The following is a 57671-nucleotide window of genomic DNA, read 5'->3' on the forward strand; positions in this document are numbered from 1 at the left end:
CCGAACCAGGAGGTCAAGATCGCGGGTGCGAGCTTCGTCATCCACCCGAGGACGAAGGGGCGGGCGTGGCTCAGGACGACGACCATCGGAGTGCCCGTGACCGCGATAGCCTCGACGAGCTCGCGCTGAACGCCGGGCAACTCGCACGTGGCGCTGTCGAGTCCCTCACCGACCGTGCCGCGGGCGTTGATCCCGGCCTGATCGCCGACGACCACGATCGCCACATCGGCATCGGCGGCCGCCTGCGCGGCGGCGGGGATCCCCGAACGGTCCTCGTTCTCGACTGGGCAACCGCGTTCATACACGACAGTGGTGTCCGCGCCCACCCGCGAACGGATGCCCTCGACGAACGTCACGACGGGAACGGAGTCCACCAGGAGTTCTGCGGCGTCCGCACCCGTCGCGCCGACAAGGGTTGGGTCGTCGGCCGCACGCGACTGAGGATCCGCCGCGTGCGCGAACATCTGCACGATGCTGTCAAGCACGTGATAGCTGTAGTGGCCGAGCTGCCCCATCAGCCGGTCTGCGTTGGGGCCGATGACAGCGATCCGCTTGGTGTCGGGCGACAGCGGAAGCAGCGGAGCGCCGCCCACCGGCTCGTTCTGCAGCAGCACGACGGATTCCTCGGCGAGGATGCCTGCGAGTTCGCGCCCCTCTTCGGAGTCGAGCGTGTCGGGTACACCGTCGAGGTCGACATACGGCCGCTCGAAGAGGCCCAACTGGAACTTCGCACGCAGCACACTCGCGACCGCACGATCGAGGTCCGCCTCGCGGAGGAGCCCCGACCGGACTGCTTCGACGATACGATCGGTCGACACTCGGTTGTCGAGGTCGAGGTCGACTCCGGCGCGGATCGCCTGTGCGTGCGCTTCGAGCAGATCCGGCGTCACGCGGTGCTTCGTGTGCAGCTGCGAGACCGCCGCGAGGTCCGACACGACAAGGCCGTGGAACCCGTACTCCTCACGCAGAAGCGTCGTGAGCAGCTCGTACGATCCCGTGACGGGGGTGCCGTCGATGTCGTTGTAAGAGGGCATGATGCCGCGGGCGTCGGCATCGCGGATCGCAACCTCGAACGGCTTGCCGTAGACCTCGCGGAGAGCCCGCTCGCCGATGTGAGCAGGCTCGGTGTTGCGTCCGCCGTTGCTGGCTCCGTACCCGACGAAGTGCTTCAGGGTCGCGATCACCGGCGCCTCCGGGACAGCGTCCTGGAGACCCCGCACGAAGGCTGACGCCATCTCGCCCACGAGGAGCGGCTCCTCGCCGTAGGTCTCCCCCACCCGGCCCCAGCGCGGGTCGCGTGCGACGTCCGCCAGGGGTGAGAGCGCCTGCCGGACGCCCAATGCAGCCATCTGCGCACCGATCAGCGCGGCCATACGCTCCACGAGCTCCGGGTTCCAGGTCGCCGCCTGTGCGATGGCATCCGGGAAGGTCGTGGCGCCTCGCACCTTGAGACCGAGCAGGGCCTCCTCGCCGAGGAGGATGGGGATCCCGAGCCGCGTGTCTTCGACGTGCTTGCGCTGCAGCTCGTTCGCCGCCGCAGCCATTTCGAGGGGCGTCCCGGCAATCGTCGAGAGAGCGGCGACGGCCGCGCCCCAACCAGTCTCGGGAGGGGTGTGCGTGTCGACGACAGTGCCGAACGGGCTTGCGGTCTGCGCCGCCTTCTCCTCGAGCGTCATCCGGGAGAGCAGGTCGAGCACGCGCTCTCCGACAGGCAGGGAGGAGTCGCGATAGGCGACGTACCCATCCGTCGGCCGTCCAGCGGCGGTGCCCTCAGGAGTCATGGTCTCGTTCCCTTCCTGTGCCGGCGACGCCGTCGGCGCCATAAATCGGCATCACGTAGCCTTGACACGTGTCAAGCCCCGACGGTACCACGAAGTCCGAGACGCTCGCCGCTGCCGTCGAAGCGTGGCTGACATGGGTCCTCAACAGCGGGCTGCTCTGGACCGGGCTGGTCGCGCTCGTCATCACCGTGACCGTCGTCGGCCTGGCCTTCGCCCCGAGGTCCCGCTCGCGTGACCATCGTGCCGATGGAGCCGATCCTCATCGGTGAAGAGAGTATCGCGAAAATAGAACGCCTGTTACATTTCTCGCGAACGAGCGTGACGACGTCGTAACGCTTGCTCAGATCCTCTCGACGACGAGCGGGAAAGGAACACATCGCCGAGATGATCACATCCGCAGCCAAGCCTGAGAACGCAGGCAGGCTCAGCGCGCGTCGCGCCGGTGGACGTCGGCGCGCGCGCTCAGACAGAGAGCAGGAACCGTATGAAAGCCATAAGTCCGCACATCGCCGTTTCCGCCGTCATCCTCGGGCTCACGCTCACCGGCGCGCCATCCGCGGCGGCTTCGCCCGATTCGGACCCCACGATCCGTCAGCTCGCCGAGAGGACCGGCATCTTCTTCGGATCCGGCTCGGTGAAGGCCTCGGAATCGACCGCCGACGGCCGTCCGGCCAACTACTTCTCCGACCCCCGGTACGGGCGAGTACTTTCCGAGCAGTTCAACAGCCTCTCCCCTGAGAACGAGTTCAAATGGAGTATGGTGCAGCCGCAGGAAGGCGTCTTCGACTTCGCAGGCCTGGATCGCCTGGTGACGTTCGCGCAAGAACACGACATGGAGGTCAAGGCGCACAGCGGGATCTCGCGCTCGTTCAATCCGGACTACCTGGTCGCAAAGACCGACCCGGCGGAGTTCCGGCAGGCCGTGGTCGATCACTTCACCACGATCATGCAGCGGTACACCGGAAAGATGGACCGCTGGGACGTCGCCACCGAGGTGTTCTCGACATTCGGAGGCACCGGGCTCGAACACAACCTGTTCTACGAGCGGATGGGCCCCGACTACGTTTCCGAGGTGTTCCGGATCGCGCACGCCGCCGATCCGACAGCGAAGCTGTTCATCAACGAGAACCTGGTCGAGTTCTACCCTGCCAAGCGCCAAGAGCTCTACGACCTCGTCTCGGGCATGGTCGCGGACGGCGTCCCCATCCACGGCGTTGCGCTGCAGATGCACGAGACTCTCGCCGGCCCGACGCCCGGCGTGCTCACGAGCATCGTCGATGAGTACACGGCACTCGGCCTGGAGGTCACCATCGCGGAACTCGACGTCCACACGTACGATCCGATGTCACAGGCCCAGATCTACGGCGATGTGGTCGCCGAGGCTCTGGCCGCGGGTATCACCGACATCAGCGTGTGGGGGTTCACGGACAAGCACCTCTACACCTGGCTGCCCGGAGCCAAGCCGACGATGTTCGACGAGGAGTTCAACCCCAAGCCGGCGTACTTCGCGGTGCGCGACGCGCTCCAGGCGTTCGTCGATGACGACTCCGCACCCGGTCGCGCGGTGTTGTCCCACACGAGCGGGTGGGCGAACGGTCTCCACGACGGCAACTACACCGTCAGGATGAATCTCTGGCACGGGACTCCAGGAAGCTACTACCGCCTCTACGAGAATGATGTCTTGGTCCACGCCGCGGCACTGGACACCGATGTCGACTCACAGTTCGTGGAGGCGCCGTTCAGCGAAAAACCAAACGGCACGTATGTCTACCGCGCGGAGCTCATCAACTCGAAGGGCGTGACGGCGACGACCACTGCCAGCGTCACGGTCACAGATGCGGCGCCGGGCAAGCCCGTCGTAAGCACCGACAGTTGGGACGGAGACGGGGACTTCACGGCGACCGCGAACCTGTGGTGGGGGACGAACGCGACCTCGTACGCGTTCTTCCTCGATGGGGTGAAAGTCGGCGACGGCTCACTCACGGCGGATACGCCGAACCCGCAGTCGGCGACCCTTACGCTGGCGGGCGTCTCACCGGGTACGCACACGCTCTCGGTCACCTTCGCAAACGAGTCCGGATCGAGCACGTCCGATCCGGTCACGGTGCAGGTCGACTGAGTGCAGGGGCGCCCGGTCGGCGGACCGGGCGTCCCGCCGTCACAGCGGCGGAGGCCGTTGGGAGCGGCGGCGCGCTCAGTAGGTAAAGACGTCAAGCCGCACGATTCCGCTGTCAGGAATTCGTGTGGGAATGACGCGGCCCGGCAGCAGCGCACCCCCCTCGAAGGGGAACGGGATCAGCGTGCCCGAGGCTGTCTCGTCACCGTTGAGCTGCTGCCTGACGACGAGCTCGCCTTCCTCGAAGTCATACATCGTCGCCGCCGAAAAGGATGCTTCGCGTCCTTCAGGCGCCCCGAGCGTGATCCAGAAGCCGCGCCCGATGACGAACATCCCGTGCTCGCCGTCCGGGATCGCAATCCCGTATGCCGGATACCGGGGCACGACATGGCCGTGATCGTCGGCGGTGCGGATGTCGAGGACGACGTCGCCGATGGGGATCCGATGGCGCGGATGCCGCGAATCGAGCACGAAGCCGGTCGTCCCGGCGTCCGGGTTGCGAGCAATGACCGCCGCAGCGGCGCGTAGCAAGCGAAACGCGTCCTGAAGCGCATCAGCCTCGCGGCCGCCAGCACGAAGCGCGTCGACGCCGAACGGCGAGACGCCGGTCGCGCGGTGGCGCCCCACCGCCAGGAACATCTGAGCGACGCCGGTCTCGTCAGCCCGCAGCTCCGGAACCAGAAGGCGTCCGCGACGGGCGGCGTAGCTCTCGAATACCGGCCCGGCATCGTCGATATATGCGTCGACCGCCAGCAGGTCGAGGGACGACGCCATCCGCTCCCAGATCGCGGCGACCGACATCACCGGGCCGCCGCTGGGATAATCGCCCGGGCGTTTCCCGCCGGCCACCGCGACAGGACCGTCCAGGACGCTGTCGGCGTCGAGCCACGCGTTGACGAAGAGCGGCACATCGTGAACGGCGCGTCCGGCGGCAGCGACGGCTTCTATGTAGGTCGCGAACGCAGTCGCCATGAACGCCTCATCGGTAGGGTCGCCGGCGGGGAACAGCGTCGCCCAATCCCCCGCGCCAATGCTGCCGTGTCTGACCCACTCGGCGTGCAACGGCATGGCGGGGTCTGATCGCACAGCGGCGAGCACGTCCTCCGGCACGTCGGACGCAAAGGCCTCCTCCGCGAGCGGACCGCGATCGCGTGAGTCCCCGAGCAGCCCCACTTCGTTCTCGACCTGTACCGCGATGACCGTTCCGTCGGTGTCCAGGTCGCGGATTCGCTGCATCAGGGCGGTGAAGGCACGTGCGTCGGCCGCACGCGCCGCACTCGAGAACGGTGTGATCTGGTTCGCGCGCCGTCCGTCGCGCAGGACGGATCGCGGAAATCGCTCGGAGTCGCGCTTGATCCAGCTCGGCACGTACGTCGAGGCGGCGTTTTTCCACGTGCCGAACCACAGCGGGATGAGGCGGAGACCCCGTCGGCGCGCCGCCTCGATCATGGCGTCGATCAGTCCCGGGTCGAAATGCCCTTCCTCAGGCTCGAAGAGATCCCAGGCGACCGGGGCGAGCACGGTGTTCGCGCCGAGCCGCCGCACAGCATCGAAAGACTCGGCGATCGCGCGATCGGAGCTCGAGCTGGAGTTGTGCACCTCCGCTCCGATCACGACGAACGGGCACCCGTCCACCACGAGGTACGGGCCCATCCAAGCGCTCGACAGTGAAGTCATTCTTCGTTCTCTCCGGGGGCGGACGAGGCGTTGGCGACCCGGAGACCGTATCCCAGCGGGTACAGCGGATCGTCGGTACCGGCGACGCTTTCATGCGCGGATCGGACGGCCTCCATCGAACCGGGCATCTCCACGGGAAGGGATCCCTCGGGAAGGATGCGCCCGGTCAGGGCGAGCATGAGGGCTTCGTCACTCACCCCGAAGCTGACCGTCAACCCGGCGACCTCGTCGGCGAACGGGGTGGCGATCGCGGGGCGATCCAGCGAGATGTCGACGAGGAGCCGGGTCTGCCGAGCGATCTGACGGAGGCGGTAGACCAGGCCCGGAGGGAACTCGAGAGTGCCCTGGTGGAAATAGCTCTCGAGGAAGAGGTCGTCTCTAGGCTCGTACGGCGCCGCGATGCGGATGATCGCGACATCCGCCTGAGACGGGTCCGTGACGATCGTCGCCCACTCGGCGACGCTGTCGGGCCGAACGCCTTCGAGGTAGACCCGCGGATTCCCCCGCAAGGGGAGCAGCCCCTCGCGGTTCTCGAGGACGGTCACCGATCGCGCCTGTGCTGCCACCCCGGCTCGGCGATGCTCCGACGAACCGGCTACCCCTTGTGCAAGGTCCACGTCGACATACGGGTTGTCGAAGAGACCTAGGCGGAACTTCACCAGCAGAACGCGTCGCGCAGACTGATCGACCCGGGACTCGTCCACAAGGCCCTTTCGTACGAGATCCCGGAGAAGGTCGGTGCATTCCTCGCCGCCGAACTGGTCCGCGCCGGCGTCGAGGATCTTCAGCATCCGTTCAGAAGGACTCAGGTCCTCCACACCCCACGCCCGCGCTGGGAGCACCTGATCGCCGACGACGTTGTCGTTGACCAGTTCCCAATCCGTGAGGATGACGCCATCGAAGCCCAGCTTCTCGCGAAGGAGCCCGGTGAGGATCTGGCGGTTGTAACCGAATCCGACTTCTTCGACCGGCTCCCCGTCGACCACCAGCCCCACCGGCATCCCGTAGTACGGCATGATGCCGGCCGTTCCCGACTCGATCGCGGCGAGGAACGGCTGCAGATGCCTGGCAAACGCGTCGCCCGAGTAGACCTGCTCCCGCCCGTAGGGGAAGTGAGCATCCTCGCCGTCCTTCTGCGGCCCACCCCCGGGGAAGTGCTTCGTGACGCACGCTACGCTGTTCGGTCCGAGAGCACTGCCTTGAAATCCCTCCAGGTACGCGCGGGTGTACCGCGCGACGCGTTCCGGATCGGCGCCGAAGGTCTGCAGTTGCCGAGCCCAGCGTGGTTCGGTGGCGAGGTCGACTTGCGGATGCAGAGCCGCGCGAATCCCCACCGCGCGATACTCTTCCGCCGCCCGTCGCGCGAAGTCACTGATGACCTCGGGGTCATCGATCGCGGCAAGGCCCAACGCGTCCGGCCATTGGGAGAACGGTCCCGCCGTGAAGGCGACTCCGCTGTTCTCGGTGAACGAGTGACGCGGGTCTGTGGCAATGGTCACCGGAATGCCGTGCGGCGTCTGCTCTGCGAGGGCTTGCAACGCGTTGTTCCAGGCAGCGGCGTCGTGAGCGCTTTCGAGATGGTGGACGTTGAAGTGGTTCATGTGCTTGTTCAGCACCACCGTGCTCGTCGGCGACTTGCTGATCCGCCCAGGCGTCTCGAGCAGAGTGCCTCCGGGTCCCGTTTCGATCACGGTCTGGAAGAGCAGTCCGACTTTCTCCTCGAGGGACATTCGCTGCAGGAGATCGTCGGTCCTCTCGATCGGGGTGAGCCTCGGGTCCTCGAAGGGATCCAGAACTCCATTTCGATTCAGGTCGCGGTAGTGGACGCCATCGGGGCTCAGCGTGCGGTGTGGTTGCATGTCAGTCCGTTCTGTCAGCGGCCGCTCCGACCACAGCGGCGTGAGACGCACCGGGCTCGTCAGGCCGGGCACGGAGATGCGGAATCGCTCTCGTCGAACAGAGCACGGCGAACCAGCGGGAGCTCAGCTTGGGAGTGCGTTGCAGCGTCTCATAGTCGACGTGGATGATGCCGAAGCGTGGCCCGTATCCCGCGGCCCACTCGAAGTTGTCCAGCAATGACCACACGAGGTAGCCGACGACGTTCGCTCCCCGCTCGAGGGCGCGGTGGGTCGCTTCGACATGTTGTTCGAGATACCGTGTGCGATCCAGGTCGAACACGGCGCGCGTGCCGTCGGTCCCGATCACCGTGTCGGCGAACGCTGCGCCGTTCTCCATCACCATGATGGGCAGCTCTGGGAACTCCTCGGAGAGGGCGACGAGGTGCTCCTCAAGCCCCGCGGGCTCGATCCCCCAGTCCATTCCCGTCCTCTCCAGCTCGGGTCGACGGACGAACTCGATGCGCTCAGATCCCGGGAACGCGGTTCCGCCCGGCTTCTCGGCACCCGGCGTGTACGTCGGATCCTCGCGGACGTGCATCACCTCGTAATAGTTCACGCCGAGCAGGTCCAGCGGCTGATGGCAGATCTCCAGGTCTCCCGGCAGCACGAAGCTCCAGTCGGTGAATGGTGTCATGTCGTCGATGAGGTCCGTGGAATACTCGCCTCGCAGCATCGGCCCGGTGAACACCCGGTTCGCGACGGCGTCGAAGCGCCGCGCCGCGTCGGCGTCTTCTGGAGTGTGAGCCTGAACCCTGAAGATGTTGAGGGCGACGGAGATCTGGGCGTCCGGTCTCGTGACTGTGCGACGGAGCGCTTTCGTGGCAAGCCCGTGTGACAGATTGAGGTGGTGGGCGGCTTTCAACGCGTCGGCGTGACTTGTGCCGCCTGGCGCGAATGCTCCGCTGCCGTAGCCCGAGAACGAGTTGTTCCACGGCTCATTGTGAGTCGACCAGATCGCCACGCGGTCTCCGAGGGCGGTACCGACAATCTCGGCATACTTCTCGAATGCGAACGCCGTCTGGCGGCCGCGCCATCCGCCGTACGCATCCTCGAGGGCCTGCGGGAGATCCCAGTGGTTGAGAGTGGCGATCGGCTGGATGCCTCGGCTGAGGAGGCCGTCGATGAGCCGGGAATAGAAGTCGAGCCCCTTCTGATTCACCGCTCCCTCCCCCTCGGGCATCACACGAGGCCACGAAATGGAGAATCGGTAGGCGTCGAGGTTGAGCGACGACATCAGGTCGAGATCGATCTCTGTCCGGTGGAAGTGGTCGGCGGCAACATCTCCGGTCGCGCCGTCCTGGGTCTTTCCCGGCGTGTGGCTGAACACATCCCAGATCGAAGGGCCCCGGCCACCCTCCTTTGCGCCGCCCTCGATCTGGTACGCCGCCGTGGCAGCTCCGAGGATGAACGTCCGCGGCACAGTGAGCGTTCCGGTCTCGATGAAGTCGTCATACATATGTGGGTCCTGTCGAGGTGGTCTGGTTGGTGGGCGCGGGGTACGACGGCCGAAAGAGCCTCTGGGCGCAGGGCACGCCGAGGCTGCGCCTGAGCGTTGCCCTTGTGGCAGGCGGAGCGTCAGCCCTTGATACCGCTGGAGACGGTGGATCGGACGAAGTAGCGCTGGGCGAAGAAGAAGATCAGCAGCACCGGGATGATGTACATGACGGCAGCCGCGGCCTGAACGGTCGGAATGGTGTTCCCGTTCGGATCTTGGTAGAACGCGGTGATCGCTACAGACAGCGTGGTGCGATCCAAGTCGAGCAGGAGAGCGGGAGCGATGTAGTCGCCCCAGGTCCAGGTGAACTGCAGGAGGAGGGAAGTGATGATGACGGGGCGAGACAGCGGCAGGAAGATCGTCGCGAAGATGCGGAACCATCCGGCGCCGTCAATGATCGCGGCCTCCTCCAGCTCCTTCGGGAGCGCCGAGAAGAACTGCCGGAACAAGAACACCATGTAGGGGGACGCCGCAAGTCCCCAAAGCACCCATGGCCAGTAGGTGTTGAGAAGTCCGATGCGCGAGAACATCACATAGGTAGGCAGCAGGGTAAGGATGTTGGGGATCATCATCGTCGCCAGCAGCACCAGGAAAAGGGCGTTCTTGCCTGGCGCCCGCAGTCGCGCGAACCCGAAGCCGACGGCCGCACTGGACAGGGTGATCAACACTGAGTAGGTCGTCGCGAGGAACAGCGAGTTTCCCGCATATCCGAGGAAGTCCACGTCGGTGAACGCGGTGACGAAGTTGTTCCACTGCGGCGTGGCCGGGAAGATCTGGATCGGTAGCGACGCCCATTCGGCCGGCGTCTTCAGCGCTGCGAGCACCAGCCACAGGAACGGGCCGATGAAGAACACCGCGAGCAGCAGGACGATGATGTACGTCCAAACGCCCGGCCGCTTCTTCGATCTGTTCGACCTCTTGAGCCGGCCCGTAGCGGGAGGAACTAGCTCGACGCGTTCCGGCGTCGGGGTTTCGGTGACGGTCATCGGGTTGCTCCTTCGCGTTCCGCTTCGGTGTCGACTTCGTAGTAGACCCATGACTTGCTCGAGCGCAGCAGGAGCAGGGTCAGGCCGAGAATGACGAGGAAGAAGACCCACAGCATGGCCGAGCCATATCCGAATCGGTTGCCGAGGAAGAACTCCTGGTAGACCTGCACCATGTACAAGGTCGTGCTCTCGGGCACGCCACCCACCGTGGAGATGCCCGCCGCGTTGGTGAGAAGCATCGGCTGGACGAACACCTGCAGCGCCGCTATCACACCGGTCACGAGCTGGAAGAACAGGATCGGTGAGATCATCGGGACCGTCACGTGCCGGAACACCGTCCACCGGTTGGCGCCGTCGATGCGGGCGGCCTCCTCCAGCTCGACGGGAACTCCCTGCAGTGCGGCGAGCATGATGATCATGCCGCCACCGAGCCCCCACAGCATCAGAATGATGAGGGAGTAGAACACAGTGGGGTCGACCAGCCACCCGATCGGCTCGATTCCGACCACGCCGAGGATGGCGTTGAGGATGCCGGCGTCCTTGTTGAAGACCAGCTTCCACATGATCGCCATCGCGACCACCGGGACGACTGAGGGCAGGAAGAACACGGTGCGCCACACCCCTACCGCCCGCAGCCGCCGGTTGATGATGGTTGCCAGTCCCAGCGAACCGGCGACCGTGAGCGGCACGACGATGGCAGTGAATGCCAGCGTCCTCACCAGTGCCGCCCACATGTCGCCGTCGCCGAACAGTTCGATGTAGTTGCGCAGCCCTACCCACTTGTAGCGGGGGGAGCTTCCATCGAAGTTCGTCAGGCTCACAACGAAGCCGTACACCATGGGCGCTGCGGTGAGCAGCACGAACCCCACGACCCATGGTGCGACGAACGCGTAAAACGTTCGCTTCGGGTATCTGCTCCACTTGCGAGCCATCTGTTGTACTTCCTCAGCCGACCTGGTCGACGCCCTGAGCGAGCGCCTCGTTCAACTCGTCCGTCAGCGCCTGAGCGGCCTCCTCGACCGTGAGCTCGCCCTTGATCGCCTGCTGCAGGTACTTGTCGATCGTGTCCTGGAGCAGAAGTGCCGAGATGTAGGGAGAGTCGGGAAGGGGCTGCGTATACTTCAGCTGGTCCTGAACGACCGCGTATGCCTGCTGCTGGTACGGCTGCTCCTGCGGGAGCTTGTCGGCGAGGGACTTCAACGATGGCAGTCCCCAGCCGCTGGCTGCGCGCTCCTCGGCCGGCGGACCCGCCATGAAGTACTCCATGAACTTCCAGGCGGCGTCCTTGGCATCGGACTGCTCCGGAATCCACAGCCCGGCGCCGCCGAAACTCATCGGCACCGGCTCGTCACCCATCGTCGGTGCGGGCGCGAATCGAATGGTCTTCATAGCGTCGTCGCCGGCGAAGTTCCCACCGAACCAGTACCCGTCCTGCGTGATCGCCATCCGCCCGGCGGCGAACGTGGAGTAGTCCGAACCGTCCGGCAGCGGGTTCAGGGAGGTGGGCCCGACGCCAGACTGGCCGTAGTCGACGAACCACTGCAGCGCACGAACCGCTTCCGGCGTGGTGAAGTCCACCTCACTGAGGTCGTCGTTGTACAGGCTGCCGCCTTGTTGAGCGACCATGGCTGCGATCGGCCCATAGAGCGTCCATTGCCACTCCATGCCCAGGCCGTACACCTCGGTGGTGCCGCCGTTGATGACGGCGACCTTCTTGGAGATCTCCAGCAGCTCGTCGTAGCTGATCGGCTCGGTGTCGCTGAGGTACGGCACGCCAGCCGCGTCGAACAGAGCCGTGTTGTACCAGAGCGTGTTGTCCTGGCTCCAGTCCTTCACGATGCCGTAGAGCGGCCCTTCCCCACTCTTGGTTCCATCCCACCGGAACGCGTCGTTCACCGGCTGCAGGTCGTCCTCCTTCAGCACATCGCTTTCCTCCAAGTACGGAGTCAGGTCGGTGGCAAGCCCCCGCGCGTTGAAGTTGGCGCTGCCGACGGCGTTGCCGAACGCGAGGTCCGGAGGGTTGCTCGATGCGAGCATGGTGTTCAGACGCGCCTGGTCGTACACGATGTGGTTGACCTTGATGCCGGGATTGTCTGCCTCGAAGTCGGCGATCATCTCCTCGGTCAGATCCTGAGCACCGATCATGACGTCGACCGTGGTGTCACCCGAACCGCTGGCGCCGCCTCCGGTGCATCCCGCCAGTAGCGCCGACGCGCTGACGAACGTCCCCAGTACGACCGCGGTTCTGCGGGCCCGGGATGCGTGTGTGGTCATGTCTACCTCCTTGTGAACATGGCGAGGCCTCTGCTGCGGCCACCCTTGGTGTCGAAACAATACATCGAAACTGGAACAAGTGCTACATTTTCATGACGGCGCCTTCGAAACCGCGCTTCCGCGCGAACGCGGGCCGGAGATGGGTAGTGTCGCGATCATGACTGGACCGAGAAGCACAGGAGCTAGAGGGCCATACGCGAAGTCCGCGCAGCGCTCGAGCGACATCCTCGATGCGGCAGCGCGCGTGTTCGCGACACACGGCTACCACGGTGGATCGCTTCGCGACATCGCCCGGCAGCTTGACGTGAGCTTGACGAGCATCGTGCATCACTTCGGCAGCAAGTACGAGCTCCTCGAGGCAGTCCTCGAGCGATCCGACCGGACGACGTCCGGCGATGAAGCTTTCGATTTCGACGCGGCGTGCACTGCCCGAGGCGTGGTGTCGGCGACGCTGGAGCGGGTCCGTTCCAGCGTCGACCGTCCCGAGCTGCTCCGACTGTTCGCCATCCTCGCCGCGGAGTCGTCCGCTCCTACCCATCCGGCACACGAGTGGTTCGTCGCGCGGTATCGGCGGAAGGCGGGCGAACTGGCCACGGCCTTCGCATACGACCAGACGGTCGGCCGAATCCGTCCCGAACGCGATCCCGAAACGCTGGCACGGCTGCTCATCGCGACGTGGGATGGAGTCCAGCTCCAGTGGCTCATCGACCCCTCTGCCGACATGGAGACGCCGATGCGGCTCTTCTTCCAATCAACGCTTCCGGAAGCGCCGACGCAGACCTGAGAAGGAGACCTGTCAAGGTGACGCAACCTCTGCCGTGGAACCCCGCATCGTCCGAGTCAGCGCTGCAGCAAGCGACATTCTGGCCGTCCAGGTCGAAGAGGGATGGATCGAAGGAGGCATCCAGATCCCCTATCAGCCCTTGGATGGCGAGACGCTTCTGCCCGACGTCGAGAATTCGCACCTGATCTGGATCGACACGAACGGCGAGCACACCGGCGTACTTGTCGCCGATGAAGCCCGTGAGGATCAGCGCTTCGTGCTCGAGACGCGCCACGGGGACGAGCTGAGCGAGAAGGCGGACCTGTCGTCAAGCTATCTCGTCAACGGTCGACACCCATGCCACGTCTGGCGCAAATCAAAGCCGTCCAACATGGCAGATCCCACGGGTGACGTCACGGTGGAGCACATGATCTACCTCGTTCTGGATGCAGACCTTCGCGTCTGGCCCGGTGTCTTCGCATGGCCGGCATCCGAGAGCTTCTTCGATGTCTATCGGTTGCCGATCCTGACCGAGTACACCGTGCAAAGCAGCATCGGACCGAACGCGTACAACTGGGGCTACCTCGCAGCAGCCCGAGCATAAAGGACGCGATGCGAGCTGCGGACCCACCGGGGAGTTGTAGGGATGAATCGAATTGCGAGCGTGTCCTCTCGTGCCGGAGGGCGCGGCCGCACGGTCGTCGTGCTGTCGACCATCTGCGGTGCCCTTGTCGCCGCCGTTGCCGCGGGTGGCGCAATCGCGTTGTGCATCGCGGGCCGCGACGATCCAGGGAGGTACGCGACGCGTGTCGCGGAGCTGGAGGGCCGGTACGCGAGTGGATTCCCGAAAGGTGAAGTGCTGCTCACGGGAAGCTCGTTCTTCGAGTACTGGAGTACGTCAGAGTCCGATCTCGCGCCGCTCCACACGGTCAATATCGGCATCGGTGGGACGAAGGTTGGTGACCATCTGGCCTATTTCGATCGAATGGTCGTGCCCTTCGAGCCGCGTGTGCTCGTGCTCTACGTGGGCTCGAACGATATCAGCGGCATCCCGTTCTACTCGAAGTCCGCCCAAGCAACCGTGCAGCTGGTCGCCCAGTACATCGCCCGCGCCAAGGACGCACTTCCGGCCACCCGGATCTACTACGTCGCCATCACCGAGACGCCTTCGCGGGCAAGCGTGCGGGCAGACATCCAGGCGGCGAATCGGATGCTCGCCCAACTCGCGGATACCACAGGCGACTTCGTGTTCATCGACACCGCACCCGCTCTGTTGCTCAGCAGCGGCGAGATCGATCAGTCGCTTTTCGGAGAGGACAGATTGCACTTCAACGAGAAGGGCTATCGGGTTTTCGCTGATGCGGTTCGTAGCGGCCTGCAGGCCGAGTACTGAGTTGCTGGCCGGGGCTGTTGTCGAGCGAGGCTCGCCGATCCTGCACCTCGGACCGGTTGATCACACAGCCGGCTGAACGCCGACGTCCGGCGCATCGCACGTCAACGGCGAATCCGCGCCGAGGCATGAGGAGCGACCACCCCATACTGCGATCGCAGTATGCAAGTGTCCGCGATCAGCGGATGTGCTGCGGCGGCCGAGGCCGGAGGCTCGAAGAGACCGATGCGTGCGCTTGTGCGCACCTCTGACCGCAAAGGACTCTTCATGGCACGACTGATAGCCCGACTCGGGCGCTTCTCGGCTCGACACCGGTGGGCGGTGATCGTCACATGGCTGGGAGTGCTGGTCGCGCTCGCGGTGGTCTCGATCTCGGGCATGCGCTTCAGTGATGGCGGCTTCGACGTCCCGGGCACATCTTCGAGCGAAGCCATGTCGGTGCTGGAAAAGGAGTTCCCATCAACCGACGACGAGCCGTCTGCTCCCGGCCTTCAGTTCGTCGTTCAGACACACGAAGGCGCGATCACCGATCCCGACAACCTGGCTGCGCTGACGACGGCCCTCGACGACGTACGCGCAGTGCACGGGGTCACGTCCGTGAGCGATCCGCTGGACCCGGCGCGGCCGTACGTTTCCGAGGATCTGTCCACCGCGGTGGCATCGATCGAGGTCCGCCACAATGCCGACTCGGAGGAGCTGCCGAAGGCGATCGACGCTATCGCGGAAGACCTGCGCGACTCCGGCATGACTGCGGAAGTGGGCGGCACACTGACCTCCGGCGCCCCCGAGATCCTCGGCCCGAGCGAGATCGTTGGGGCACTCCTCGCGTTCCTCGTGTTGCTCATCACGTACGGGTCCCTTGTGGCCGCGGGCGCCAACATGCTCGGCGCTCTCGTGGGCGTCGGCGTCGGCATCCTCGGAGTGCTGGCCTTCTCAGCGATCACCCCGATCGGCTCCCTCACGCCGATCCTCGCAGTCATGCTGGGGCTTGCGGTCGGAATCGACTACTGCCTCTTCATCTTGGCGAGGTTCCGATCCGAACTCCTCGCAAACGGCGAAGTCACCCAGGCGATCGGCCGGGCAGTGGGAACAGCCGGATCCGCGGTCGTCTTCGCAGGCGCCACCGTGATCATCGCCCTGACGGGCCTGACGGTGGTCGGTATCACGTTCCTCGGCGAGATGGGGCTCGCGGCAGCCTTCGCCGTCGCCATCGCCGTACTCATGGCACTCACCCTCCTTCCCGCGCTGCTCAGCCTCATGGGCACCCGCGCGCTATCGCGACGAGACCGCAGACTCATCGCCGATCCCCTCCACGAACCGATCCCTTCCCCGGCCGCCCATCAGCCCGCCGCAAAGGGCTTCTCGGCCCGGTGGGTACGGGCCGTCACCCGCCACCGCGTCTCGAGCCTGCTGGGAGGCACGGCGCTGCTCGCCCTGATCGCCCTGCCGGTGCTCTCGATGCAGACCACGCTGAGCACGCCGGGCGGAGAGGATCCCGACTCCACCCAGCGGGCGGCGTACGATCTGATCGCCGACGAGTTCGGCGACGGCGCCCAGGATCCCCTTGTCGTGCTGGTCCAACACGACGATGTCGAGGCGTCGCTTCCGTTGGTGACACGGCGATTGACCGATCTCGCGAGCGTCGCCATGGTGGTCCCGGCCGGCGTTTCGACTGACGGCGATACCGCCATGCTGACTGTCATGTCGGAGCACGGCCCGCTGGACGACCGCACGACCGAACTGGTGAAGAACATCCGCGCCGAAAGCGGCGAGATCGGCGACGCCAAGCTGCTGGTGACCGGCGCCACCGCCATGGGGCTCGACTCCGACGAACAGCTGAAGTCGGCGCTCGTGCTGTACATCGCGCTGATCGTGGGCCTGTCGCTGATCCTCATGATCGTGCTCTTCCGCTCGCTGCTCATCCCGCTCGTTGCAACCTTGGGCTTTCTGCTGTCGCTGGGTGCCGGTCTGGGCGCGACGGTGGCGATCTTCCAGTGGGGCTGGCTCGACTTCATCGTCCCCTCCCCGCAAGGAAACCCCCTCCTCAGCCTGCTGCCGATCGTGGTGACCGGAATCCTGTTCGGTCTTGCCATGGATTATCAGGTATTCCTGGTGTCGCGCATGCACGAGGCGCACGCGCGCGGATTGTCGCCGCTGGACGCGGTCCGAGCCGGGTTCCGCCACTCGGCCGGAGTCGTCGTGGCGGCCGCGGCGATCATGGCGGCGGTGTTCGGAGGCTTCGCGATGAGCCCGTCTTCCCTGGTCGGGTCGATCGCTCTCGCCTTGACGATCGGGGTGATCGCGGATGCCTTCGTCGTGCGGATGATCCTCGTGCCCGCGGCGCTCGCCCTGCTCGGCCGGGCGGCGTGGTGGATGCCGAGGTGGCTCGAACGAGTTCTGCCGACGATCGACGTCGAGGGCTCCGCACTCGAGCCGAGTTCGCCCCCGCTCAGGGCCGAGCCGGTCCGGGCCCGCGAAGCGGTGGGCGCCGGACGCTGACCGACCCGGCTCTCCGGTGGCCGCCGACCAGATGACGGCCACCGGAGCGCTGCCCGAGCCCCGCCCTGGCGGGCGCACAGATGACCGATGGGAGAATCGTGCGCATGAGCACGTCACCACGGACGCCCGGGCGTGCAGCCCGCCTCAGTCTGTGGGAACTGCTGCTGGACGTGGCAGCCACGATCGCCGGCGCCATCGAACTGGTGCGGATCGTGACCACGGGTTCGTGGATCACGCTGCCGATCCTCGTGCTGGCCGGTGCTGCCGTGGTGCTTCGACGACGGATGCCGGTGCCCTCCGCCGCGGCGGCGATCCTCGCCAGCGGACTCGTGCTCCTCGACCCGTCGGCAGCCGTTCCGATCTGGGTGCTCGCCGAGGTCGTGCTGTTCACGCTTGCGCTCCGCGGTCCGCGTCCCGCCGTCCTGACGGCGGGTGCCGTGCACGCTGCGCTCCTCTATGTGGGTGCCGTGGTCGTCTTTCGGGTGCAGCCCTACGAGGCGGTGGCACTGATTCTTCCGGTGTGGACCGCCGCCGTGATCGCCGCCGGTCTGGCGCTCCGCGCCAATGACGACTACGTCCGTGCACTCGAGGCACAGGCGCGTTCAGCGGTCGCGTTTCGAGACAGCGAGGTGCTCCGTCACGTCGGCGCCGAACGATTGCGGATCGCCCGGGATCTGCATGATTCCGTCGCCCACAGCGTCTCGATCATCTCGGTACACGCGGGAGCCGCCGAGCGTTCCCTCGAGCGTGACCCCGAGCGAGCGCGGGCTTCACTGCGGCAGGTGCGAACGTCGGCGCGCATGGTGATCGACGAGCTTCAGGACATCTTGACGGTGCTCCGCGGTCACGACCCGGCCGACGCGACCGAGGCCGTAGCCGGGATGGAGTCACTCGACGCACTCGTCTCGACGGCCCGGGCCGCCGGCGCGCAAGTGACGCTTCGCAACGCGGCACCGGCGGACCTCGACCGCTCCGTCAGCGTCGCGGTGTACCGCATCGTGCAGGAATCGCTGACCAACGCCCGCAAGCACGGCACCGACCCGATCGAGATCACCATCGAGCCTGCAGACGACGACCTGCACGTCACGGTCACGAATCCGCTCGCGCCGGATCACGCTCCAGGCGACGGATTCGGCCTGCTCGGCATGCGCGAGCGTGCGGCCAGCGTCCACGGATCGCTGCAAGCGCAAGCGAAGGGAACCGTATTCGTCGTCGTAGCGACGCTTCCGCTGCACCCCCACCAACGTGAGGAGGCTTCCGCATGATCACTGTGGCGCTTGCGGACGATCAGGCGATGATCCGCGCCGGTTTGCGGAGCGTTCTGGAATCGGCCGAGATCGGGGTCGTCGGCGAAGCGGCCGACGGGGCTACGGCGCTCTCGCTCATCCGCGCGGTACGGCCGCAGGTCGTACTCATGGACCTTCGGATGCCGGGCGTCGACGGTGTGGAAGCCACGCGGCGTATTCGCATCGATCCAACGCTGGCAACCGTCCGCATCCTCATTCTCACCACGTTCGACGGCGACACTGAGGTCGTCAGCGCACTCAGCGCCGGTGCCGACGGATTCCTCAGCAAGTCCGCCGAGCCCGAGGATCTGATCGACGCGGTGATGCGCACCGCGGCCGGCGAGTCGGCTCTGTCGCCGAGAGCCTCCCGAGCCGTGGTCAGCCACCTCGCCACCCAGCCGGCCATGCCCGAACCCGACCCCGACATTGCCGCCCGCGTGTCAACGCTCACCCCGCGCGAGCGTGACCTCGTGATCGCCGCGGCGACAGGGGACGACAACGCGACGATCGCGAGGCGGCTCTTCATCTCCCCGCTCACCGTGAAAACGCACCTGAATCGCGCGATGATGAAGCTCCACGCCCGGGACCGCGGCCAGCTGGTCGCCATCGCGTACCGCAGTGGCCTCTTCGACCGCCGGGCGTGACCGCGCGCGGTTAGAACTCGCCGATCGCTATGCCGAGTCGGAGGTAGAGGTCCGTGACTGCCTCGTTGTTCACCCGATAGGTGACCCATACACCCGAGCGCGACCCGCCAGCGGCCAAGGGCGGGTTGGCCAGCGCCGCGATCACGTTGGACATCTACAGTGACCTATTCGACGACGACCTCGACGGCGTCTCGTCCGCCCTTGACCGTGCAAGGACGAACAGCCTCGACCAGCCGTAGCGCTCGGATCGGGTTCGGTGATCCGCGGCTCGAACACTAGTGCGAACGCCGTGTGCTTCTCGGGAGGGTGAAGGCCTCACGAGCGGACTCGATCATTCTCGATCCGCCTCGTTTGTGGGCACGATGTGGGCACGGGCGGATTCCGGGGCAAAGAAGAGGCCCCGCGATCCCAGTGTTTCCAAGGGTTCGCGGGGCTTCGACAATGGCGGTGACGGTGGGATTTGAACCCACGGTAGGGGGTTACCCTACACAACTTTTCGAGAGTTGCACCTTCGGCCGCTCGGACACGTCACCGTCGTCGAGTTTACGACACGCGGACGGATGCCGCGAATCGGGCCCGCCATAGTCGCACCGGCCCCGGAGCGGGCGGTCACGCCGCCAGGAACCCCTGGTGGTGGTACCCGTCGGGATCGAGCACCGCGACGGTGGACTCCGGCACCTCGAGGAACACGCCGGGGAGGTCGTTGAGCGGCTCCGACACGACGACCTGGGCCCGGTCGCCGAACAGCGACAGTCGCTCGGCGTCGGGGTACATCGCGCGCAGGGTGGGCACGTCGGCGGAGTGGAACAGCGACCGCGAGCGCCCCTGCGACGAGTACCGGAACGCCCACAGCGTCTCGCCGTCCGATACGGCGATCGTCCCCTGCATCGGGAACTGCACTCCCGCGGCGTGACCGGCCTCCTCGACGCGACGGATCGCCGCGCCCACTGCGGCGACGGGGTCGTCGGCGAGACCGAATGTGAGCGCGAGGTGGAACAGCACCTCGGTGTCGGTCGTCCCCTGGATCGACGAGTACAGCGCCGAGTCGACCGCGAGTGCGAGGTCGCGCTTGATGAGCCCGAACTGCGAGATGGCCCCGTTGTGCATGAACAGCCAGTTGTCGTGGCGGAACGGATGGCAATTGGTCTGCTGGATCGGCGGGCCCGCGGCCGCGCGCACGTGCGCGAAGAACAGCGGGCTGAGAACGGCCCTGCTGATCTCGCGCAGGTTCTGGTCGTTCCACGCGGGCTCGATACTCCGGAAGACGAACGGATGCCGCGACCCTGGGGCATCCGCGGATCCCGTGCCGTCGACCGGGTACCAGCCGAAGCCGAACCCGTCGCCGTTGACCGTCTCCGCGCCCAGCGGCGAGTTCTGCGACATCGCGACGACAGAGTGCTGCGCGTCGAGGATGAGGGCGGCCGGTTGCAGCGGCTCCCCCGTGTAGGCCAGCCAGCGGCACATCGCAGCTCCCATCGCTCGTGCCGCCGCGCGGCGGCACTGCCGTCATCGTAGGGCGCCTCGATCGCGGCCGCACCCCTCCCGGCAGTACCCGCGGCATCCGTCGCCCTGCGAGACTTGCTGCATGGCGGTCATCGAGAACTCGAAAGTCACCATCGTCGGCGCCGGGAGCGTCGGCTCGAGCACGGCGTATGCGGCGCTGATCCGCGGGTCGGCACGGCACGTCGCCCTGTACGACATCGCCACCGAACGCGTCGAGGCGGAGGTGCTCGACCTCGCGCACGGCACGCAGTTCACCGGTTCCAGCGACATCACCGGCGGCAGCGACCTGTCGGTGGTCGAGGGCTCGCACGTCGTGGTGATCACGGCGGGAGCGAAGCAGGACCCGGGGCAGACCCGCATCGAGCTCGCCGGCGTCAACGCCGGGATCATGAAGAAGATGATGCCGCGACTGCTCGAGGCCGCCCCCGACGCGATCTACGTCGTCGTCACCAATCCCTGCGATGTGCTGACGGTGCTCGCGCAGGAGGAGACCGGCCTGCCACCCGAGCGCATCTTCGCCTCGGGTACCGTGCTCGACACCTCGCGCCTGCGATGGAAGCTCGCCGAACGCGCCGGCGTCTCGACCGGCAGCGTCCACGCGTACATCGTCGGCGAGCACGGCGACACCGAGTTCCCGCTGTGGTCGAAGGCGACCATCGGCACCGTGCCGATCCTCGAGTGGGTGACGCCGCGCGGCGACAGCATGACCGCCGACGAGCTCGACCAGATCGCGATCGACGTGCGCGACGCCGCCTACAAGGTCATCCAGGGCAAGGGCGCCACGAACTACGCGATCGGACTGTCGAGCGCCCGCATCATCGAGGCGATCCTCCGCGACGAGCACGCGGTCATGCCGGTCTCGCCCGTGCTGCACGACTTCCACGGCGTCGACGGCGTGGCCCTCTCGGTGCCGTCGGTCGTGAGCGCCGCAGGGGCGGTGCCGGTGCGCGAGACGCAGTTCGATTCCCGCGAGCTCGATCTCTTCCACCGATCGGCCGACGCGCTGCGCCAGGTCGCGGACTCGCTGCGACGCTGAGTCCTTCGACTCCGGGGGTCCGTGAGCCCGTCGACATCAGGGCATGTCGGTGGGCGAGCGCCGCACCTGCAGTCCACCCGAAGCAGACGGAGGACCCAGGTCCTTTGTGTCGGCCGGCAGGCGCCCGGTAGCGTCGGAGGGCATTTCGCGACTCGGGGGGGCTTCGTGCGTACACATTCTCTTTCATCCGGCATCCGTCTCGCCTCGGTGGCGTTCGCGCTGACGGCGACGATGGCGGTGGCCGGATGCTCCGGCCCGGCACCGGCGGCGACGTCGACGCCAACCGCGGCCGAGGGGGGTGAGCTCCCCGCCGCCACGGCGGCAGCATTGCAGGCGGCGCTCGATGACACCCGTGGCGACCAGTTCGCCGGTGTGGTCGCGCGCGTCGTCACGGCCGACGGCACCTGGACGGGGGCATCGGGTGCAGCCGCTCCCGATGGCGACAGGCCGCCGGCGCCCGACGACCACACACGCATCGGCAGTCTGACCAAGACCATGACGGCGACGATCCTGCTGCAGCTGGTGGAGGAGGGCCTGGTCTCGCTCGACGACCCGATCTCGCAGTACGTGCCCGACTCGCCCAACGGTGCGGCCACGCTGCGGCAGCTCGCCGACATGACCAGCGGCATTCCCTCGTACTCGCTCGATCCCGGCTGGCAGGCGACCTACTTCGGCGATCCTTTCCACGTCTTCACCCCTCAGGAGCTCCTCGACTCCGCCAAGGCCCTGCCGGTCGACGGCGCGCCTGGCGAGATCTGGAAGTACTCGAACACGAACTATCTGCTCCTGGGCATGGTGATCGAACAGGTGCTCGAGCAGCCGATCGCAGAAGTGTTCGACGAGCGGCTGTTCAAGCCGCTGGGGATGACCGACACGGTGTATCCCGACGGCTCCCCCGCGATCGACGAGCCGCACCTGGTGGGCATGACGAAACAGCGTGACGAGACCGGCCCGGCCGAAGACGCCACGGAGTGGAGCCCGTCGTTCGGCTCGACCGCGGGCGAGGTGATCTCGACGCTTGATGATCTCACCCTGTGGGCGCACGCCCTCTTCACTGGCGAGGGCGTCCTGGACGCGGCGACGCAGCAGGTGCGCCGCGATTCCATCCTCTCGTCGCCGCCGCCCAACGACGCCGAGTCGGGCTACGGCATCGGCTGGGGCGAGCGCGCCGATGGCTACTGGGGACACTCCGGGACGATCCCCGGATTCACGACCTCGGTCTTCCACAGTTACGACGACGACACCACCATCGTCGTCGTGGCGAACAGCGACGTGCCGCTCGCCTCGGGCGAAGTGCCGGCACCCGCCGTGTTCGAGGCCCTCGCGGCGGCGCTCGGCTGAGACCGGCCACGAGGAGGTGATGACGGATGCCTCGGCTCGAGGCATCCGTCGTCAGGCAATGTCGTCCGCCCGCCGTACAGTGAGGTCATGGCCGCAGCCCGACGCCCGACGCAGACCGCGCCCTATCGCTGCACCGAGTGCGGCTGGACCACGATCAAGTGGGTCGGGCGCTGCGGGGAATGCCAGCAGTGGGGCACCGTGGTCGAGGCCGCCGAGCAGACCGGCATCACGCGGTCGGTGACGCCGGTGTCGCCGGGCGCGGGGCGCGCGGCGCGGCCCATCACGCACATCGACACGACCGACGCGCCGCGCCGCACGACCGGCGTCGGGGAGTTCGACCGCGTGCTCGGCGGCGGGCTCGTCGCGGGCGTCGCGATCCTGCTGTCCGGCGAACCGGGGGTCGGAAAGTCCACGCTGTTGCTCGAGGTCGCGGCGCAGGCCGCCCGCGCCGGGCGGCGCGTGCTGTACGCGAGCGCCGAGGAGTCCACCGCCCAGGTGCGGCTGCGCGCCGAGCGCACCGGCGCATTGCACGACGAGCTGTACCTCGCGAGCGAGACCGACCTCGCGACGATCCTCGGGCACGTCGACGACGTCTCGCCCGACCTCCTCATCGTCGACTCGGTCCAGACCGTGTCCTCGGCGCTGTCGGAAGGCATGGCGGGGCATCCGTCGCAGGTCCGTGAGGTCGCCGCGACCCTCATCCGCGTCGCGAAGGACCGCGGGCTGCCGACGATCGTCGTCGGCCACGTCACGAAGGACGGCTCGATCGCCGGGCCCCGCATCCTCGAGCACCTCGTCGACGTCGTGTGTCAGTTCGAGGGCGACCGGCAGACGTCGCTGCGGTTCGTGCGGGCCCTCAAGAACCGCTTCGGCCCGACCGATGAGGTCGGTTGCTTCGACATGACCGGCGCCGGCATCGCCGAGGTCCCCGATCCCAGTGCGCTGTTCCTGGGGCACGGCAGCAGCGAGCCCGGCACATGCGTCTCGATCGCGCTGGAGGGCCGCCGCGCGATGCCGGTCGAGGTGCAGGCCCTGACGATCGACACGAAGGCGCCGAACCCGCGGCGGATCGTCAACGGCGTCGACGCTGCCCGCGTGGCCACAGTCCTCGCGGTGCTCGAGAAGCGCGCGGGCGTCACGACGTCCGACAAGGACGTCTACGTCTCGACGGTCGGCGGCGTGCGATTCACCGAGCCCGCCGCAGACCTCGCGATCGCACTCGCGGTCGCCGGCGCGGTGAAGGGCTGGTCGATCCCTCGGCACATCGCCGCGGTCGGCGAGCTCAGCCTCGCGGGAGAGGTGCGACCGGTGACGCAGGCTGCGCAGCGCCGCAGCGAGGCCGCCCGGCTCGGCTACCGCGACCTCATCGACGACCGCTCCGGCCGACTGCGCGGGGCTCTCTCCGACGTGCAGGCACGCGCCAAGGGCGCACCCGGCGACGACGTTCCCGAGTTCTGACGGCGGGAACCAGGGCCGAGCGCCCGCTCAGCGTCCGCGAGGACGGCGTCGACGCGGGTCGGCCAGGCCCAGGGCGATCGGGATCACGAGCCCGGCGGCGCAAACGATACCGACGACGAGGAATTCCACCCCGCGAGCGTACGACAGGTCGACGACATTCCGCACGGCGGCACCCCGCGTGTGGTGGACGGATGCCGCGACCCGTGTGCGCGGCTCGGCACGGTCGTCGGCCGGTCGATGCGTCAGGCGTCGAGCGCTGCGATGAGGTCGGTGGGCGACGCCTGCATCGGGTGCGGTCCCGCGATGTCGAAGAACACCGTCGTGATCTCGTGCTTGTGTGCACCAAGGAACGCCCGCAGCCACGCCGGCGACTGCAGCGCGACGCCGGGCGGCAGGGTCGCCGGCTTGTGAGCCGCGTCGCTGAAGAGGAGCAGCGCGACGTCTCCGGTGTTCGGGTCCCGGTACGTCCAGACCTCGCCGACGTCGAGCGGATTGTCACGGTCCCCCGGCCGCATGAGCGGCACCACCGTGGGCCCGTGCCGGAGGGCGAACGCGACCGCCGCCATGTCCTGCGTCTGCAGCGCGTCGGTCAGCTGCGTGTTGCGGAACTCGAGGGGCTCCTGCTTCTTCGCGCGCTTCTTTCCCGCCATCCCACCAGGTTAGAGGGCAACCCGGCGCGCGATCGCCGGCAGGTGTCACATCGGCCGGGCGCGTGGTGTCTTCATGTCGAGAGACAGACCCCAGGAGGTCATCATGAACGGCAGCCCCGGAGGCAAGGCACCTGTGAACGTCGTCGTCATCGGCGGAGGCTACTCCGGAGTCATGGCGGCGAATCGCCTCAGCGGGCGTGACTCGGTCGCCGTGACCCTCGTCAACTCGCGTCAGTCGTTCGTGGAGCGCGTGCGCCTCCACCAGCTGGTCGGCGGCTCCGACGACGCGATCGTCGAGTTCTCCGACGTGCTCGCGCCGGGCGTGCGGCTCGTCGTCGACACCGTGGAGCGGATCGATCGCGGCAATCGCGTGCTCGAGCTCGCGGAAGGCCCGGCGCTGGCGTACGACCGACTGGTCTACGCGGCGGGCAGCAGCGGCGGCCGGCCCACCGTGCCGGGCGCTGCCGATTTCGCGCTGCAGCTCGGCACGCTCGAGCAGGCACTGCATCTGCGCGGGGTTCTCGAGCGCACGCCGCTGACGTCTCCTGTCGCCGTGGTCGGCGGCGGCCCGCTCGGCATCGAGGCGGCGTCCGAGCTCGCCGAGCTCGGACGACCCGTCACGCTCGTGTGCGGCGAGGAACTCGGTCCGTATCTGAGCTCTGCGGCACGCAACGCCGTGGCGAAGAGGCTGAGGGCACTCGGTGTCACGGTGCTCAGCGGAGCCGGCGGGTCCGCAGCCGGGGTGACGCCCGACGGCGTGCGCCTCGCCGACGGCCGCGAGGTGCGGGCAGCCGTGACGATCTGGGCCGCGGGCTTCCGCGCCGCCGACCTCGCTCGCCGGAGCGGGCTCACCACCGACGCGGCGGGCCGCCTCGTCACCGACGACACGCTGACGAGCATCGACGATGCACGCATCGTCGCGACGGGCGATGCCGCATCACCGTCGCGGGCACCGCTGCGCATGAGCTGTCAGGCCGCGCTGCCGCTCGGCTCGCACGCCGCCGACACCGTCCTCGCCCGGATCGCGGGCAAGCAGCCTCGCGACTTCGACCGCGGGATCGCCGCGATGTGCATCAGTCTCGGCCGGCGCTCGGCGGTGTTCCAATTCGCACACGGCGACGACACAGCGATGCCCCTGTACGTGGGCGGCGCACTCGGCGCACGTCTCAAGGAGGCGGCATGCAAGAGCCCGATGTCACAGCTCGCGCACGAGGCGCGCAAGCCCGGCTCGCACCGCTGGCTCGTGAAGGATGCCGGGCGCGCCGAGCGCGCGCACACCTCGGCCTACCGAGCGCCGGCGCTGTCCTGAGCACCTACGCGAGGAAGCCGCGCAGCAGCGCCTCCGACCCGGCGAGGTGGTCGAGCACGGCCGCTTCGGCGGCATCCGGTCGGCCCGCGAGGATGGCGGTGACGATCCGCTCGTGCTGCGCGTTGGAGTGGTCGATGTTGCGCGGCAGCAGGGGGAACGTGTCGAGCCACTCGTTCACGCGGGCCCGGTTCTCTGCGGCGAGCGCGACGAGCGACGGAATGCCGGACAGCTCGGCGATCGTCAGGTGCAGCAGCGTGTCGAGACGGCGGTAGTCGGCTTCGGATGCCGCGGCCGCCGCCTCGTACCGGGCCCACAGATCGTCGCGCGCGGCCGCGTCGAGCGCCCGTCCGGCAGCCGCACGCGCGGCGCCCGCCTCGAGCACCCGCCGCATGCCGAGAATGTCTTCGAGGTCGGACGCGTCGACCTCGCGCGGATGCGGCGGCTCGGGCAGCGGCTCGGCGACGAACGTGCCGCCGTAGCGTCCCCGCCGCCGTACCAGGTATCCGGTGTCGGCGAGCTCGCGGATCGCCTCGCGCACCGTGTCGCGGCTCACCGCGTACAGCACGGCGAGCTCCCGCTCGGACGGCAGCGACTCCCCCGGCGCGACGACCCCCAGCCGGATGGTCTGCACGAGCCGCGCGACGGTGTCTTCGAGCGCATTGCCCTCGCGCACCGGCCGGTACACGGCCTTGCGCACCTCGTGCAGCGGCGCGTCGGTCACGGGGTACCCACCTTCACCTGAACAGAACTCCTGACGTTCCGCACAGCGGAGGCCCGGCACGGGCTCGCCGAGCCCGCTCTCGCCGGGAACTCAGGAGCTGCGCACACGATCGCGACCTTACAGCGGCGTCACATAGGCGTTGGTGATGCCGCCGTCGACGACGAACGCGGTGGCCGTGATGAATGAGGCGTCGTCCGACGCGAGGAACGCGACGGCGGCCGCGAGCTCTTCGGGCTCGGCGAAACGGCCCATCGGAACATGCACCAGACGGCGCTGCGCGCGCTCGGGGTCCTTCGCGAACAGCTCCTGCAGGAGCGGCGTGTTGACCGGCCCGGGGCACAGGGCGTTGACGCGGATCCCCTGCCGCGCGAACTGCACGCCGAGCTCGCGGGTCATCGCCAGCACTCCGCCCTTCGACGCGGTGTACGAGATCTGCGATGTCGCCGATCCCAGCAGCGCGACGAACGACGCGGTGTTGATGATCGAGCCCTTGCCGGCCGACACCATGTGCCGCAGCGCCGCGCGCGAGCACAGGTACACGCTCTTGAGGTTGACGTCCTGCACGCGCTCCCACGCCGGCAGCTCGGTCGTCTCGATCGAGTCGTCGTCGGCGGGCGAGATGCCGGCGTTGTTGAACGCGATGTCGAGGCGCCCGAACTCGGCGGCGACGCCGTCGAACACCTCGTTCACCTGAGCCTCGTCCGCGACGTCGACGCGGCGGAACACGCCGCCCACCTCGGCGGCCGCCGCCTCGCCGGTCGCCGGGTCGAGGTCGGCGATGACGACCTTCGCGCCCTCCGCCGCGAAGCGCCTCGCGGTGGCCAGGCCGATTCCGGACGCACCGCCGGTGATGACCGCCACACGGTCCCTCAGTCGCGCCGTCAGATCCATGTCTCTCCTTGTCAGTCCGTCGCGAAGAAGACGTTCTTCGTCTCGGTGAAGTGCTCGGCGGCGTCGGGGCCGAGCTCACGGCCGAGTCCCGACGCCTTCATGCCGCCGAACGGCGTCCAGTACCGCACCGACGAGTGCGAGTTCACCGACAGGACGCCGCTCTTCACCCCGCGGGCTACGCGAACGGCGCGACCGAGGTTCTCGGTCCAGATCGAGCCGGCGAGCCCGTAGATCGTGTCGTTGGCGAGGCGGATCGCGTCGGCCTCGTCGTCGAAGGGCAGCACGGCCACGACGGGGCCGAACACCTCTTCGCGCGCGATGCGGTCGCCACGCTCGGCCAACACGACGGTCGGCGCGAACCAGTACCCGTCGCCATCGGGGGCGGAGCCGCGGAAGGCGACGTCCGCGCCGTCGAGGAAACCCTGCACGGTGGAGCGATGGGATGCCGAGATCAGCGGTCCCATCTCGGTGCCCTCGTCTGCGGGGTCACCCACACGCCACGCCTGCACCGCCGGCTCGAGCAGCTCGAGGAACCGGTCGTACACCGACCGCTCGACGAGGATGCGGCTGCGGGCGCAGCAGTCCTGCCCGGCGTTGTCGAAGACGGCGCCGGGCGCCGAGGCCGCGGCCTTCTCGAGGTCGGCATCCGCGAACACGATGTTGGCGCTCTTGCCGCCGAGCTCGAGCGTCACCGGCTTGAGCTCGCGCGCGCAGCCGGCCGCGACATCCGTGCCCACCGACGTCGATCCGGTGAACACGACCTTGCGCACGTCGGGGTGCGACACGAATCGCTGCCCGACGACCGACCCCGAACCGGTGACCACCTCGAAGAGCCCGTCGGGCAGCCCGGCTTCGCGCGCGAGCTCGCCGAGCCGCATTGCGGTGAGCGGCGTGAGCTCGGCCGGCTTCAGCACGACGGCGTTGCCCGCCGCGAGCGCCGGCGCGAAGCCCCATGACGCGATCGTCATCGGGAAGTTCCACGGCACGATGATGCCGACGACGCCGTACGGCTCGTGGAATGTGACGTCGAGCCCGCCCGCGACCGGGATCTGCTGACCGCTCAGCCGCTCCGGCGCGCCGGCGGAGAAGTTCAGCACCTGCGCGACGTGCGACGCCTCCCATCGGGCGGACCCGATCGGATGCCCCGAGTTGAGCACCTCGAGCTGCGCGAGCTCCTCGACATGGGCCTCGACTGTGCGCGCGAACGCGCGCAGCGCGTCGGCCCGAGCGACCGGCGGCAGAGCCGCCCATGCCCGCTGCGCGACGACGGCCCGCACCACGGCGGCGTCGACGTCGGCCACGTCCGCGCGCGCCACCTCACGGATCGGCTGCGCGGTCGCCGGATTGATCAGGGTGAACGTGCTCACGGCGTGGTGACTCCTCGAGACGCGTAGACGGATGCCTCGGCCACGAGGCCCGCGAACAGCCGGCGGTCCTCGCGGTTCTCCTCGGGGTGCCACTGCACTCCGACGAGGTATCCGTCGCCGTCGGACTCGAACGCCTGCACGAGGCCGTCGTCGGTGCGCGCGGTCGCGACGAGGCCGTCGCCGAGCCGGTCGACGCCCTGGTGGTGGTAGCTGTGCACGTCGAGTCCGCCCGCGCCGACGAGGTCCGCGAGGCGGGACCCCTCGTCGACCCGCACCTCGTTGACCGCGAAGACGCCGCCGCCGATCCGGTAGCGGTCGGTGCCGAGCGCTTCAGGCAGGTGCTGGTGGAGCGTGCCTCCGCGCGCCACGTTGACGAGCTGGAGCCCGCGGCAGATCGCCAGCACCGGCATCCGTCGCTCTTCCGCGCCGCGGAACAGGGCGAGCTCCCACGCGTCACGGTCGGGGCGGGCAGGGTCGGTGAGCGGATGCCGCTGCGCGCCGTACAGCGCCGGGTCGACGTCGAGCCCGCCGGTGAGGATGAGCCCGTCGAGGCCATCGAGCACCGCGGCCGCCGCGAGGTCCGGATCGGGCTGGGGCGGCAGGAGCACGGCGATGCCGCCCGAGGCCGTGACGGAGTCGAAGTACTGCTGGGGCAGGAACGCGGCACGCACGTCCCACACGCCCTGCTTCGCCTGCTCGAGGTACGTCGTCAGACCGATGACGGGGCGCCGCATGCCGGTCGCCGGGTCAGAGCCGCTCGAAGCCACGGACCCTCTCCCAATCGGTCACGGCGGCGTCGAAGGCCTCGACCTCGATGCGCGCCTGGTTCAGATAGTGCTCGACCATGTCGTCGCCGAAGGCTGCGCGGGCGATGGCCGACTCGTCGAAGAGCCGCGCGGCGTCGCGCAGCGTCGTGGGCAGGTGGTCGACGCCGGACGTATACGCATTGCCCTCGAGCCGGTCAGGCAGCGGCAGCTCGTGCTCGATGCCGTGCAGACCGCCGGCGATGATCGCCGCGATGCCCAGGTACGGGTTGACGTCGCCGCCCGGCACCCGGTTCTCGACGCGCAGCGACTGACCGCGCCCGATGACGCGCAGCGCGCACGTGCGGTTGTCGAGCCCCCATGCGATCCCCGTCGGCGCGAACGAGCCCTTCGCGAAGCGCTTGTAGGAGTTGATGGTCGGCGCGTACAGAAGCGTGAACTCGCGCAGCGTCGCGAGGATGCCGGCGATCCAGTGCTCCATGAGCGGGCTGAAGCCGTGCGGGCCATCGCCCGCCATCACCGGCTCGCCGTCCTCCGACCGGACAGAGAGGTGGATGTGGCAGCTGCTGCCCTCGCGCTCGTTGAACTTGGCCATGAACGTCAGCGACTTGCCGTGATGACCGGCGATGGTCTTCGCACCGGCCTTGTAGATGACGTGCTGGTCGGCGGTCTCGAGCGCCTCGGCATAGCGGAAGGCGATCTCCTGCTGGCCCAGGTTGCACTCACCCTTGACGCCTTCGGTGTAGAGGCCTGCGCCGTCCATCGAGAGGCGGATGTCACGCAGCAGGGGCTCGAGCCGCCCGGACGCGAGCAGGTCGTAGTCGACGTTGTAGTCGGTCGACGGCGTGAGTCCGCGGTAGCCCTTGGCCCAGGCGTCCCGATACGTGTCGTCGAAGACGATGAACTCGAGCTCGGTGCCGGCGTACGGCACGAGACCGCGGCCGGCGAGACGTGCGCGCTGGCGGTTGAGGATGTCGCGCGGCGACTGTGCGACCGGGTCGCCGTTCTCCCACGTGAGGTCGGCCATCACCAGAGCCGACCCCGGATGCCACGGCACGAGGCGCAGCGTCGCCGGATCGGGACGGAGCATCATGTCGCCGTAGCCGGTCTCCCAGCTCGACATCGCGTAGCCGTCGACCGTGTTCATGTCGACATCGACCGAGAGCAGGTAGTTGCAGGCCTCTGCACCGTGCGGCAGCACCTCCTCCTGGAAGAGCCGCGCTGACACGCGCTTGCCGACGAGCCGGCCCTGCGCGTCGGGGAAGGCCACGATGACGGTGTCGATCTCACCGGCGGCGATCGCCGCGTCGAGCTGATCGACCGAGAGGTTGCCCGGCATCCGTCCTCCTCGTGCGCCGTCATCAGAGTCGTGAGCGCGGTCCCCCCGAACCGCGCTCACGGGATCACTCTAACCAGAAAATCGCACACAAAGGTAGACACAGCCCACCAATAGGCATCACAATCGGCGAAGGCGCATCGTCGCGCCACCCGAGTGCACGTCCGTATCCGAAGCCACGGAGGACCGATGTCCCACACGAGCAGTGCAACACCATCCCCGGACCGCGCCGCCAGGGCGTCGAGCGAGAGCTCCGCCAAGGTCGCCGGAGCGACCTATACGCGTGCCGGCCAGGACTACTTCGAAAAGCGCGGGCTCAAGCGCGCGGCGGGAGTATGGGGGCTGTGGGGGCTCGCCGTCGCCGCCGTCATCTCGGGCGACTTCTCGGGCTGGAACTTCGGCATCGACTTCGCCGGCTTCGGCGGCATGCTCATCGCCTTCGTCATCCTCGTGGCGATGTACTACGGGATGATCTTCTCGATCGGCGAGATGGCCGCGGCGATGCCGCACACGGGGGGCGCGTACTCGTTCGCCCGCTCCGCGATGGGGCCATGGGGCGGCCTCATCACCGGCGCGGCCGAGACGATCGAGTATGTGGCGACCACCGCGGTCATCGTCTTCTTCTCGGCGTCCTACGCCGACGCGATCACCTCCGAACTGCTCGGGGTGTCGCTGCCCGGATGGGTGTGGTGGGTCATCCTCTACGCCGTCTTCATCGCGCTCAACGCGGCGGGCGCCAGCATCTCGTTCAAGTTCGCGATCGTCGTCTCCGTCATCTCGATCGCGATCATCCTGGTGTTCTCGGCGATGGCGCTGTTCTCGGGCGCCTTCCAGTGGGCGAACCTGTGGGACATCGTCCCCGATCCGGGCCAGACCGAGTTCCTGCCGCACGGCGTGCTGCCGATCCTGTTCGCACTGCCGTTCGCGATGTGGTTCTTCCTCGGGATCGAGGAGCTGCCGCTCGCCGCGGAGGAGTCGCACGACCCGGTGCGCGACATCCCGCGTGCCGGATTCTGGGCACGTGGAACGCTCATCGTCACCGGCCTGCTGGTGCTGTTCCTGAACACCGGCGTGCTCGGTGCGGAGGCGACCGGGGTGGCGGCCGAGCCGCTGCTCGACGGCTTCCGCGCCATCGTCGGCGACGGGCTCGCGGCCGTGCTCGCGCTCTTCGCCCTCGTCGGCCTCCTCGCGTCGTTGCAGGGCATCATGTTCGCGTACGGCCGCAACATGTACTCGCTGTCGCGCGCCGGGTATTACCCGCAGTTCCTGTCGCTCACCGGCAAGCGCAAGACGCCGTGGGTCGCGCTCGTCGTCGGCGCGGTGATCGGCTTCGTCGCACTGCTCGTGCTCGATGTCCTGGCGAACATCGACCCCGACAACGCGGGCGCGGTCGCGGGCGCGATCGTTCTCAACATCGCGGTGTGGGGTGCGGTGCTCGCCTACTTCCTGCAGATGGTGTCGTTCATCATCCTGCGCAAGAAGTTCCCGAACGTGGACCGTCCGTACCGCAGCCCATGGGGCATCACCGGGGCGGTCATCGCCGCCGGGATCGCCCTGCTCATCTTCGTCGGCTTCCTGCTCAACGAGGCGTTCCAGCCTGCGATCGTGGCGATCGCGGTCGTATATGTGATCATCCTCGTCGGCTTCGCGCTCGTCTTCCGGCACCGGCTCGTGCTGTCGCCCGAGGAGGAGTACGCCATCTCGGGCGGCGTCCACGGCGACCCGCAGGCGGAGGGCTACGACGTGATGGAGACCCAGGTGTTCGGAGACGACAAGTCCTGAAGCGCGGAGGTAGCGAGGCCGAGGTGTGCTGGGGAGGCGGCTCGGCCTCGCTCTTCGCACGCACGGCCCCCTCGCGCTGCCCGAGGGCGGCTCGAGAGGGCCCATCGCTCACCGCGCAGACTCAGAAAGGCGCTCGCTGGGGCCGAGACAACTGTTGGGGACAGGCTTTTCGAGTCTGCTTCCGCGGGAGCTGAGGCCCACGATACGCCGGTGCATCGCGGGCGTCTGTCCCCCCTTCGGGGGACAAGGATGCCGCGTCCCCGCGGGCGTCGCAGGCTCGTGCGGGCCTCAGTAGAGCAGGAACTGCTTCGACTGGGCCGATGGGATGCCGCCGATCTCGACCGACAGGTGGTACGAGGCGCCGCCGCCCGGAGCCAGGGCTCGAGTCTGGTCGGCGCACGTGTCGACGGACGAGCGGGTGCGATCCCAGGTGAGCGGAGCGGCGCTCGAGACCGTCTGCCCCGCGCCCAGCAGCACGACCATGTCGCTGGGCTCGCTCTGGCAGTCCGTCGAGCGCCACCACACGTCGCTGCCGCTCATGACCGCGTACGACTGGGCGCTCGTGCCGACGTTGAGGGTGCAGTCGGCTCCGTTGTTGGTGAGCTTGATGAAGAACTGCGGATTCTCACTGCCGGTGTACGAGTCCTGGCTCGTGACCGCTTCGACGGTGACATCGCCCGCGGCGCAGGGCTGCGCGGTCGGCGTGGGTGACGGCGTCTCGGTCGTGGTGCCCTCAGTCGTGCCGTCCGCGGCGCCGGTCGCCGTCGGGTTCGGCGTCCCGCCCGACGGCACGGGCAGCGAATCGGCCGTGCTCTGCGACGCCGGATTCTCGTCGGCGGGCTTCTCGGTCGCCGCTCCGGCCCAGGGCCGCGCGATCAGCAGCCAAACGATCGCTGCGACGGCGAGCACCGCGAGCAGCAGCACGAGGCGCCGACGGCGATACACCGCCGGGGAGTGGCGTCGGCGTACGGACGTGCCGGTCATGAGACCAGGGTAGGCCGCGGCATCCGTCGTTCCCTGTCGGCGCGCCCGGACGGGCTGTCTCCCAGCCGACGGGAGGCCCGACTCGCTATTGTCGGACCGACCCCCAGGAGGACCCCATGAAGTGCCCCACCGATGGTTCCGTGCTCGTCATGAGCGAGCGCTCCGGCGTCGAGATCGACTACTGCCCGACGTGCCGCGGCGTGTGGCTCGACCGCGGCGAACTCGACAAGATCCTCGAGCGTGCCGCGCGCGAAGCCGGAGCCGCCCCCGCCGCCGCGCCGGCCGCGCCCGCTGCGCCTGCCGCACCCGCTGCGCCTGCATACGGCGGGCAGCCCGACTACCGCCAGCCCGATCCGCGCTACCCCGCGCCGCAGTCCTACGACCCGCGGTACAGCCAGCCGGGCTACGACCAGGGCTACCACCGCAAGAAGAAGAAGGAGCACTGGCTCAGCGAGCTGTTCGACTGAGCGCGCCCCCTCTCGGTCGGGCCCGCCTGCCCGTCAGAGCTGCTTGAGCATGCGCGTGTTGCCGAGCGTGTTCGGCTTCACGTGCGCGAGATCCAGGAACTCGGCGACACCCTCGTCAGGCGAACGGATCAGCTGCGAGTAGACGTCCGGATCGACCACCTGCTCGCCGATCGGCGCGAAGCCGCGGCGCGTGAAGAAGTCGACCTCGAACGTCAGGCAGAACAGCCGCGAGAGACCGAGCGTGCGCGCGTTGTCTTCGAGGGCCTCGACGATCGCTCGACCCACGCCGTGATGCAGCCAGCCGTCGACGACGATGAGCGTGCGGATCTCGCCCAGATCCTCCCACATGACGTGGAGGGCGCCGCAGCCGATCAGGTTCCCGTTCGCGTCCTCCGCGACCACGAACTGCTGCGTCGCCTCGTACAGCACGACGAGATCCTTGCCGAGCAGGATGCGCCGCTGCACGAACGGCTCGAGCATCGCCTGGATTCCACGGACGTCGCGCGTGCGCGCCGGCCGGACGGTGAACTCTGCCACGCATTCAGCCTAGGGGCGCGCCGCCGCCCTCACGCGACTGTCACAGCGCGGTGCGCCTTCCCATGAACACCGAGTCGACACCGCGCTCGAGTTCGACGAAGCCGAGGCGAGAGTACAGCGCGATGGCACGCGCGTTGTCGGCGCCGACATCGAGATGGATCCCTGGGATGCCACGGCGCGAAAGATCGACGAGCAGCTCGCGGATGAGGCGGCTGCCGAGTCCGCCTCCGCGAACACGGGGAAGCAGATCGATGTGAAGGTGAGCAGGGAACTGCGCTGCCACGCGTGCAGACGCGACGGGCGGTGAGTGGATCAGATCGACCACCTCCTGATCCGCGCGCGAGCGCCCGGCGAGCACACGCGGATAGTCCGAACGCAGCCCGGGCCACCACGATGATTCGCACCAGCGCGTGAAGGCAGAGGTGTCGGTCGCGCACAGCAGGTACCCCGCAACTCCGAGGTCGTCCACCACGACGACCGAGCGCGTCTTCGGCCCGACGACATACGGCCCTGCGTACACGTGCCCGAGCAGCTCGCGGGTCCGCCGCTCCCCCTCGGCAGGCATGCCGAGCTCGTCGCAGATCGCGTACACGGCGGGAAGGTCGTCGAGGCGGGCAGGTCGCACGAGCATGAGTCCGAGGATATCCATGCGCCGCGAGGGCATCGAAGGGCGGCTCGATCAGATCCAAGTGGTCTAGACTCTGACCCATCCCCAGGTCCGCAGCTGGTATCTCCGATGAGCCCGCGGCACACCAGTCCGCGTAAGAATATGCGCGTCAGAACGCGAACCGGTTGTGTAGCCACCCGTGATCACAACGTGATGAAGTGGTCTAATCACGACTTGCGAAGTGGAGCACCTTGAGTTCTACTCAGTGCCGTGATCCCCAACTCGAAGGTGACGACGCGCGAGCTGCTCCGCGGACGGCTGCGTGAGCTCGTCAGCGACTCCCGTGCCGGCACGCGACTGCCCGGCGAACGCGAGCTCGCAGCGGAGTGGGGAGTCGCACGCATGACGCTCAGAGCCGCTGTCGACTCTCTGGTCGCCGAGGGACTCCTGGAGCGCCGCCATGGCTCGGGCACCTTCGTCGCGTTCCGGCCCGTCCTCCGAATGCTCGGCTTGACCTCGTTCTCGCAGGACATGCGCTCTCGCGGTCTGGTCCCCTCGGCACGCGTTCTCGAGTTCAAGACCATCGAGGCCGACGTCGCCCTCGCCGGGCGGCTGCAGATTCCGACGGGCTCCCCCGTCTTCTCCTTCAGCCGGCTGCGGCTCGGCAGCGACGAGCCTATGGCCATCGAGAACGTGCGGATCCCTGTGTCGTTTGCGCCGCACCTGACGGCGGCCGACCTCGAGGGCTCGCTCTACGACGTCCTCGCCACGCGCTACAAGATCGTCGCGAACGCCGCAAGCGTCGTCATCGAGCCGACGCTCGCCGACGAGCGTTCGCGCGCGTTGCTCGAGATCGACGAGACGCAGGCCTGCCTCCGCCTCCGAATGGTGGACGCCGACCGAGCCGGGCGCGTCGTCATGCTCGCCTCATGCCTGTACCGAGGCGACAAGTACCAGCTCCGCGCCGAGGTGACGGGCAGCCCCGCGACATTCGACCGCGGCGAGGTGGCGTCGTGACCGGCCGGCCCGATGCCGTCCTGGCCGTCGACGGCGGTCAGTCGACCGTGCGCGTCCGCCATTCGAGCGGAGCGGTCGGCGATGCGCCGGGAGTGAGCTGGGGCCGGGCCGACACCGTCGCCGCGACCGCCGACGCGATCATCGCGGCCTGGCGAGCGGCCGGCGCACCGGCAACGCGCACCGCGGTCCTCGGCCTGACGACCGTTCCAGAAGGAGCGGGCGAGCGCGACCGCCTCGCGCAGCTCGTTGCCGCAACGGGGGCCGAACGCGTGCTGATCTGCGATGACGGCATCACGAGCCACGCGGGCGCCCTCGGTGGCGGATGGGGCGTCGTGCTCGCAGTCGGCACGGGCGTCGCCTGCGTCGCGCGCGCGCGGACCGGCGGAGCCACGTTCATCGGAGGCCACGGCTACCTGCTCGGAGATGAGGGCGGTGCGTTCTGGATCGGTCGCGCGGGCCTCGCGGCCGCCCTCCGCGCGGTCGAGGGCCGCGGCATCCCGACGAGTCTGCAGGCGTCCGCCGAAGTCGCCTTCGGCGACCTCAGCACGGTGCACATACGGCTCCACGCCGATCCCCGTGCCGTCGACGAGATCGCCCGGTTCGCGCCGGCCGTCATCCGCGCCGGCCGACAGGAGGATCCCGCCGCACGGGAGGTCCTCGACCGTGCTGTTGCGGAGCTGACTGCGAGCGTCGAAGCCGCGTGGGTCGCCGCCGGCTCCGAAGACGGCACGCCGCTGGCCGTCGTGGGCCGGCTGGCTCAAGAGCTGAGCCCGGAGCTCGATGAGGCACTGCGCCGTCTCGGCGACCGGGTCGATCTCGAGCCGCCGCTCGGTGGGGGCATCGACGGCGCCGAGCGAATCGCGCTCGACGCCTCCGCGTACGGCACGGCCGTACACGTGTGGACGAGAGGCTGACATGACAGACGTCGATATTCATTCCGGCCGGCAGTATCTCGCGGAGGTCTCGCGGCTGATCGGACGCGTGGCGGACGAGGAATGGGAGGGCATTTCGACGGCAGCGCGTCTCGTCGCCGACGCACTCGTCGCGGGGCGCAGCATCCACGCGTTCGGATCCGGGCATTCCCACCTCCTCGCCGAGGAGATGTATTACCGGGCGGGCGGACTCGTCGACGTCCGGCCGATCCTCTTCGAGGGGTTGATGCTGCACGCCGACGCCTCCCTCAGCACGAGCCTCGAACGCCTCTCAGGATTGGCCACCGTCCTCCTGGACGGCCATGGCGTGACCGCCGGTGATGTACTCCTGGTCTTCTCGAACTCGGGCCGCAATCCCGTCGCCGTCGAGCTCGCCGCGGACGCGAGGTCTCGCAGCTTGGCGGTGGTCGCGATCACGAGCAGGCGGCACTCCGCGTCGACGGCGCCTCGCGGCGGCGATCGGCGTCTGCTCGACGTGGCCGACGTCGTGATCGACAACGGTGGCGCGCCCGGGGATGCGGCGATCCAGATCGCGGGTCTGGACCGTGCGGTCGCGCCGACCTCGACCGCTGTCGGAGCTGCCATCGTCAACGCCATCGTCGCGGAGGCGGTCTCCATCGCGGTCGAGGCGGGAGTCGTCCCGCGCGTCTTCGCGAGCAGCAACATCGACGAAGGCGACGCGATCAACGCACTGCTGATGGAGCGCCGCGGATGACCGGCTCACCGTTCGGCATCGGTAAGACGGGTCACCCCGCCTTCGCAGAGCGCGGCGTCGTCGAGGGCTTCTACGGACGGCCGTGGTCGCATGAGCAGCGTCTCGACATGATCCGGTTCATCGGCGCCCGCGGCATGAACCGTTTCGTCTACGCACCGAAGGACGATCCGTTCATGCGGCGCGAGTGGGCGCGCGAATACGACGCCGGTGATCGAGCGCGCATCGAGGAGCTCGTCGACACGTGCACCGCGCACGCTGTCGAGTTCGTGTACTGCATCTCGCCCGGCTTGAGCATCCGCTACTCGAGCGCTCCCGATGCCGAGGCGCTGGTGGCGAAGCTCACGACGGTGGCGGGGCTCGGGGTGCGCCGCTTCGGCCTGCTGTTCGACGACATCCCCGCCCGTCTGCAGCACGATCAGGATCTCGTGCGATTCGGGAGCCTCGCCGAAGCTCAGAGCGCGGTGGCGAACGCGGTCTTCGAACGTCTTCGCGCCATGCATGCCGGCGCGAGCCTTGTCGTGTGCCCGACCGAGTACTGGGGGTACGGCGATGAGGCGTACATCAGAGAGCTCGGCGGCGCCCTCCACCCTGACATCGGCCTCTTCTGGACCGGCCGTGCGATCTGCTCTGCGACCCTCGACGTCGCAGACGCCGAGACGTTCGCGCGCGCAACCGGCCGCCGGCCGCTGTACTGGGACAACTACCCCGTCAACGACGTCGCGATGGGCCACGAGCTGCACATCGGTCCGTACCGCGGTCGCTCGCCCGAGCTGGACACGGTGTCGGGTGGCATCATCGCGAACGGCATGTCGCTGTTCGAATCGTCCAAGATCGCGTTCGCGACGATCGCCGACTACCTGTGGTCTCCGAAGGATTACGACCCCGAGGCGAGCTGGACTGTCGCGCTGCGAGACGTGGTGGGCGAGGAGGACGTCGATGCGTACCGCGACTTCGCCGAGAACGTCCGGTCGTCGTGCTTGAGCGCCGATGATGCCCCCTACGTGACGAGGGCGCTCGAGGATCACGCGTTCGCCATGCTCCTCGGAGATCCCCGCCGCGCGGCGGATGCCGTCCTTCCGCTGGCCGCGCAGCTGCGGGGCTCCGCAGACCACCTGCTGAGCGGGCGCTGCCGGAACACCGCCCTCGTCACCGAGGCGCGCCCATGGCTCGAGTCGTTCGAGCTCGGAGTCCGCGCCCTGGAGGTCATCGGCGCGCAGACCGCGCGCGGGCGACTGGAAGAAGGGGCCGCCGTGCTCGCCCCGATGCTCGCCGAGTTCCGCACTCGCGGGCGCCGTGTCTTCGGCGACGTCCTCGACATGACGCTGGACGATCTCTGCGGTCACCCGGAGTGGGCCTCGTGATCCGTTCGCCCCTCGGCCGCCGCGACCTGCCGGCCGTACCGACCACACCCGAGAAACAGGAGAAACGCATGAGAAGAAAGAGGATCGCAGCCGCGGCACTGGCGCTCACCGGCGCAGCCGCCCTCGCGCTCACCGGCTGCGCGGGGGGCGCGTCAGGTGGAGACGACCAGACGCTCCGCATCGCGATGGGATCGCCCGGTGAAGCGCAGATCCGCGTCTGGGACGAGGTCGCCGCGCAGTTCGAAGACGCGAACGAAGGCTGGACCGTCGAGTTGAACTATCAGGACGACGACATGTACCAGACCATCGGGCTCCCGAACCTGCTCAATGGCCGCAATGCGCCCGATATCTACTTCGAGTGGGTGGGCAATCGTCTGCTCCAACGCGACGAAGACGGGTTCGCGGCGGACCTCACCGAGCAGGTCGAGACCGGCGCCCTCGCGGGAGTCCTCGACCCCGCGCTGTACAACGCCGCCACGGTCGACGGCCGCATCCTCATGGTGCCCCACGTCGCCGACGTCTCCAACGTCCTCTGGTACAACACCGAGCTTCTTGCCGAGCATGGGGTCACGCCGCCGGAGACGTGGGAAGACCTGCTCGACGTGTGCGACGCGCTCAATGCCGCCGGGATCATCCCGATCGCCTCGGGGAACAAGGACCTCTGGGCTGCGGGAAACTGGCTCGGCCACCTCGTCTCGCGCGTCGTCGGCGCCGACGCCTACGACCAGGCGCTCTCCGGCAAGGCGAGCTTCGATACCCCGGAGTGGAAGGAGGCGTTCGGCTACATCGAGGAGCTTCACCAGCACGGGTGCGTCAACGAGTCGGTCAACGCGATCGACGACAACGAGGGTGCGCAGCTGTTCTTTCAAGAGAAGGCGGCCATGCACGCGATCGGCTCCTGGCTCGTGAGCTGGGCGATCGATGAGGCTCCCGATCTGGAGTTCGACTACGTGAATCTCCCGGCCATGCCGTCCGAGGTCGAGCCCGGCAGCGTCGAGGGTGTCATCACGGGCCATGTCGTGAACGCCCAGAGCTCACCCGACAAGATCGAGAAGGCGGCCGCGTTCCTCGCGATGCTGTACACGCCGGAGAACACCGAGGCCTTCATCGCCGCGGAGGCCGTGCCGCTCAGCGCGACGGCTTCGGAAGACATCGACGACCGCACGGTGCGGCTCAACACGATGCTGGGTGAAGCGGACGTCGTCATCAGTCCCGCCGACACCGGATACGACCTCGAGGTCGCCGACGCGTTCTATCGGGCACTCGCCGAAGTGCTCGGCGGTCGCGCGTCCGCCGACGATGCGGTGTCGCAGCTCGCGGAGCAGGTGGACTGAGACCGGTGGGGCGCTTCCCGCGGGGGGCGCCCCACCCGCGTATGTCCGCACACGCTCAGAGAGCTGAACCCATGAAGCCCCACCGAACACTGTCGCCGTACCTGTTCGTGGCGCCGGCCCTGGCCGTGTTCGCCTTCGCCGTGCTCGCGCCCTTCGTCACCACCGGCTACTACAGCCTCACCGAGTGGAACGGGTACGGCGACCAGCTCTTCATCGGCCTGCAGAACTACGTCGAGGCCGCACAGGACACGGTGTTCCAGCAGTCCTTCTTCAACGTCGTCGTCTACATCCTCGTGACGCTCGTCCTCGAGGTGGTCCTGGGGCTTCTGCTCGCGGGGCTGGTGCTGACCGTCAAGCGGGGAAGCATCTGGTTCCGCGTGGCCATCTTCACACCTGTCATGCTTCCGATGGTCGTCGTCGCGCTCCTGTGGTCCTTCGTCTACAACCCGGACTTCGGACTGCTCAACGCGGCGCTCACCCAGTTCGGCCTCGAGGAGTGGGCCCGCGTGTGGTTGGGCGACGAGCAGACCGCCCTTGTTGCGATCTGCGTCGTGTCGGGCTGGGTATATGCGGGCTTCTACATGACCATCTTCTATGCCGCGCTCCGGCAGGTGCCTGCGGAAGTCGTCGAGGCGGCGCGTCTCGACGGCGCCGGGGAGTGGGCGATCTTCTGGCGGGTCCGCGTTCCGATCATCCGCAACGCGATCGAGGTAGCCGTCCTGTTATGTGTGACCGGCGGATTCCAGTCGTTCGACCTCTTCTACGTGCTGACCAACGGTGGCCCGCACCACGCAACGGAGATCCCGACGACCTATCTGGTCCAAGCCGTGTTCCGCACAGGCGAGGTGGGGTACGGCTCCGCGATGGCGGTGATCCTCACGTTCGTCATCGTCGCCGTCGGGCTGCTCCTCACCGCGCTCCGGCGGGCCGCCGGACGTGAAGGACGGACCCACCGCAAGCTCGTCGCCGAGGCGAAGGAGGCCGCACGTTGAGCGCCGTCACGCGCCTGCGCCTCGTCCGCCCGCTCGTTCTGTTCGCGCTCGCCCTCCTGGCGCTCGCGTTCTTCGTCCCGCTGATCTGGATGGTGCTGTCGAGCTTCAAATCCAACTCGGAGATCTTCACGACCCCGTTCGCGCCCCCCACGCAGTTCGACTTCTCGGTGTGGGCGGAGGCGTGGGAGGTCGGCAACCTCGGACGGTATGCGCTCAACAGCGCGATCGTGACCGCGGTGTCGGTCCTCGCGATCCTCGTGCTCTCGTCCGCCGCCGCGTTCGCGTTCAGCCGGTATCGATTCCGCGGGGCGAAGCTGCTGCTCGGTCTCCTGTCACTCGGCCTCATCCTGCCGCTGCAGTCGTACTTCATCGCGCAGAGCACGATGTTCACGCAGCTCGAGCTCACCGACACGTACTTCGCCCTGATCATCCCCTACACGGCGATGGGGCTCCCCCTGGCGACGTACCTGCTCAAAGTGTTCCTCGACGAGATACCCGAAGAGCTCTTCGAGGCCGCGCGGATCGACGGCGCTGGAGACTTCCGCATCTTCCGCATGGTCGCGATGCCGCTGCTGCGGCCAGGGCTCGCCACGGTCGCGGTGTTCTCGGCGCTCTCCTGCTGGAACGAGTTCCTCCTCGCCCTGCTATACATCCAGGACGATGCCCTGAAGACGATTCCGACGGGCCTGCTCGCGTTCTCGAGCCGATACGTAACGGACTACAGCCTGCTGTTCTCCGCGCTGTCGATCGTGACGCTCCCGATGATCATCATCTACATCGCCTTCAACCGGCAGATCACCGAGGGCCTGACCGCGGGCAGCCTCAAGTAGACCGAGAACGACGAGGAGCGGATGCCGCAGGCATCCGCTCCTCGTCGTGTGGTGTCGTCGCGCTACGCGCCGGCCGCCAGATCCGGCGTCGCACTGATCTCGCCGCGCGGCGAGCTGGGAGAGGGCGCTGCGACATGTCGCGGGCGCGCGTGATGCCGAGCGGGTCGAGAACCGCGCACCCGCCGACGTTCCCGCCAAGAGAGAGTGGCGGCATCCACCGACTCGCCCTGGCTCATGGCGTCCTCCGCGGGAACCAGCAGTCCGCCCTCACTCCGCACCGCGGCGTCGAGTCGGGTGATTGGAACTCGTAGTGGTGCATCGCCGACCGTCCGCGCGTGCGTGACGTCGGCCCAGTGGCCGGTTCCCGCCAGTCCGATGTGCAGCGTCATGCCCGCACTTCGTGAGGGGTGTTCAGCGTGGCCCGCACTTCGTGAGGGGTGTTCAGCGTGGCCCGCAGTCGTTCACGGCGGGCGGAGGCAGAGCCGCGTTGGCCCACGAGCGCATCCAGGTGCTCGAGGCCCAGCAGCGCGGCGCCGACGATCGCCGCATCGGTGACGACCGAGACGACGGCGCCAGGCGCGACCGCGCCGATGCGTTCGAGCACGGGCTCGATGAGCGCCGGGTGACGGCTCGTGAGCATGCCGCCGCCCAGCACGACGTCGATGGGCGCGTCGAGCGCGTCGATGCGGCGTATCGTCGTGGTCGCGAGGAGTGCGATCTCTTCGGCCTGACGCTGCACGATTCCGGCGGCGACGGCGTCGCCCGCGTCGACCGCAGCAAACAGCAATGGCACAAGCTCGTGCATGCGATCACGGTCGATCGTGCCGAGGTGCATGCCTGTCGCGATCTCGACGGCGGACGAGCATCCGAAGTGCCGTGCAGCGAGCTCGGTCAGCAGGGTCGCCGGGCCACGGCCGTCCTCGTCGCGGCACGCATGCCAGAGCACTTCCTTGCCGATCGCGAACCCGCCGCCCCAATCGCCGGTGGCGCGGCCGAGTGCGGGATAGCGCACGTGACGTCCGTCGCGCGCGATCCCGACGCAATTGATGCCGCCCCCGCAGACGACGGCGACGCCCGCTGCGGCGTCGGTGCCCGCGCGAAGCATGGCGAAGGTATCGTTGTGCACCTCGACACGGGGGGCCCACCCGTAGGACGCGATCGCGTCGGCGATCGCCACCTCTTCCTCGGGGAGATCGGCGTTGGCGAGATAACCGGCGACGACGTCGACACGGGCGAGGCCGGCGATCGCGAGCACGTGTTCCACGGCGGGTGCCACTGTCGCGACAGCGGGGCCCGCACCGATGATGTGAGGCGCGAAAGGCCCCGAACGCGCGCGCGCGACGACCGTCCCCTCGAAGTCCACGAGCAGCACGTCGGTCTTGCTGTTGCCGCCGTCGAACGCGAGCAGTCGCGGTTCGGTCAATGCGCCCACGGCAGCCACTCCCTGTTCTCGACGATGAGCCGGTCGGCGAGCGCCTGCGCGGTCGCGTACTGCCCGACGAGCGGATGCGCGAGAAGGGCCCGTACCACCCGGTCGCGACCGCCGTGCAGTGCGGCCTCCACGCCGAGTTGCTCGTAGCGCGCGACATGCGCGACAAGCCCCGAGACAAGTGGAGGTGGCGCGGGCACTTGATGTGGGAGGATGCTGTCCGGTCCCACCTTGGCACGCACCTCGATGACCGCCTCGTCGTCGAGGAACGGCAGGATGCCGCGGTTGCGCACGTTGACGATGTGATCGCGTGCTGCGCCCGTACCGAGCAGGCTCGCGAGCAGGCCGACCGCGGCATCCGAGTAGTACGCACCGCCACGGCCGCGCAGCTGCGGGGGCGTGCGGTCGAGTGTCGGATCGGCATAGAGCTCGAGCAATTCCGCCTCTAGCGCCGCGACCTGCGCGGCGCGCGAGGGCCGGTCGACGGCGAGCGACACGAGCTCGTCGTGCTGGAAGTAGTAGCGCAGATAGTACGAGGGGATGACGCGCTCGGAGCGCAGCAGTGGGAGCGGCAGCTCGGTCTCCTCGACGAGCGCATCGCCGTGCACGTCGATGAGACGATCAAGCACCTCGGTGGCTGTCCCGTCGTCGTGCCGGATGCGCGCGCCGAGCTCCCAGCTGAGGTGATTGAGCCCGGCGTGGTCGAGCTCGATCCGTTCCGGCTCGACGCCGAGCAGCGAGGCGAAGAGCCGCTCGAAGCCGATCGCGACGTTACACAGGCCGACCGCGCGATGCCCGTCGTCGAGCAGCGCACGAGTCACCATCCCGACCGGGTTGGTGAAGTCGACGATCCAGGCGTCGGGGTTGACGGCACGCACCCGACGGGCGATGTCGAGCACGATCGGGATCGTGCGGAGCGCCTTGGCGAGTCCGCCGGCCCCCGTCGTCTCCTGCCCGATGCAGCCGCACTCGAGCGGCCAGCTCTCGTCGCGACCGCGGGCGGCCTGCCCGCCGACACGCAGTTGCACGAGCACTGCGTCTGCACCCTCTGCGGCCGCCGTGATGTCGGCAGTCGTGGTGACGCGGCAGGTACTGCCGGCAGCGGCGAGGATGCGCGATGTGAGCCCCGCGACGACCTCGATGCGTGCGGGGTCAGGGTCCACCAGCACGAGCTCCTCGACGGGGAAGGTCTTGCCGAGGCGAGCGATACCGTCCGCGAGCTCGGGCGTGTAGGTGGAGCCGCCGCCCACCACGGCCAGCCGGATGCGCCGCCCGCTCACGTCGTGAACACCCGGTCGCGTGCGATCCCGAGGCTCATGAGCATGGCGCCGTCGAGGATCGGAGTATCGGTCGCCACGGTGAGCGTGAGCGGCGGCGCCGCGGGCATGATCGCGGCGAGCTCCCGGGCGACCTGGGCGCGCAGCCGCTCGCCGCCGAGCCGCGCGAGCTCGCCGGCGAGCACGATACGCGCGGGGTCGAGCAATGCGATGACCGAGACGATGGCGCACGCGTAGCGGTTGCAGAGCTCGGCGACGGCAGGCGCTGCAGCGGGATCCTCGAGCAGTGCACTCAGCGCCTCGGGCGCGGTCGCTGCCTCGTGCCCGGCCGCGGCCGCGAGCCCACGCAGCGCCTGCTCGCCGACGATGCGCTCGAGCGCGCCGTCTGTGCGGCTCTTCGCATCGAGCACCGCACCGGGAATGAGCAAGAATGCGGCCTCGCCGGCTGCGCCGCGATTGCCGCGATGAAGCGCCCCGTCGATCATGATCGCTCCGCCGACGCCATCATCTAGCCAGAAGAGGAAGAAGCTCTCGGATTCGCCGCGGGCGGCGTGCCGCTCGGCGATCGCGGCGAGATTCACGTCGTTCTCGATGGCGATCGACGCGTTGGGGAACAGCACTCGCAGCTCGGCACCGACGGAGGGGTGCTGCCAGCCGGGCAGATGGTCGACGAAGCGGAGAGTGTCGGTCGCGATGTCGTAGGAGCCGGGCACGCTGACGACGATCGCATCGAGCTGGGCGGGCGAGAGTCCTACCGTGTCGCAGCAAGACCGGATGATGGCGGCGGCACTGTCCGGGCCGTTTGCGGCCTGATCGTTCTCGTCCACGCGCTCCATGACAATGGCCCCCGCGATGTTCGAGATGCGCACTCGCACGCTCCCGGGGCGCACGTCGACGGCGGCGGCATACCCGGCGGTCGGATTGACGCGGTAGAGCTGCGGTGCACGACCTCCGGGACCAGTCTCGCCGAACCCGCTCGGGTGCACGAGGCCGCTCTCTTCAAGCCGCTGGAGCAGCAACGACGCAGTGGGCTTCGAGAGCCCTGTGAGTGTGCGCACGTCGCTGCGGCTCAACGTGTCGTGCTCGATCAGCAGGTCGAGCACCACACGGTTGTTCAGAGTGCGTAGCAGGCCTGGCTGTGCGGGTGCCGGGCCGCGGTTGTCGCCTGGTACCGATGCGGTCACCACGATCCTCCGGGAAGTTAGGAAACTTTACTATCTCGACTGTAATAGGCCGCGGGACGTGCTGTCAACGCCCGTCCCCGCTGACGGAGAAGACCACCACACGAGCGTTGTCACACGCCGGTGTGGTGGTCTTCTCATGCGGCTCGCGTCGCGCTACTCCTTGATGATGCCGTGGTACCGGCCCATCCAGTACGGCAACGTGAACGTAAATCCGACGACAAAGCTCCCGCTGTTGTAATCGTAACCGGGATATACCCCCGTAGCCGCGTTCTCGGCTTCGAATGGATTCCCGTTGTTCTTCATTGCACGTCGCTCGTCAGGCGGCAATACATAGTTCGTCTGCTTGTAATCGTCGCGATCGCCCGGTTCGATGTAGAAGACATCCTGCCGGTCCATCTGCATCGGAAACTCGATCTGATATTCGTACTGCCGCGACAAGTATCGAACGGCCGACTGGAGATCGATGTCCTTCCGTTCCGGGTGCGCCAGCTGGTACAGGAACGTATAGTACGGATTCTCCTCACGCACCTCATTCACGTACCATTGATCGAATGCCGTGACGATCTGCCCGCGCTTGGTCGGATCGTTTTCCTGCAGAATGAGCGGATACAGCGCGAACCACGCCAACTCCTCGTCGGAGTAGTTGATGTACTGGGTCCAATCATGATGCAGAGTGGCGTTGATGTTGGAACGCTCCTGGACGTCATCGCCGGCTTCGGCATACGCAGCTTCATAATTGTCTCGGGTCACAATTTCATTGTTGTTGATCCCGTATGCATTCGTCGCTTGCCTGACGAGACGGCGATCAATATATTCGTTCGCCATGTCGATGTAGCCCTTGCCGTTGATGTACGGCTCTTCCTTGCTGTATCCCGACGCGTCGAAAAGCAGCTCATAGGCGTCCTTGTAATCTTGCTTGCCGATGATGTTGCTGGCCGTCTTGAGGATGGACATCACTTCCAACGCATTCAGTGGCGCATCCTCATACCCGTACGAAAGCGAATCTTCGCCATCCGCGTCGACGCCGACGTTGGAGGCCCATTCCAGACGCTGCTCCATCGCACCTGTGGCGTCGTTGAAATACTTGGCGAACCACTTGGACCACAGGGTCGATTTGCCGGTCGCATCTTCGATGTAGAAGTGATCATCTTTCAGAATCAGATCGGTCATGCGCTCGGTCGTCTGCTCGATGATGCCCTTGAGCGCGAGCATATCCGGATCGCTGCTCTCACCCACGAGGTACTCGTTGGCTGCGAAGAACAGAGCATAATGGCCGATGACCTCGTCAGACGACGTGTCTGCCTTGTAGACGATCTGGCTCATATCGATGTTGCCATCCTTGATCGCCGACTCAGGGAACAAGTCGTTGAAGAACGTCGGGATCTGCTCGTAGACCGGCACTGTGAGCTGAAACAGGGGCGGATTCGTGGCGCTTGTCCCGGTGTCAGCACTCGGGTTCTTCTTGGTGTTGGTAGCCGAACTGATGACCGGAAGCACTTGCTGCACCGAATCGTTCACTTTTACATAGACGTCGGTGCCCAGCTGTGCATCGGCAGGTCGTGAAGCGTTCAGCTTCGCCACCGCATCCGCCGTCAGCGTCAGCCCGTTGTAGTTCATCTCGCCGTCGCCCCCTGAAGGGAACAGCTTGCCGCCGATCTTGGTCATCGCATCTTTGGTCACGCGGACATTCGCGTAACCGATCGGCTCGATGAGGTTGCCGTCCTCATCGAAACGTTCCATGCTCGGAATGATGCCGTTCGGGTTCGACGAGCCGTCCATCACCGGATGGAACCAAAATCCATTCTGGCTCTGGTAGCCGAAGTCCGTGCCGTCAGAAGTCTGTGCTCCTGCTTCACTCGTCAACATGTACGAGCGTGCCGGAAAGCCATTGCCCCGGCCGGACACGTAGTCGAGCAGCAGCACCGCTTTCGTGGCGCGAAGTGCGGCATCCTTCGCCGCAGCGACGTCCGCCTGCGAGCCGCCCTGCTCGAGGAGGGTTCTGTAGCGGTAGATCTCACCGATGGCGTACATCGCCGTCCACAGTCCATCGTTGTCGGACGTTCCTGCATGCGATGTGAACGTGCCGTCGCTGTAGTTGATCCCGCGCGTCGCGTCGGTGGGGGTGAAGGTGAACCCCGCATCCGAGGTCATCCCCCTGCGATCATGAACCGCCTGAATGATGTCTTCATAGACAGCGGCCTTCTCCTGCAGCGTCTTGAACGGCATCGCAATATGCGTGATGCCTCGCGCATTCTGAACCCAAACACCGCCCTGTCCGTCGCTGGCCAGCGCAGTCACATGATCGTCACCGTCGAAGAGGTAGCGTGGTCCGGCAAAGTACTGCACGATGTCACGCTCATCCTCTTCATCGAAGTTGACGCGCTGCAGTCCGTTCTCAGTTCCGATCCAGTAGACGCCCTCGGCGTCCTTCACCACAGTCGTGACGTCATCGGTCACTTCGATCGGCAAGAACTTCAGCGCCGTCTTGTCCGTGACCCATTGAATCTCCGGCGTCGTCGTCCCGGGTTTGTAGTAGGTGACCTCTTTCGTGCGACTTGGTTCCAGCTTGACCGCCGAGAACGAGTCTGCCTGCGGCTTGGCCGCGAGAGCCGGCATCGCAGGCAGCGAGACCAGCAGAGCGGCCGCTGTAGCACTACCGATCAGCGCTTTGAGCTTCTTGTTCATGATTGACATGGAGTCGCTCTCCTTCCTTACTGGTAGATCCGCGCAACGCCGGATTCCGTGATCACGAACACGCCTTTGCCGTCATCGGAGATAAGCAGCAGCACTTTGTCATCGACGAGTTGGTCATCGGCTGCGTGGTACTCCGTCATCTTGTTGTTCTTCAGGTTGATCTTCGTGACGCCGTTGTCCGTGCCGATCCACATGGTCTTGCGCTTGTGGTCGATGACCGAGGTGTTCACACCGCGAAGCGCCGGGAAGAGAGAAGGCTTGACATCGAATTCGTGGTTCACGAAGGTGTTGGCGTTGGAAAGGTGTGTCGGCATGTCGACGCCGGGGTTGGCGGTCGCGGGGTGATACGTCGCGTCCTGAACAAAGCCGATGTACGTCTTCACCGCGGCTTCTGCATCGGATGAACCGAGCTTGCTCAGCGCCTCATCGTAGGTGTAGAGCACCGTCGTCTTCTGTGCGTGGACAGGCGGGGCAGCGAATACGGATGACGACGCTCCCATAAGGCAGGCGAGTATGGCGAAGATGAGAACCGCTGGTTTCCATTTGAAGCGCATGGCTTTTCCTTCCTAGTTGTGATGTAGCGATGATGTTGCCGACTTCACGTCGGTGGTTACTTCGAGCTTTCGTCAGTCCGCCAGCCACGACCTCCATCAAGTTAGGAAACTTTACTATCTGGAAGTTAGCGGCCATGGTCCGCAGTGTCAACGGTCGCCTTCACGTTCGCGGCCCCTGCTCCCCTGCGTGCTCGCAACCGAGCGGTAGACGCTCAAGGGCGGTCGCCGAAGCTGGGGCTCCCGCAGTGCCGCGCATCCGTGCCGCGCACCGACCGACGTCGTCCCGCGTGCCGATCACGACTCGACTACGTTTCGCGTCCGTGTGATCGGCTGTCATTGACAGAACCCCTGCGTCTAAGATCTAATCTGCAGATAGGAAACCTTACTAACTCGAAAGGTGACAACATGCGCAGCGTCGCACATGCCCGCCCGGTTCTGGCCTCCACAGCCGCATTCGCGGTGAACAAGCACCTGCGCACCGGCGTCGCGCTGGCGACGGCGGGCGTCGCGGTTCTCGCCCTCGCCGGCTGCTCCGGCGGTGCGTCGGCCGCGGATGACCACACCCTGCGCATCGCGATGGGCTCGCCCGGCGAGGCGCAGATCCGCGTCTGGGAGTCCGTCGCCGATGAGTTCGAGGCCGCCAACGACGGCTGGAAGGTCGACCTGAACTTCCAGAAGGACGATCTTTACCAGACGATCGGCCTGCCCAACCTTCTGAACGGCCGGAACGCGCCCGATCTCTACTTCGAGTGGGTCGGCAACCGGATGCTCGAGCGCGATGCGGACGGCTTCGCGGCCGATCTCACGCCCTTCATCGAGGACGGCCCTCTCACCGGCGTCCTCGATGAGTCCCAGTACGGGGCGGTGACCGTCGATGGGCGGATCCTCATGTTGCCGCACATCGCCGACGTCACCAACGTGCTCTGGTACAACACCGAGATCCTCGAGACCGCCGGTGTCGCGGTTCCGACCACATGGGACGAGCTGCTCGACGCGTGTGACACGCTCAACGAGGAGGGCTTCATCCCGATCGCGTCGGGCAACAAGGATCTCTGGGCGGCGGGCAACTGGCTCGCCCACCTCGTATCGCGCGTCGTCGGGCACGAGGCGTACGACAAGGCGCTCAGCGGCGAAGCCGACTTCGACACACCCGAATGGCAGAAGGCGTTCGGGTACGTGGAGGACCTCGCGGAGCACAAGTGCGTCAACGACTCGGTCAACGCGATCGACGACAACGAGGGCGCACAGCTCTTCTTCCAGGGCAAGGCCGCGATGCACGCGATCGGGTCGTGGCTCGTCAGCTGGGCCATCGACGAAGCGCCCGACCTCGACTTCGACTTCGAGAACCTCCCCGCGATGCCGTCCGAGGCCGACCCCGAGAGCGTCATCGGCGTCGTCACGGGGTACATCATCAACGCCAAGAGCGGCGACGAGAAGCAGGAGAAGGCGGCGGAGTTCCTCGCGTTGCTTAGCTCCGCCGAAAACACGCAAGCGTTCATCGAGGCCGAAGCGGTCCCGGTGACGGCGACCGCGTCCGACTCGATCGACGAGCGCACGGTGCGCCTCAACTCGCTCCTCTCGGAGTCTGAAGTCGTCATCAGCCCGCCCGACACCGGCTACGAGCTCGACGTCGCCGATGCCTTCTACCGCAGCCTCTCCGAGGTGCTCGGGGGTCGCACGACCGCCGAGGACGCCCTCGCGCAGCTGCAGGACACGCTGGCCAAGTAGGAACAATGCGGGGCCGAGGCGACTGCCTCGGCCCCGCATTGCACGATCGGAGGATTCATGAGGGCATACCGGCCCTTTGCCCCGTATCTGTTCATAGCCCCCGCACTCGTCGTCTTCGGCTTCGCTGTGCTCGTGCCGTTTGTCTTCACAGGCGCCTTCAGCCTCACGGAGTGGGATGGGTACAGCGAAGCGGTGTTCGTCGGCGTCGACAACTATGTGCGCGCCTTCGACGACGCAGTGTTCCAGCAGTCGTTCGTGAACGTCGTCCTGTACATCCTCGCGACGCTCGTCGTCGAGGTTCTCCTCGGCCTCGTCCTCGCCGGTCTCGCGATCTCGGTCAGACGCGGATCGCTCTGGTTCCGGGTCGCGATCTTCACACCGGTCATGCTCCCGATGGTCGTCGTCGCGGTCCTCTGGTCCTTCGTCTACAACCCCGACTTCGGGCTCCTCAACGGGGCACTGCGCGCGTTCGGACTCGGGGACTGGACGCGCGTGTGGCTCGGGGACGAGCAGACCGCGCTGCTCGCGATCTGCCTCGTGTCCGGATGGGTCTACGCCGGGTTCTACATGACGATCTTCTACGCGGCGCTCCGGCAGGTCCCCACCGAAGTCGTCGAGGCCGCCCGCCTCGACGGCGCGAAGGAGAGCACGATCTTCTGGCGAGTGCGGGTGCCCATCATCCGCAACTCAATCGAGGTCGCCATCCTCCTGTGCGTGACCGGCGGGTTCCAGTCGTTCGACCTCTTCTACGTCCTCACGAACGGCGGGCCGTACCACGCAACGGAGATCCCGACGACGTACCTCGTGCAGTCGGTCTTCCACACCGGGGAGGTCGGCTACGGCTCGGCCATGGCCGTCGTCCTCACGGCTGTCGTCGTCGCCATCGGCCTCATCACGACGACGCTGCGCCGCCGTGCGGATCGGCAGGATCGCGCACCGCGGAGGCCGAGTGACGACACAGCCGCGCTCGCGCCCGTGTCGCCCGCAGCACCCGTCGTCGCACCGGAGTTGGTCCGATGAGCGTCGGGATCCGGCTCGGCCGTGGCCTGGTCTACGTCGCGCTCGCCCTCCTGGCGCTCGCGTTCTTCGTCCCGCTGATCTGGATGGTGCTGTCGAGCTTCAAATCCAACTCGGAGATCTTCACGACCCCGTTCGCGCCCCCCACGCAGTTCGACTTCTCGGTGTGGGCGGAGGCGTGGGAGGTCGGCAACCTCGGACGGTATGCGCTCAACAGCGCGATCGTGACCGCGGTGTCGGTCCTCGCGATCCTCGTGCTCTCGTCCGCCGCCGCGTTCGCGTTCAGCCGGTATCGATTCCGCGGGGCGAAGCTGCTGCTCGGTCTCCTGTCACTCGGCCTCATCCTGCCGCTGCAGTCGTACTTCATCGCGCAGAGCACGATGTTCACGCAGCTCGAGCTCACCGACACGTACTTCGCCCTGATCATCCCCTACACGGCGATGGGGCTCCCCCTGGCGACGTACCTGCTCAAAGTGTTCCTCGACGAGATACCCGAAGAGCTCTTCGAGGCCGCGCGGATCGACGGCGCTGGAGACTTCCGCATCTTCCGCATGGTCGCGATGCCGCTGCTGCGGCCAGGGCTCGCCACGGTCGCGGTGTTCTCGGCGCTCTCCTGCTGGAACGAGTTCCTCCTCGCCCTGCTATACATCCAGGACGATGCCCTGAAGACGATTCCGACGGGCCTGCTCGCGTTCTCGAGCCGATACGTAACGGACTACAGCCTGCTGTTCTCCGCGCTGTCGATCGTGACGCTCCCGATGATCATCATCTACATCGCCTTCAACCGGCAGATCACCGAGGGCCTGACCGCGGGCAGCCTCAAGTAGACCGAGAACGACGAGGAGCGGATGCCGCAGGCATCCGCTCCTCGTCGTGTGGTGTCGTCGCGCTACGCGCCGGCCGCCAGGTCAGGCGTCGCGCTGATCTCGCCGCGCGAGGTGACGCCGACGGCCACCTTCTCGCCGCGCGGACCGTTCTCGAACACGAACTCGCCGTTCTCGGCATCCACCTTCACGTGATCGCCCGCCTCGAGCTCGCCGTGCAGGATCTTCTCCGACAGGCGGTCCTCGACCTCGCGCTGCATGGCGCGGCGCAGCGGACGAGCACCGAGGGCCGGGTCGAACCCGATCTCGATGAGCCGCTCCTTGGCCGCCTGCGACAGCTCGATCGTCATGTCGCGGTCGAGCAGACGCTCACCGAGGCGCTTCGTGAACAGATCCACGATCTGCACCAGCTCGGGCTTCGACAGCTGCGGGAACACGATGATGTCGTCGACGCGGTTGAGGAACTCGGGCTTGAAGTTGCGCTTGAGCTCCTCGTTGACCTTGCCCTTCATGCGGTCGTACGTCGTGCCCTGATCGCCCTCGACCTGGAAACCCACAGGACCGCCGGCGATCGCCGACGAGCCGAGGTTGGTCGTCATGATGATCACGGTGTTCTTGAAGTCGACCACACGCCCCTGACCGTCCGTCAGGCGACCCTCCTCGAGGATCTGCAGCAGCGAGTTGAAGATGTCGGGGTGCGCCTTCTCGATCTCGTCGAACAGCACGACCGAGAACGGCTTGCGGCGCACCTTCTCGGTGAGCTGGCCGCCCTCTTCGAAGCCGACGAACCCGGGAGGGGCGCCGAACAGACGCGAGACGGTGTGCTTCTCACCGAACTCCGACATGTCGAGCGAGATCAGCGCGGCCTCGTCGTCGAACAGGAACTCGGCGAGCGCCTTGGCGAGCTCGGTCTTCCCGACACCGGTGGGGCCGGCGAAGATGAACGAGCCCGACGGGCGCTTCGGGTCCTTGAGGCCGGCGCGCTGACGGCGGATCGTCTTGGAGAGGGCGGCGATCGCCTCCTCCTGGCCGATGACGCGCTGGTGCAGCGCCTTCTCCATGAAGACGAGGCGGCTCGACTCCTCCTCGGTGAGCTTGAACACCGGGATGCCGGTCGCCTGGGCGAGCACCTCGGCGATCAGTCCCTCGTCGACCACCGCGTGGGAGGCGACGTCGCCGGAACGCCACTGCTTCTCGAGGCGCAGGCGCTCGGCGAGCAGCGACTTCTCCTCGTCGCGCAGCGACGCGGCCTTCTCGAAGTCCTGGTCCTCGGAGGCCTGCTCCTTGTCCTCGCGGACCTTGGCGATCTTGTCGTCGAACTCGCGCAGCTCGGGCGGGCTCGACAGGATCGACAGCCGGAGGCGTGCACCGGCCTCGTCGATCAGGTCGATCGCCTTGTCGGGCAGGAAGCGGTCCGAGATGTACCGGTCGGCGAGGTTCGCGGCGGCGACGATCGCGCCGTCGGTGATCTGCACCTTGTGGTGCGCCTCGTAGCGGTCGCGCAAGCCCTTCAGGATGTTGATCGCGTGGGGCAGGCTGGGCTCGGCGACCTGGATCGGCTGGAAGCGGCGCTCGAGCGCGGCATCCTTCTCGAAGTGCTTGCGGTACTCGTCGAGCGTCGTCGCGCCGATCGTCTGCAGCTCACCCCGGGCGAGCAGAGGCTTGAGGATCGACGCCGCGTCGATCGCGCCCTCGGCGGCACCGGCACCCACCAGGGTGTGGATCTCGTCGATGAAGACGATGATGTCGCCGCGCGTGCGGATCTCCTTCGTGACCTTCTTCAGGCGCTCCTCGAAGTCACCGCGGTAGCGGGAGCCGGCGATGAGCGAGCCGAGGTCGAGCGAGTACAGCTGCTTGTCCTTGAGCGTCTCGGGCACGTCGCCCTTGACGATCGCCTGAGCGAGCCCCTCGACGACCGCCGTCTTGCCGACGCCCGGCTCGCCGATCAGCACCGGGTTGTTCTTGGAGCGCCGCGACAGGATCTGCATGACGCGCTCGATCTCCTTCTCGCGCCCGATCACCGGGTCGAGCTTGTTGTCGCGCGCCGCCTGCGTGAGGTTGCGGCCGAACTGGTCGAGCACCTGGGAGCCTCCCTGCGTGGTGCCCTGGGTCTGCTCTCCGGCGCCGCTGGCAACGCCCGCGGGCTCCTTGCCCTGGTAGCCGCTCAGCAGCTGGATGACCTGCTGCCGCACCTTGTTCAGGTCGGCGCCCAGCTTCACGAGCACCTGTGCGGCGACGCCCTCGCCCTCGCGGATGAGGCCCAGAAGAATGTGCTCCGTGCCGATGTAGTTGTGGCCGAGCTGCAGCGCCTCGCGCAGCGACAGCTCCAGCACCTTCTTGGCACGGGGGGTGAACGGGATGTGGCCGGTCGGCTGCTGCTGCCCCTGGCCGATGATGTCCTGCACCTGCTCGCGCACGGCGTCGAGCGAGATGCCGAGACTCTCGAGGGCCTTGGCTGCGACGCCCTCGCCCTCGTGGATGAGCCCGAGCAGGATGTGCTCGGTGCCGATGTAGTTGTGGTTGAGCATCTTCGCCTCTTCCTGGGCGAGGACGACCACACGACGGGCACGGTCGGTGAATCTCTCGAACATCGCTTTTCCTCCGGGGCGCGCGGAGTGCGGTGATGCACTTCTGGCGCCTTACATCGAGGGTAGCCAGGGGGCGGGAAGCGGATGGCCGTGTTCGCCGTGGGCATAGCGCCTTGCGCCTGGGGACTTTCGCGATGACGGATGCCTTGCGCCGAGGCATCCGTTGGCTTATCGTTTTTCGATAACAACGTTTATCGATATGGAGCTGGTGATCCGATGTCAACGACAGCACGTCCGCACGTCTCGCGCGGCGAGGGCTTCGCGCTGGGTCTCATCGCGACCGGTGCGATCAGCGTCGCCGCGGCGGCCCTGGTGGCCGTCGTCCGCGCGGCGTTCGCCGTCTTCGCGAGCGAACCGACGCTCCGCATGCCCGTCACCGGTGGCGAGGTGCCGGGACTCTCGAGCGTTCCCGACATCACGGCGGCGTCCTACGCGTCCGCCGACGTGACGTTCACGTCGCTTCCCGCCGGCGTGAGCTGGATGCTGCTGCTCGAGCAGGCGCTCCCCGCGTTGGCGACCATCGGCGTCTGCATCGTCGCGTGGTGGCTGGGCGTGTCGCTGATGCGAGCACGGCCCTTCCGCCCCGCGATGTCGAGCGCGATCGGCGCGGCTGCCTGTCTCGTGCTCGCAGGCGGCGTCTTCGGCCAGCTGTTCGGTGCCATCGGCCGCGCGATGCTGGTGGACGACCTGGCAGCGGACTCCCCCGAGGTCACGGACGTCTTCTGGACGCTCCTCGTGGAGCTGGACCTTGCGCCCGTCGGCTGGGGCTTCGCGCTCGCGCTCGTCGCCGCATCGTTCGCGATCGGCGCGCGCCTGCAGCGTGAGACGGAGCTGCTGGTATGAGCATCGGCTGGCCCGACCTCGGTGGCGCGATGCTGTGGATCGCGGTGGGTCTGCTCGTCATCGCCGGCATCATCGGTCTTCTCGTATGGGACGCCCGTCGTCGGCACAGCCCGAATCCCGTGCTCGATGTGACAGCGGCGCTCGCCCGCATGTGGATCGCGATCACGGCGGTGGGGCTGATCATCACGGTGTGGAAATGGCTCAGCGGCGGAGACACGTGGGTGCCGCTGATGCCGGTCTCGCTGGAGTGGCCCGCGACGCTGCCCTGTGAGCAGGCGATTCCGGACGAGGCGACCACGACTGCGCTGACGTGCGCACACGTGACTTCCGCTGATGCCACCATCGCCATGCTGAGCGTCGGCACCCGCACCGTGCTGGCGCTCGGTGAGATCCTGGGTCTCGTGCTCGCGGCGACTCCGGCGGTGCTGCTTCTCGTCGTATGCGCGCAGGCACTCAAAGGTGCGCCATTCAGCCGCGTCGTGGGTCGCTGGCTGCTCATCTCCGCGCTGCTCGTCCTCGTCGCGGGTCTGGGCGCGGAGCTGGTGACGAGCGCGGGGCGCGCGCTGGCTGCGGCCGAGGTGCTTCCCCCACCGGATTCGGGCGCCGCAGTCGCGACGACGGGGATCTATCGGTTGACCGTGCCGCTGTGGCCGATCGTCGCGGCCTGCGCGCTCGGCGCACTGGGCGTCGTGTTCCGGCGCGGCGCGGTGCTGCAGCGCGAGACCGAGGGGCTCGTATGACCCCCGCCGACGACGAAGGCCCGAGCGGCGTCCACTGCCGGCTCGACGAG

The 57671-nt window shown here is 67.4% G+C and carries 50 protein-coding genes and 1 tRNA gene (2 of these 51 running past the window's edge); 27 read left to right on the forward strand and 24 right to left on the reverse strand.

The genetic code is table 11. The annotated features are described in order from the left end of the window. Positions 1–1781, reverse strand: partial view of a beta-glucosidase family protein gene (locus AC3ANN_RS15135; protein WP_488338212.1) — the 5' portion only. It extends 883 nt beyond the left edge of the window; 1781 of the gene's 2664 nt are visible here — the first part of the coding sequence; its start codon is at positions 1779–1781; the stop codon falls past the left edge of the window. Between the two features lie 68 nt (positions 1782–1849). On the opposite strand from AC3ANN_RS15135, the gene AC3ANN_RS15140 reads away from it, so the two are divergent. After that, on the forward strand, positions 1850–2050 hold the full coding sequence (locus AC3ANN_RS15140; RefSeq protein WP_488338213.1) for a hypothetical protein: 201 nt from the start codon (positions 1850–1852) through the stop codon (positions 2048–2050). Between the two features lie 173 nt (positions 2051–2223). Continuing rightward, complete coding sequence (locus tag AC3ANN_RS15145; RefSeq protein WP_488338214.1) at positions 2224–3900, forward strand: endo-1,4-beta-xylanase; 1677 nt, start codon at positions 2224–2226, stop codon at positions 3898–3900. 75 nt (positions 3901–3975) lie between these two features. On the opposite strand, the gene AC3ANN_RS15150 is transcribed toward AC3ANN_RS15145, so the two are convergent. The 6 genes from AC3ANN_RS15150 to AC3ANN_RS15175 all read right to left on the reverse strand — a co-directional run bounded on the left by AC3ANN_RS15150 (position 3976) and on the right by AC3ANN_RS15175 (position 12227). Beyond that, positions 3976–5574, reverse strand: coding sequence for a DUF5597 domain-containing protein (locus AC3ANN_RS15150; RefSeq protein ID WP_488338215.1), 1599 nt, complete (start codon positions 5572–5574; stop codon positions 3976–3978). Then, positions 5571–7433, reverse strand: coding sequence for a glycoside hydrolase family 3 protein (locus AC3ANN_RS15155; RefSeq protein WP_488338216.1), 1863 nt, complete (start codon positions 7431–7433; stop codon positions 5571–5573). Before AC3ANN_RS15155 ends, AC3ANN_RS15150 begins: the two co-directional genes overlap by 4 nt. Position 7434: 1 nt before the next feature. Continuing rightward, positions 7435–8928: a GH1 family beta-glucosidase gene (locus AC3ANN_RS15160; RefSeq protein ID WP_488338217.1), complete on the reverse strand. Its 1494-nt coding sequence runs from the start codon at positions 8926–8928 to the stop codon at positions 7435–7437. Positions 8929–9047: 119 nt separating this feature from the next. Then, positions 9048–9953, reverse strand: a complete 906-nt coding sequence (locus AC3ANN_RS15165) for a carbohydrate ABC transporter permease (protein WP_488338218.1) — start codon at positions 9951–9953, stop codon at positions 9048–9050. After that, a complete protein-coding gene (locus AC3ANN_RS15170; RefSeq protein ID WP_488338219.1) occupies positions 9950–10885 on the reverse strand; it encodes a carbohydrate ABC transporter permease in 936 nt (311 codons plus the stop codon). The genes AC3ANN_RS15165 and AC3ANN_RS15170 overlap by 4 nt, the downstream gene beginning before the upstream one ends. Before the next feature lie 13 nt (positions 10886–10898). Further along, a complete protein-coding gene (locus AC3ANN_RS15175; RefSeq protein ID WP_488338220.1) occupies positions 10899–12227 on the reverse strand; it encodes an ABC transporter substrate-binding protein in 1329 nt (442 codons plus the stop codon). 157 nt (positions 12228–12384) lie between these two features. Here AC3ANN_RS15175 and AC3ANN_RS15180 point away from each other — a divergent pair, with 157 nt between their 5' ends. From AC3ANN_RS15180 to AC3ANN_RS15205, 6 genes are all read left to right on the forward strand, one after another. Continuing rightward, positions 12385–13011: a TetR/AcrR family transcriptional regulator gene (locus AC3ANN_RS15180; protein WP_488338221.1), complete on the forward strand. Its 627-nt coding sequence runs from the start codon at positions 12385–12387 to the stop codon at positions 13009–13011. A 34-nt stretch (positions 13012–13045) separates the two neighbouring features. Beyond that, the gene (locus AC3ANN_RS15185) at positions 13046–13594 is read left to right on the forward strand and encodes a hypothetical protein (RefSeq protein WP_488338222.1); all 549 of its coding nucleotides are present in this window, start codon (positions 13046–13048) and stop codon (positions 13592–13594) included. A gap of 60 nt (positions 13595–13654) precedes the next feature. Next, positions 13655–14383 carry a GDSL-type esterase/lipase family protein gene (locus tag AC3ANN_RS15190; protein WP_488338223.1) on the forward strand — a complete coding sequence of 243 codons (729 nt, stop codon included), beginning with the start codon at positions 13655–13657 and terminating at the stop codon, positions 14381–14383. Positions 14384–14647: 264 nt separating this feature from the next. Then, positions 14648–16879 carry an MMPL family transporter gene (locus AC3ANN_RS15195; RefSeq protein WP_488338224.1) on the forward strand — a complete coding sequence of 744 codons (2232 nt, stop codon included), beginning with the start codon at positions 14648–14650 and terminating at the stop codon, positions 16877–16879. Positions 16880–16983: 104 nt separating this feature from the next. Further along, positions 16984–18144 carry a sensor histidine kinase gene (locus AC3ANN_RS15200; RefSeq protein ID WP_488338225.1) on the forward strand — a complete coding sequence of 387 codons (1161 nt, stop codon included), beginning with the start codon at positions 16984–16986 and terminating at the stop codon, positions 18142–18144. Beyond that, positions 18141–18809, forward strand: coding sequence for a response regulator (locus AC3ANN_RS15205; RefSeq protein WP_488338226.1), 669 nt, complete (start codon positions 18141–18143; stop codon positions 18807–18809). Before AC3ANN_RS15200 ends, AC3ANN_RS15205 begins: the two co-directional genes overlap by 4 nt. Positions 18810–19251: 442 nt before the next feature. On the opposite strand, the gene AC3ANN_RS15210 is transcribed toward AC3ANN_RS15205, so the two are convergent. Both AC3ANN_RS15210 and AC3ANN_RS15215 read right to left on the reverse strand, forming a co-directional pair. Further along, positions 19252–19342 (reverse strand) — tRNA-Ser (locus AC3ANN_RS15210). A 76-nt stretch (positions 19343–19418) separates the two neighbouring features. Further along, a complete protein-coding gene (locus AC3ANN_RS15215; RefSeq protein WP_488338227.1) occupies positions 19419–20285 on the reverse strand; it encodes a class II glutamine amidotransferase in 867 nt (288 codons plus the stop codon). A 109-nt stretch (positions 20286–20394) separates the two neighbouring features. Between AC3ANN_RS15215 and AC3ANN_RS15220 the strand changes: the two genes are divergently transcribed. The 3 genes from AC3ANN_RS15220 to radA all read left to right on the forward strand — a co-directional run bounded on the left by AC3ANN_RS15220 (position 20395) and on the right by radA (position 24147). Next, entirely contained in the window at positions 20395–21348 is a 954-nt protein-coding gene (locus tag AC3ANN_RS15220; protein ID WP_488338228.1) for an L-lactate dehydrogenase, read from the forward strand. Between the two features lie 207 nt (positions 21349–21555). Beyond that, on the forward strand, positions 21556–22689 hold the full coding sequence (locus AC3ANN_RS15225; protein ID WP_488338229.1) for a serine hydrolase domain-containing protein: 1134 nt from the start codon (positions 21556–21558) through the stop codon (positions 22687–22689). 87 nt (positions 22690–22776) lie between these two features. Continuing rightward, the gene (gene radA, locus AC3ANN_RS15230; protein ID WP_488338230.1) at positions 22777–24147 is read left to right on the forward strand and encodes a DNA repair protein RadA; all 1371 of its coding nucleotides are present in this window, start codon (positions 22777–22779) and stop codon (positions 24145–24147) included. Between the two features lie 242 nt (positions 24148–24389). On the opposite strand, the gene AC3ANN_RS15235 is transcribed toward radA, so the two are convergent. Beyond that, positions 24390–24797 carry a dehydrogenase gene (locus tag AC3ANN_RS15235; protein ID WP_488338231.1) on the reverse strand — a complete coding sequence of 136 codons (408 nt, stop codon included), beginning with the start codon at positions 24795–24797 and terminating at the stop codon, positions 24390–24392. A 103-nt stretch (positions 24798–24900) separates the two neighbouring features. On the opposite strand from AC3ANN_RS15235, the gene AC3ANN_RS15240 reads away from it, so the two are divergent. Beyond that, positions 24901–26106, forward strand: coding sequence for an NAD(P)/FAD-dependent oxidoreductase (locus AC3ANN_RS15240; RefSeq protein ID WP_488338232.1), 1206 nt, complete (start codon positions 24901–24903; stop codon positions 26104–26106). A gap of 4 nt (positions 26107–26110) precedes the next feature. Here AC3ANN_RS15240 and AC3ANN_RS15245 read toward each other — a convergent pair whose 3' ends face one another. From AC3ANN_RS15245 to AC3ANN_RS15265, 5 genes are all read right to left on the reverse strand, one after another. Continuing rightward, positions 26111–26827 carry a FadR/GntR family transcriptional regulator gene (locus AC3ANN_RS15245; protein WP_488338233.1) on the reverse strand — a complete coding sequence of 239 codons (717 nt, stop codon included), beginning with the start codon at positions 26825–26827 and terminating at the stop codon, positions 26111–26113. 117 nt (positions 26828–26944) lie between these two features. Then, positions 26945–27718 carry a 3-oxoacyl-ACP reductase gene (locus tag AC3ANN_RS15250; RefSeq protein ID WP_488338234.1) on the reverse strand — a complete coding sequence of 258 codons (774 nt, stop codon included), beginning with the start codon at positions 27716–27718 and terminating at the stop codon, positions 26945–26947. A gap of 11 nt (positions 27719–27729) precedes the next feature. After that, positions 27730–29085 carry an aldehyde dehydrogenase family protein gene (locus tag AC3ANN_RS15255; protein ID WP_488338235.1) on the reverse strand — a complete coding sequence of 452 codons (1356 nt, stop codon included), beginning with the start codon at positions 29083–29085 and terminating at the stop codon, positions 27730–27732. After that, positions 29082–29852 (reverse strand): gamma-glutamyl-gamma-aminobutyrate hydrolase family protein, encoded by a 771-nt coding sequence (locus AC3ANN_RS15260; protein ID WP_488338236.1) that lies wholly within the window; start codon positions 29850–29852, stop codon positions 29082–29084. Before AC3ANN_RS15260 ends, AC3ANN_RS15255 begins: the two co-directional genes overlap by 4 nt. Next, a complete protein-coding gene (locus AC3ANN_RS15265; protein ID WP_488338237.1) occupies positions 29833–31188 on the reverse strand; it encodes a glutamine synthetase family protein in 1356 nt (451 codons plus the stop codon). The genes AC3ANN_RS15260 and AC3ANN_RS15265 overlap by 20 nt, the downstream gene beginning before the upstream one ends. A 186-nt stretch (positions 31189–31374) precedes the next feature. On the opposite strand from AC3ANN_RS15265, the gene AC3ANN_RS15270 reads away from it, so the two are divergent. After that, positions 31375–32967: an amino acid permease gene (locus AC3ANN_RS15270; protein ID WP_488338238.1), complete on the forward strand. Its 1593-nt coding sequence runs from the start codon at positions 31375–31377 to the stop codon at positions 32965–32967. 288 nt (positions 32968–33255) lie between these two features. Here the strand turns inward: AC3ANN_RS15270 and AC3ANN_RS15275 are convergent, their stop codons facing one another. Beyond that, on the reverse strand, positions 33256–33951 hold the full coding sequence (locus AC3ANN_RS15275; RefSeq protein ID WP_488338239.1) for a hypothetical protein: 696 nt from the start codon (positions 33949–33951) through the stop codon (positions 33256–33258). A gap of 116 nt (positions 33952–34067) precedes the next feature. Here AC3ANN_RS15275 and AC3ANN_RS15280 point away from each other — a divergent pair, with 116 nt between their 5' ends. Then, on the forward strand, positions 34068–34418 hold the full coding sequence (locus AC3ANN_RS15280; protein WP_488338240.1) for a TFIIB-type zinc ribbon-containing protein: 351 nt from the start codon (positions 34068–34070) through the stop codon (positions 34416–34418). Between the two features lie 33 nt (positions 34419–34451). On the opposite strand, the gene AC3ANN_RS15285 is transcribed toward AC3ANN_RS15280, so the two are convergent. After that, on the reverse strand, positions 34452–34955 hold the full coding sequence (locus AC3ANN_RS15285; protein ID WP_488338241.1) for an amino-acid N-acetyltransferase: 504 nt from the start codon (positions 34953–34955) through the stop codon (positions 34452–34454). A 40-nt stretch (positions 34956–34995) separates the two neighbouring features. Continuing rightward, complete coding sequence (locus AC3ANN_RS15290; RefSeq protein ID WP_488338242.1) at positions 34996–35586, reverse strand: GNAT family N-acetyltransferase; 591 nt, start codon at positions 35584–35586, stop codon at positions 34996–34998. Between the two features lie 246 nt (positions 35587–35832). Between AC3ANN_RS15290 and AC3ANN_RS15295 the strand changes: the two genes are divergently transcribed. From AC3ANN_RS15295 to AC3ANN_RS15325, 7 genes are all read left to right on the forward strand, one after another. Next, the gene (locus AC3ANN_RS15295) at positions 35833–36579 is read left to right on the forward strand and encodes a GntR family transcriptional regulator (protein WP_488338243.1); all 747 of its coding nucleotides are present in this window, start codon (positions 35833–35835) and stop codon (positions 36577–36579) included. Then, positions 36576–37493, forward strand: coding sequence for a BadF/BadG/BcrA/BcrD ATPase family protein (locus tag AC3ANN_RS15300; protein WP_488338244.1), 918 nt, complete (start codon positions 36576–36578; stop codon positions 37491–37493). The genes AC3ANN_RS15295 and AC3ANN_RS15300 overlap by 4 nt, the downstream gene beginning before the upstream one ends. Position 37494: 1 nt before the next feature. After that, on the forward strand, positions 37495–38226 hold the full coding sequence (locus AC3ANN_RS15305; RefSeq protein WP_488338245.1) for an SIS domain-containing protein: 732 nt from the start codon (positions 37495–37497) through the stop codon (positions 38224–38226). Continuing rightward, positions 38223–39587 carry a protein O-GlcNAcase gene (locus AC3ANN_RS15310; RefSeq protein ID WP_488338246.1) on the forward strand — a complete coding sequence of 455 codons (1365 nt, stop codon included), beginning with the start codon at positions 38223–38225 and terminating at the stop codon, positions 39585–39587. Before AC3ANN_RS15305 ends, AC3ANN_RS15310 begins: the two co-directional genes overlap by 4 nt. Positions 39588–39655: 68 nt before the next feature. Beyond that, complete coding sequence (locus AC3ANN_RS15315) at positions 39656–40921, forward strand: ABC transporter substrate-binding protein (protein ID WP_488338247.1); 1266 nt, start codon at positions 39656–39658, stop codon at positions 40919–40921. A gap of 71 nt (positions 40922–40992) precedes the next feature. After that, on the forward strand, positions 40993–41913 hold the full coding sequence (locus AC3ANN_RS15320; RefSeq protein ID WP_488338248.1) for a carbohydrate ABC transporter permease: 921 nt from the start codon (positions 40993–40995) through the stop codon (positions 41911–41913). Beyond that, positions 41910–42743 (forward strand): carbohydrate ABC transporter permease, encoded by an 834-nt coding sequence (locus AC3ANN_RS15325; protein WP_488338249.1) that lies wholly within the window; start codon positions 41910–41912, stop codon positions 42741–42743. The genes AC3ANN_RS15320 and AC3ANN_RS15325 overlap by 4 nt, the downstream gene beginning before the upstream one ends. A gap of 385 nt (positions 42744–43128) precedes the next feature. Here AC3ANN_RS15325 and AC3ANN_RS15330 read toward each other — a convergent pair whose 3' ends face one another. The 5 genes from AC3ANN_RS15330 to AC3ANN_RS15350 all read right to left on the reverse strand — a co-directional run bounded on the left by AC3ANN_RS15330 (position 43129) and on the right by AC3ANN_RS15350 (position 49881). Continuing rightward, positions 43129–44175: an N-acetylglucosamine kinase gene (locus AC3ANN_RS15330; RefSeq protein ID WP_488338250.1), complete on the reverse strand. Its 1047-nt coding sequence runs from the start codon at positions 44173–44175 to the stop codon at positions 43129–43131. Further along, positions 44163–45452: a family 4 glycosyl hydrolase gene (locus AC3ANN_RS15335; protein WP_488338251.1), complete on the reverse strand. Its 1290-nt coding sequence runs from the start codon at positions 45450–45452 to the stop codon at positions 44163–44165. The genes AC3ANN_RS15330 and AC3ANN_RS15335 overlap by 13 nt, the downstream gene beginning before the upstream one ends. Next, positions 45449–46633 carry an ROK family transcriptional regulator gene (locus AC3ANN_RS15340; protein WP_488338252.1) on the reverse strand — a complete coding sequence of 395 codons (1185 nt, stop codon included), beginning with the start codon at positions 46631–46633 and terminating at the stop codon, positions 45449–45451. The genes AC3ANN_RS15335 and AC3ANN_RS15340 overlap by 4 nt, the downstream gene beginning before the upstream one ends. 153 nt (positions 46634–46786) lie before the next feature. After that, positions 46787–49327, reverse strand: a complete 2541-nt coding sequence (locus AC3ANN_RS15345) for a hypothetical protein (protein ID WP_488338253.1) — start codon at positions 49325–49327, stop codon at positions 46787–46789. Positions 49328–49344: 17 nt separating this feature from the next. Then, a complete protein-coding gene (locus AC3ANN_RS15350; protein WP_488338254.1) occupies positions 49345–49881 on the reverse strand; it encodes a hypothetical protein in 537 nt (178 codons plus the stop codon). A 405-nt stretch (positions 49882–50286) separates the two neighbouring features. Here AC3ANN_RS15350 and AC3ANN_RS15355 point away from each other — a divergent pair, with 405 nt between their 5' ends. From AC3ANN_RS15355 to AC3ANN_RS15365, 3 genes are read left to right on the forward strand one after another with little or no spacing between them, the layout of a single operon-like run. After that, positions 50287–51609 (forward strand): ABC transporter substrate-binding protein, encoded by a 1323-nt coding sequence (locus tag AC3ANN_RS15355; RefSeq protein WP_488338255.1) that lies wholly within the window; start codon positions 50287–50289, stop codon positions 51607–51609. Between the two features lie 57 nt (positions 51610–51666). After that, entirely contained in the window at positions 51667–52629 is a 963-nt protein-coding gene (locus AC3ANN_RS15360; protein ID WP_488338256.1) for a carbohydrate ABC transporter permease, read from the forward strand. Beyond that, positions 52626–53453, forward strand: a complete 828-nt coding sequence (locus AC3ANN_RS15365) for a carbohydrate ABC transporter permease (protein ID WP_488338257.1) — start codon at positions 52626–52628, stop codon at positions 53451–53453. Before AC3ANN_RS15360 ends, AC3ANN_RS15365 begins: the two co-directional genes overlap by 4 nt. Positions 53454–53515: 62 nt before the next feature. Here AC3ANN_RS15365 and AC3ANN_RS15370 read toward each other — a convergent pair whose 3' ends face one another. Further along, a complete protein-coding gene (locus AC3ANN_RS15370; protein WP_488338258.1) occupies positions 53516–56041 on the reverse strand; it encodes an ATP-dependent Clp protease ATP-binding subunit in 2526 nt (841 codons plus the stop codon). A 213-nt stretch (positions 56042–56254) separates the two neighbouring features. On the opposite strand from AC3ANN_RS15370, the gene AC3ANN_RS15375 reads away from it, so the two are divergent. The 3 genes in view from AC3ANN_RS15375 to AC3ANN_RS15385 are tightly spaced (each overlapping or abutting the next) and all read left to right on the forward strand, a layout consistent with a single transcriptional unit that may run on beyond the window. Then, on the forward strand, positions 56255–56881 hold the full coding sequence (locus tag AC3ANN_RS15375) for a hypothetical protein (protein ID WP_488338259.1): 627 nt from the start codon (positions 56255–56257) through the stop codon (positions 56879–56881). Then, entirely contained in the window at positions 56878–57621 is a 744-nt protein-coding gene (locus AC3ANN_RS15380; RefSeq protein WP_488338260.1) for a hypothetical protein, read from the forward strand. Before AC3ANN_RS15375 ends, AC3ANN_RS15380 begins: the two co-directional genes overlap by 4 nt. Then, a protein-coding gene (locus tag AC3ANN_RS15385) for a helix-turn-helix domain-containing protein (protein WP_488338261.1) crosses the window boundary here: on the forward strand, positions 57618–57671 show its 5' portion. The gene runs 177 nt beyond the window's last position; the window shows 54 of its 231 coding nt (coding positions 1–54); it begins with the start codon at positions 57618–57620; the stop codon falls past the right edge of the window. The genes AC3ANN_RS15380 and AC3ANN_RS15385 overlap by 4 nt, the downstream gene beginning before the upstream one ends.

This window comes from Microbacterium sp. STRO-2N (assembly GCF_057747775.1).

Bases quoted from the DNA above. Each gene is read 5' to 3' on its own strand.
- AC3ANN_RS15150 (WP_488338215.1), bottom strand. From the start codon at position 5,574: ATGACTTCACTGTCGAGCGCTTGGATGGGCCCGTACCTCGTGGTGGAC.
- AC3ANN_RS15155 (WP_488338216.1), bottom strand. From the start codon at position 7,433: ATGCAACCACACCGCACGCTGAGCCCCGATGGCGTCCACTACCGCGAC.
- AC3ANN_RS15160 (WP_488338217.1), bottom strand. From the start codon at position 8,928: ATGTATGACGACTTCATCGAGACCGGAACGCTCACTGTGCCGCGGACG.
- AC3ANN_RS15165 (WP_488338218.1), bottom strand. From the start codon at position 9,953: ATGACCGTCACCGAAACCCCGACGCCGGAACGCGTCGAGCTAGTTCCT.
- AC3ANN_RS15170 (WP_488338219.1), bottom strand. From the start codon at position 10,885: ATGGCTCGCAAGTGGAGCAGATACCCGAAGCGAACGTTTTACGCGTTC.
- AC3ANN_RS15175 (WP_488338220.1), bottom strand. From the start codon at position 12,227: ATGACCACACACGCATCCCGGGCCCGCAGAACCGCGGTCGTACTGGGG.
- AC3ANN_RS15180 (WP_488338221.1), top strand. From the start codon at position 12,385: ATGACTGGACCGAGAAGCACAGGAGCTAGAGGGCCATACGCGAAGTCC.
- AC3ANN_RS15195 (WP_488338224.1), top strand. From the start codon at position 14,648: ATGGCACGACTGATAGCCCGACTCGGGCGCTTCTCGGCTCGACACCGG.
- AC3ANN_RS15200 (WP_488338225.1), top strand. From the start codon at position 16,984: ATGAGCACGTCACCACGGACGCCCGGGCGTGCAGCCCGCCTCAGTCTG.
- AC3ANN_RS15205 (WP_488338226.1), top strand. From the start codon at position 18,141: ATGATCACTGTGGCGCTTGCGGACGATCAGGCGATGATCCGCGCCGGT.
- AC3ANN_RS15215 (WP_488338227.1), bottom strand. From the start codon at position 20,285: ATGGGAGCTGCGATGTGCCGCTGGCTGGCCTACACGGGGGAGCCGCTG.
- AC3ANN_RS15220 (WP_488338228.1), top strand. From the start codon at position 20,395: ATGGCGGTCATCGAGAACTCGAAAGTCACCATCGTCGGCGCCGGGAGC.
- radA (WP_488338230.1), top strand. From the start codon at position 22,777: ATGGCCGCAGCCCGACGCCCGACGCAGACCGCGCCCTATCGCTGCACC.
- AC3ANN_RS15235 (WP_488338231.1), bottom strand. From the start codon at position 24,797: ATGGCGGGAAAGAAGCGCGCGAAGAAGCAGGAGCCCCTCGAGTTCCGC.
- AC3ANN_RS15240 (WP_488338232.1), top strand. From the start codon at position 24,901: ATGAACGGCAGCCCCGGAGGCAAGGCACCTGTGAACGTCGTCGTCATC.
- AC3ANN_RS15250 (WP_488338234.1), bottom strand. From the start codon at position 27,718: ATGGATCTGACGGCGCGACTGAGGGACCGTGTGGCGGTCATCACCGGC.
- AC3ANN_RS15265 (WP_488338237.1), bottom strand. From the start codon at position 31,188: ATGCCGGGCAACCTCTCGGTCGATCAGCTCGACGCGGCGATCGCCGCC.
- AC3ANN_RS15270 (WP_488338238.1), top strand. From the start codon at position 31,375: ATGTCCCACACGAGCAGTGCAACACCATCCCCGGACCGCGCCGCCAGG.
- AC3ANN_RS15275 (WP_488338239.1), bottom strand. From the start codon at position 33,951: ATGACCGGCACGTCCGTACGCCGACGCCACTCCCCGGCGGTGTATCGC.
- AC3ANN_RS15280 (WP_488338240.1), top strand. From the start codon at position 34,068: ATGAAGTGCCCCACCGATGGTTCCGTGCTCGTCATGAGCGAGCGCTCC.
- AC3ANN_RS15290 (WP_488338242.1), bottom strand. From the start codon at position 35,586: ATGCTCGTGCGACCTGCCCGCCTCGACGACCTTCCCGCCGTGTACGCG.
- AC3ANN_RS15305 (WP_488338245.1), top strand. From the start codon at position 37,495: ATGACAGACGTCGATATTCATTCCGGCCGGCAGTATCTCGCGGAGGTC.
- AC3ANN_RS15310 (WP_488338246.1), top strand. From the start codon at position 38,223: ATGACCGGCTCACCGTTCGGCATCGGTAAGACGGGTCACCCCGCCTTC.
- AC3ANN_RS15315 (WP_488338247.1), top strand. From the start codon at position 39,656: ATGAGAAGAAAGAGGATCGCAGCCGCGGCACTGGCGCTCACCGGCGCA.
- AC3ANN_RS15320 (WP_488338248.1), top strand. From the start codon at position 40,993: ATGAAGCCCCACCGAACACTGTCGCCGTACCTGTTCGTGGCGCCGGCC.
- AC3ANN_RS15345 (WP_488338253.1), bottom strand. From the start codon at position 49,327: ATGTCAATCATGAACAAGAAGCTCAAAGCGCTGATCGGTAGTGCTACA.
- AC3ANN_RS15350 (WP_488338254.1), bottom strand. From the start codon at position 49,881: ATGCGCTTCAAATGGAAACCAGCGGTTCTCATCTTCGCCATACTCGCC.
- AC3ANN_RS15355 (WP_488338255.1), top strand. From the start codon at position 50,287: ATGCGCAGCGTCGCACATGCCCGCCCGGTTCTGGCCTCCACAGCCGCA.
- AC3ANN_RS15360 (WP_488338256.1), top strand. From the start codon at position 51,667: ATGAGGGCATACCGGCCCTTTGCCCCGTATCTGTTCATAGCCCCCGCA.
- AC3ANN_RS15365 (WP_488338257.1), top strand. From the start codon at position 52,626: ATGAGCGTCGGGATCCGGCTCGGCCGTGGCCTGGTCTACGTCGCGCTC.
- AC3ANN_RS15370 (WP_488338258.1), bottom strand. From the start codon at position 56,041: ATGTTCGAGAGATTCACCGACCGTGCCCGTCGTGTGGTCGTCCTCGCC.
- AC3ANN_RS15375 (WP_488338259.1), top strand. From the start codon at position 56,255: ATGTCAACGACAGCACGTCCGCACGTCTCGCGCGGCGAGGGCTTCGCG.
- AC3ANN_RS15380 (WP_488338260.1), top strand. From the start codon at position 56,878: ATGAGCATCGGCTGGCCCGACCTCGGTGGCGCGATGCTGTGGATCGCG.